General features: G+C 71.9%; 47 protein-coding genes (1 of these 47 only partly in view). 24 read left to right on the top strand and 23 right to left on the bottom strand.

Going from position 1 to position 57318, the window contains the following annotated elements; genetic code table 11:
- Nucleotides 1–726: the 3' portion of a class F sortase gene (locus AC1WTP_RS26740; RefSeq protein WP_481652032.1), read on the top strand. 90 nt of this gene lie to the left of the window's left edge; the window shows 726 of its 816 coding nt (coding positions 91–816); the start codon falls outside the window, past its left edge; its stop codon occupies nt 724–726.
- An 83-nt stretch (nt 727–809) separates the two neighbouring features.
- On the opposite strand, the gene AC1WTP_RS26735 is transcribed toward AC1WTP_RS26740, so the two are convergent.
- Nucleotides 810–1373: a TetR/AcrR family transcriptional regulator gene (locus AC1WTP_RS26735; RefSeq protein ID WP_481652031.1), complete on the bottom strand. Its 564-nt coding sequence runs from the start codon at nt 1371–1373 to the stop codon at nt 810–812.
- 391 nt (nt 1374–1764) lie between these two features.
- Between AC1WTP_RS26735 and AC1WTP_RS26730 the strand changes: the two genes are divergently transcribed.
- Both AC1WTP_RS26730 and AC1WTP_RS26725 read left to right on the top strand, forming a co-directional pair.
- On the top strand, nt 1765–2325 hold the full coding sequence (locus AC1WTP_RS26730) for a DUF2269 domain-containing protein (RefSeq protein ID WP_481652030.1): 561 nt from the start codon (nt 1765–1767) through the stop codon (nt 2323–2325).
- A 682-nt stretch (nt 2326–3007) separates the two neighbouring features.
- Complete coding sequence (locus tag AC1WTP_RS26725) at nt 3008–3583, top strand: C39 family peptidase (RefSeq protein WP_481652029.1); 576 nt, start codon at nt 3008–3010, stop codon at nt 3581–3583.
- Nucleotides 3584–3737: 154 nt separating this feature from the next.
- Here AC1WTP_RS26725 and AC1WTP_RS26720 read toward each other — a convergent pair whose 3' ends face one another.
- Entirely contained in the window at nt 3738–4694 is a 957-nt protein-coding gene (locus AC1WTP_RS26720; RefSeq protein ID WP_481652028.1) for a helix-turn-helix domain-containing protein, read from the bottom strand.
- Between the two features lie 104 nt (nt 4695–4798).
- Here AC1WTP_RS26720 and AC1WTP_RS26715 point away from each other — a divergent pair, with 104 nt between their 5' ends.
- The gene (locus AC1WTP_RS26715) at nt 4799–5860 is read left to right on the top strand and encodes a saccharopine dehydrogenase family protein (protein ID WP_481652053.1); all 1062 of its coding nucleotides are present in this window, start codon (nt 4799–4801) and stop codon (nt 5858–5860) included.
- Nucleotides 5861–5933: 73 nt separating this feature from the next.
- Here AC1WTP_RS26715 and AC1WTP_RS26710 read toward each other — a convergent pair whose 3' ends face one another.
- Entirely contained in the window at nt 5934–6689 is a 756-nt protein-coding gene (locus AC1WTP_RS26710; RefSeq protein WP_481652027.1) for a PIG-L deacetylase family protein, read from the bottom strand.
- Nucleotides 6690–6774: 85 nt separating this feature from the next.
- Between AC1WTP_RS26710 and AC1WTP_RS26705 the strand changes: the two genes are divergently transcribed.
- Nucleotides 6775–7674 carry an alpha/beta hydrolase gene (locus tag AC1WTP_RS26705; protein ID WP_481652026.1) on the top strand — a complete coding sequence of 300 codons (900 nt, stop codon included), beginning with the start codon at nt 6775–6777 and terminating at the stop codon, nt 7672–7674.
- A gap of 153 nt (nt 7675–7827) precedes the next feature.
- On the top strand, nt 7828–8595 hold the full coding sequence (locus AC1WTP_RS26700; RefSeq protein ID WP_481652025.1) for a class I SAM-dependent methyltransferase: 768 nt from the start codon (nt 7828–7830) through the stop codon (nt 8593–8595).
- Nucleotides 8596–8640: 45 nt separating this feature from the next.
- On the opposite strand, the gene AC1WTP_RS26695 is transcribed toward AC1WTP_RS26700, so the two are convergent.
- The 4 genes from AC1WTP_RS26695 to AC1WTP_RS26680 form a co-directional block, all read right to left on the bottom strand.
- Nucleotides 8641–9231, bottom strand: a complete 591-nt coding sequence (locus AC1WTP_RS26695) for a TIGR03086 family metal-binding protein (protein WP_481652024.1) — start codon at nt 9229–9231, stop codon at nt 8641–8643.
- A gap of 137 nt (nt 9232–9368) precedes the next feature.
- Nucleotides 9369–11489, bottom strand: a complete 2121-nt coding sequence (locus tag AC1WTP_RS26690) for an amylo-alpha-1,6-glucosidase (RefSeq protein ID WP_481652023.1) — start codon at nt 11487–11489, stop codon at nt 9369–9371.
- 367 nt (nt 11490–11856) lie between these two features.
- Nucleotides 11857–12591, bottom strand: a complete 735-nt coding sequence (locus AC1WTP_RS26685) for an SDR family oxidoreductase (RefSeq protein WP_481652022.1) — start codon at nt 12589–12591, stop codon at nt 11857–11859.
- A 261-nt stretch (nt 12592–12852) separates the two neighbouring features.
- Nucleotides 12853–14067 (bottom strand): epoxide hydrolase family protein, encoded by a 1215-nt coding sequence (locus tag AC1WTP_RS26680; RefSeq protein ID WP_481652021.1) that lies wholly within the window; start codon nt 14065–14067, stop codon nt 12853–12855.
- A gap of 438 nt (nt 14068–14505) precedes the next feature.
- Here AC1WTP_RS26680 and AC1WTP_RS26675 point away from each other — a divergent pair, with 438 nt between their 5' ends.
- Complete coding sequence (locus tag AC1WTP_RS26675) at nt 14506–17298, top strand: helix-turn-helix transcriptional regulator (RefSeq protein WP_481652020.1); 2793 nt, start codon at nt 14506–14508, stop codon at nt 17296–17298.
- Nucleotides 17299–17355: 57 nt separating this feature from the next.
- Here AC1WTP_RS26675 and AC1WTP_RS26670 read toward each other — a convergent pair whose 3' ends face one another.
- Nucleotides 17356–22818, bottom strand: a complete 5463-nt coding sequence (locus AC1WTP_RS26670) for an ATP-binding protein (protein ID WP_481652019.1) — start codon at nt 22816–22818, stop codon at nt 17356–17358.
- A gap of 232 nt (nt 22819–23050) precedes the next feature.
- Between AC1WTP_RS26670 and AC1WTP_RS26665 the strand changes: the two genes are divergently transcribed.
- Entirely contained in the window at nt 23051–23656 is a 606-nt protein-coding gene (locus AC1WTP_RS26665; RefSeq protein WP_481652018.1) for a hypothetical protein, read from the top strand.
- A gap of 289 nt (nt 23657–23945) precedes the next feature.
- Here AC1WTP_RS26665 and AC1WTP_RS26660 read toward each other — a convergent pair whose 3' ends face one another.
- The gene (locus AC1WTP_RS26660; RefSeq protein WP_481652017.1) at nt 23946–24995 is read right to left on the bottom strand and encodes a hypothetical protein; all 1050 of its coding nucleotides are present in this window, start codon (nt 24993–24995) and stop codon (nt 23946–23948) included.
- A gap of 219 nt (nt 24996–25214) precedes the next feature.
- Between AC1WTP_RS26660 and AC1WTP_RS26655 the strand changes: the two genes are divergently transcribed.
- Entirely contained in the window at nt 25215–25664 is a 450-nt protein-coding gene (locus tag AC1WTP_RS26655; RefSeq protein ID WP_481652016.1) for a MarR family winged helix-turn-helix transcriptional regulator, read from the top strand.
- A 54-nt stretch (nt 25665–25718) separates the two neighbouring features.
- Here AC1WTP_RS26655 and AC1WTP_RS26650 read toward each other — a convergent pair whose 3' ends face one another.
- Nucleotides 25719–26471, bottom strand: a complete 753-nt coding sequence (locus AC1WTP_RS26650) for a GAF and ANTAR domain-containing protein (protein WP_481652015.1) — start codon at nt 26469–26471, stop codon at nt 25719–25721.
- 256 nt (nt 26472–26727) lie between these two features.
- Here AC1WTP_RS26650 and AC1WTP_RS26645 point away from each other — a divergent pair, with 256 nt between their 5' ends.
- Both AC1WTP_RS26645 and AC1WTP_RS26640 read left to right on the top strand, forming a co-directional pair.
- Nucleotides 26728–27090: an STAS domain-containing protein gene (locus AC1WTP_RS26645; RefSeq protein WP_481652014.1), complete on the top strand. Its 363-nt coding sequence runs from the start codon at nt 26728–26730 to the stop codon at nt 27088–27090.
- Nucleotides 27091–27297: 207 nt separating this feature from the next.
- Nucleotides 27298–28524, top strand: a complete 1227-nt coding sequence (locus tag AC1WTP_RS26640) for a phospholipase D-like domain-containing protein (protein ID WP_481652013.1) — start codon at nt 27298–27300, stop codon at nt 28522–28524.
- 139 nt (nt 28525–28663) lie between these two features.
- On the opposite strand, the gene AC1WTP_RS26635 is transcribed toward AC1WTP_RS26640, so the two are convergent.
- Nucleotides 28664–29422, bottom strand: coding sequence for a DUF1223 domain-containing protein (locus AC1WTP_RS26635; RefSeq protein ID WP_481652012.1), 759 nt, complete (start codon nt 29420–29422; stop codon nt 28664–28666).
- A 185-nt stretch (nt 29423–29607) separates the two neighbouring features.
- Here AC1WTP_RS26635 and AC1WTP_RS26630 point away from each other — a divergent pair, with 185 nt between their 5' ends.
- Nucleotides 29608–29937: a hypothetical protein gene (locus AC1WTP_RS26630; protein ID WP_481652011.1), complete on the top strand. Its 330-nt coding sequence runs from the start codon at nt 29608–29610 to the stop codon at nt 29935–29937.
- Between the two features lie 26 nt (nt 29938–29963).
- Here the strand turns inward: AC1WTP_RS26630 and AC1WTP_RS26625 are convergent, their stop codons facing one another.
- Nucleotides 29964–31328 (bottom strand): permease prefix domain 1-containing protein, encoded by a 1365-nt coding sequence (locus tag AC1WTP_RS26625; protein ID WP_481652010.1) that lies wholly within the window; start codon nt 31326–31328, stop codon nt 29964–29966.
- On the bottom strand, nt 31325–31699 hold the full coding sequence (locus AC1WTP_RS26620) for a PadR family transcriptional regulator (RefSeq protein WP_481652009.1): 375 nt from the start codon (nt 31697–31699) through the stop codon (nt 31325–31327). The genes AC1WTP_RS26625 and AC1WTP_RS26620 overlap by 4 nt, the downstream gene beginning before the upstream one ends.
- A 36-nt stretch (nt 31700–31735) precedes the next feature.
- On the opposite strand from AC1WTP_RS26620, the gene AC1WTP_RS26615 reads away from it, so the two are divergent.
- Entirely contained in the window at nt 31736–31942 is a 207-nt protein-coding gene (locus AC1WTP_RS26615; RefSeq protein WP_481652008.1) for an SDR family oxidoreductase, read from the top strand.
- An 87-nt stretch (nt 31943–32029) separates the two neighbouring features.
- Here the strand turns inward: AC1WTP_RS26615 and AC1WTP_RS26610 are convergent, their stop codons facing one another.
- Nucleotides 32030–33220 (bottom strand): MFS transporter, encoded by a 1191-nt coding sequence (locus AC1WTP_RS26610; protein ID WP_481652007.1) that lies wholly within the window; start codon nt 33218–33220, stop codon nt 32030–32032.
- 415 nt (nt 33221–33635) lie between these two features.
- On the opposite strand from AC1WTP_RS26610, the gene AC1WTP_RS26605 reads away from it, so the two are divergent.
- Both AC1WTP_RS26605 and AC1WTP_RS26600 read left to right on the top strand, forming a co-directional pair.
- Nucleotides 33636–34586 carry an alpha/beta fold hydrolase gene (locus AC1WTP_RS26605; RefSeq protein ID WP_481652006.1) on the top strand — a complete coding sequence of 317 codons (951 nt, stop codon included), beginning with the start codon at nt 33636–33638 and terminating at the stop codon, nt 34584–34586.
- Between the two features lie 112 nt (nt 34587–34698).
- Nucleotides 34699–36363: a glycoside hydrolase family 10-like protein gene (locus tag AC1WTP_RS26600; RefSeq protein WP_481652005.1), complete on the top strand. Its 1665-nt coding sequence runs from the start codon at nt 34699–34701 to the stop codon at nt 36361–36363.
- A gap of 79 nt (nt 36364–36442) precedes the next feature.
- Here the strand turns inward: AC1WTP_RS26600 and AC1WTP_RS26595 are convergent, their stop codons facing one another.
- Together AC1WTP_RS26595 and AC1WTP_RS26590 are read right to left on the bottom strand one after the other, a co-directional pair.
- Nucleotides 36443–36736 carry a tautomerase family protein gene (locus AC1WTP_RS26595; protein WP_481652004.1) on the bottom strand — a complete coding sequence of 98 codons (294 nt, stop codon included), beginning with the start codon at nt 36734–36736 and terminating at the stop codon, nt 36443–36445.
- 3 nt (nt 36737–36739) lie between these two features.
- Entirely contained in the window at nt 36740–37204 is a 465-nt protein-coding gene (locus AC1WTP_RS26590) for a MarR family winged helix-turn-helix transcriptional regulator (protein WP_481652003.1), read from the bottom strand.
- A 149-nt stretch (nt 37205–37353) separates the two neighbouring features.
- Here AC1WTP_RS26590 and AC1WTP_RS26585 point away from each other — a divergent pair, with 149 nt between their 5' ends.
- Nucleotides 37354–37914 (top strand): NADPH-dependent FMN reductase, encoded by a 561-nt coding sequence (locus AC1WTP_RS26585; RefSeq protein ID WP_481652002.1) that lies wholly within the window; start codon nt 37354–37356, stop codon nt 37912–37914.
- A gap of 67 nt (nt 37915–37981) precedes the next feature.
- Here AC1WTP_RS26585 and AC1WTP_RS26580 read toward each other — a convergent pair whose 3' ends face one another.
- A complete protein-coding gene (locus AC1WTP_RS26580; protein WP_481652001.1) occupies nt 37982–38377 on the bottom strand; it encodes a nuclear transport factor 2 family protein in 396 nt (131 codons plus the stop codon).
- Nucleotides 38378–38512: 135 nt separating this feature from the next.
- On the opposite strand from AC1WTP_RS26580, the gene AC1WTP_RS26575 reads away from it, so the two are divergent.
- On the top strand, nt 38513–39355 hold the full coding sequence (locus AC1WTP_RS26575; protein WP_481652000.1) for a helix-turn-helix domain-containing protein: 843 nt from the start codon (nt 38513–38515) through the stop codon (nt 39353–39355).
- Nucleotides 39356–39363: 8 nt separating this feature from the next.
- Here the strand turns inward: AC1WTP_RS26575 and prfH are convergent, their stop codons facing one another.
- The 4 genes from prfH to AC1WTP_RS26555 all read right to left on the bottom strand — a co-directional run bounded on the left by prfH (nt 39364) and on the right by AC1WTP_RS26555 (nt 43122).
- Nucleotides 39364–40050, bottom strand: coding sequence for a peptide chain release factor H (gene prfH / locus AC1WTP_RS26570; RefSeq protein WP_481651999.1), 687 nt, complete (start codon nt 40048–40050; stop codon nt 39364–39366).
- Nucleotides 40047–41234 (bottom strand): RNA ligase RtcB family protein, encoded by a 1188-nt coding sequence (locus tag AC1WTP_RS26565; RefSeq protein ID WP_481651998.1) that lies wholly within the window; start codon nt 41232–41234, stop codon nt 40047–40049. Before AC1WTP_RS26565 ends, prfH begins: the two co-directional genes overlap by 4 nt.
- 250 nt (nt 41235–41484) lie before the next feature.
- Nucleotides 41485–42048, bottom strand: coding sequence for a dihydrofolate reductase family protein (locus AC1WTP_RS26560; RefSeq protein ID WP_481651997.1), 564 nt, complete (start codon nt 42046–42048; stop codon nt 41485–41487).
- A gap of 18 nt (nt 42049–42066) precedes the next feature.
- Nucleotides 42067–43122, bottom strand: coding sequence for a questin oxidase family protein (locus tag AC1WTP_RS26555; RefSeq protein ID WP_481651996.1), 1056 nt, complete (start codon nt 43120–43122; stop codon nt 42067–42069).
- Between the two features lie 115 nt (nt 43123–43237).
- On the opposite strand from AC1WTP_RS26555, the gene AC1WTP_RS26550 reads away from it, so the two are divergent.
- The 4 genes from AC1WTP_RS26550 (at nt 43238) to AC1WTP_RS26535 (ending at nt 52326) form a co-directional block, all read left to right on the top strand.
- Nucleotides 43238–46048: an ATP-binding protein gene (locus tag AC1WTP_RS26550; protein ID WP_481651995.1), complete on the top strand. Its 2811-nt coding sequence runs from the start codon at nt 43238–43240 to the stop codon at nt 46046–46048.
- An 85-nt stretch (nt 46049–46133) separates the two neighbouring features.
- Nucleotides 46134–47066, top strand: a complete 933-nt coding sequence (locus AC1WTP_RS26545; RefSeq protein ID WP_481651994.1) for a hypothetical protein — start codon at nt 46134–46136, stop codon at nt 47064–47066.
- Nucleotides 47067–47208: 142 nt separating this feature from the next.
- Entirely contained in the window at nt 47209–49092 is a 1884-nt protein-coding gene (locus AC1WTP_RS26540) for a Xaa-Pro dipeptidyl-peptidase (RefSeq protein ID WP_481651993.1), read from the top strand.
- Between the two features lie 447 nt (nt 49093–49539).
- Nucleotides 49540–52326 carry a M36 family metallopeptidase gene (locus AC1WTP_RS26535; protein ID WP_481651992.1) on the top strand — a complete coding sequence of 929 codons (2787 nt, stop codon included), beginning with the start codon at nt 49540–49542 and terminating at the stop codon, nt 52324–52326.
- A 69-nt stretch (nt 52327–52395) separates the two neighbouring features.
- On the opposite strand, the gene AC1WTP_RS26530 is transcribed toward AC1WTP_RS26535, so the two are convergent.
- Entirely contained in the window at nt 52396–53208 is an 813-nt protein-coding gene (locus tag AC1WTP_RS26530) for an alpha/beta fold hydrolase (RefSeq protein ID WP_481651991.1), read from the bottom strand.
- 64 nt (nt 53209–53272) lie between these two features.
- Between AC1WTP_RS26530 and AC1WTP_RS26525 the strand changes: the two genes are divergently transcribed.
- A complete protein-coding gene (locus AC1WTP_RS26525) occupies nt 53273–53950 on the top strand; it encodes a TetR/AcrR family transcriptional regulator (RefSeq protein WP_481651990.1) in 678 nt (225 codons plus the stop codon).
- 387 nt (nt 53951–54337) lie between these two features.
- Nucleotides 54338–54724 carry a hypothetical protein gene (locus AC1WTP_RS26520; RefSeq protein ID WP_481651989.1) on the top strand — a complete coding sequence of 129 codons (387 nt, stop codon included), beginning with the start codon at nt 54338–54340 and terminating at the stop codon, nt 54722–54724.
- A gap of 111 nt (nt 54725–54835) precedes the next feature.
- Here the strand turns inward: AC1WTP_RS26520 and AC1WTP_RS26515 are convergent, their stop codons facing one another.
- A complete protein-coding gene (locus AC1WTP_RS26515) occupies nt 54836–56185 on the bottom strand; it encodes a CBM96 family carbohydrate-binding protein (protein ID WP_481651988.1) in 1350 nt (449 codons plus the stop codon).
- Nucleotides 56186–56437: 252 nt separating this feature from the next.
- On the opposite strand from AC1WTP_RS26515, the gene AC1WTP_RS26510 reads away from it, so the two are divergent.
- Complete coding sequence (locus AC1WTP_RS26510; RefSeq protein ID WP_481651987.1) at nt 56438–57253, top strand: MFS transporter; 816 nt, start codon at nt 56438–56440, stop codon at nt 57251–57253.
- Nucleotides 57254–57318 lie beyond the last annotated feature (65 nt).

Below are 57318 nucleotides of genomic sequence, written 5' to 3'. Positions count from 1 at the left end.
ACGCTCACCGGAGCAGGATTCATCGCGTTCGCGGCCACGGCTCCCGAACCGGTCGGGCCGCCGCAGCCCGACCCCGCCGCCGCACCGCAGTCCCTGCTGCCACCGCTGACAGACGAAGCCACCACACCAGAGCCGACGCCGAGTGGAGCCGACGCGTCGCCGCCCTCCGGGGGGATCCAGGGCGAGGCGCGCAGTGCTCGCGGCCGCCTCGAAGGCGATCTCGGGTCCACCGCGAGCCGACCGTCTCCCGCACCGAAGCTGGCAGGGATGCCGCGATCGCAGCCCACCCGCATCCGGATCCCGCGGATCGGCGTTGACGCGCCGACGGTTCCGCTCGGGCTGGACCGGAACCAGCAGATCGCGGTCCCACCGGTGAACCAGCCCAATACGGCCGGGTGGTACAAGCTGGGACCAAGTCCCGGTGAGGTCGGGACCGCGGTGGTGGTGGGCCACGTCGACTCACGCGCCACGGGTCGGGCGGTCTTCTTCCGCCTGGGCGCGCTGAAACCGGGAGACGCCATCGAGGTGCCCCGCAAAGACGGCAAGAAGGCCCGCTTCATCGTCGACGGGGTGGCCCGTTACCCGAAGAAGAAGCTCCCGCTGAGCCTGGTCTACGGTCACACCGGCAAGGCGCAGCTCCGCGTGATCACCTGTGGTGGCGACTACGACAAGGCGGCGAAGTCGTACAAGGACAACATCGTGGTGTTCGCGACGATGGCGCCCTGACCCACGAAGATCGCGCTGTTGGTGACACGCCGGCCTGATCGGCGGCGGCCTTGACGCCAGGCTTCCGGCGTCGGATCACGCAGCTAGGGTCGCAACCCCGAGGTCGTGGTGGCGACAAGCCGTTCGACAGCGGCTTCGCCAGACAGTTCGGTGGCCGCATCCAGGGCGTGCAGGCAGTAGGCCGCCAGCTCGGCAGGCGGGGCGTCGTCGCGGACGTGGCCTGCCGCGGCGGCCTCGGTCAGCAGGTCCGCGAGGAATCCGCGCAGGTGCTGCCGCGCGTCAGCGACATGAGGGCCGTGATGCAGGAGCGCCGAGAGCGGGTGGTCACGGTGCTCGTACCGGATCGCGGCATAGGCGTGCAGAACGGCGTGGAGGCGCCGCTCCGGGCCACCGGCATCGAGGCCGACAGTGGCCAGGTGGTGAAGGTGGTGAGTGACTTGACGTTCGTGCCACGCCACCATGATCGCTTGGACGTCCGGGAAGTACTTGTACAGCGTGGCTCGCCCAATCCCCGCGGCCTGCGCGATCTGCGTCATCGTCACTGACGCCAGTCCATGCTGTGCCACGAGGCGAGCCGTCGCATCGAGGATGGCGGCGTGCACCGTCCGGCGGTGCTCCTCGATCGTGTCGTTCCACAACTTCGGCACCGCTCCAGCATACGAGGCGACCAATGCACGTCATGTTGTCTTGACGCGATACGTTCTGTCTTGCAAAATCTCGGGTGTTCGGTGTCGGCGCGCGAGGAGGTTCAGTGACTGAACAGACCCCCAGTGGTGGCCGCAAGTCGGACGGCTCCTCCCGCGGGCCGTCGGACGGGGCAGCAGACGGCCGGGCCGCCAGGGAGCCGGCGGCGGCGACCAGTGGGCCGCCCCGTTGGTTCACGGTGATGGCCGTCGTCGGTGCGGTGTTCCTGTTGCTGGTCGTAGTACTGCTACTCAGCGGTCACGGGCCGAGCCGGCACATGCACGGTGGGGCCGCTGCCAGTGCGATCCAAGGCTCGTCAACAGCCCCTGCTAGTGAGCGTTGAGAGTGTCGGACGTGCGGATGAGTCCGCTTGGGCGCAAGGTCGGTCTGGTGGCGCACGTGGGGTGTTCGGTGGGCTGGCTGGGGGCGATCTTGACGTCTTTGGTCCTGGCCGTGGTGGGGCTGAGTACTCGTGACACCGAGATGGCCAGGGCTGTTTACCTCCTTCTGGAGGTGGTCGGCTGGTATGCCCTTGTCCCCCTGGGCCTCGCCTCGCTGCTGACCGGGCTCGTCCAGGCGCTGGGCACGAGGTGGGGGTTGTTCCGGCACTACTGGATCATCGCGAAGGCTGCGATGAACCTGGTCGCGGTCGGTGTGCTGCTGCTGTACACGCAGACCCTGGCCTATCTGGCGGACCGCGCCCGCGCTCCCGGCTTTGCCGCAGCCGTCGACCGGATGAACGGCCTGTCTCCAGTCGTGCACGCCGCAGCGGCGGTCGCGCTTCTGCTCACGGCGCTGGTCCTGTCCGTGCTCAAGCCGAGAGGGCTCACGCCGTACGGGCGGCGCCGCATCGCCTCGATGCTCCGCAGCGACGGCGCTGCCCTCAGGACGAGGCGGGTCGGCATCCTGCCGTAGCGGAGCCGGCGAGTCGCAACGGGAGGCGCGGCATCGGTGGGGCATTCGCCAACGGTCGAGTCGACAACGCGGGCGGCCGGCAGCGACCGGATGAACGCGCCGGCTTCCTGCGGTGAGATCCCCTCACCCGAAGAGATGAGCCCGGTCGCCGCCACCTTCTGCGGACCGCCTACCCACCCATGGGTCAGCTACGGCTCGACAGTGTCGTCTCAGCCCGCACCCGGATGAAGTACTCAGAATGCGACCGGGTGCCCGCCGGATGTGGCGGGCAACGACTCGGCCAAGCGTGCGGAGAGGCCGTCCGGCGGTTTCCACCAATGCGACGGATGGCGGCTGCGGCCGGAATGGGGCTGCCTGATGGGCGGGTGATTCTCCTCCTGCTCCGCCAGGTTCGCAGTGTTTTCAGGAAACTGCGCCGGGTAATCGGTGGCCGAGAGCCCGGCAGCCGGTCGTGAGACCGGGACGCCGGGAGTGTCCGAGGCACCTACGGCGTACCGCGGGCGTTCTCTCCCCCGCGGTACCGCGCCTTCCCTGGAGGCGTTGACCCGATGGGAGCTTGATGATGAAGTCACGGGTTCGACAGAGCACGCTGTCCGTTGCTCTCCTGGTCACCGGTGGCGCTGTTGCCGCTCCGGCGATGGCAGCTCACGCCAGTCCCGCAGTAGACAAGCCGCCCGTTACGGTGCAGCTACCGCAGGAGTCGCAGCCGCCGCCGGAGCCGCCCAAGCCGCCCCAGCCGCAGCCGCCTCCGGACGAGGACAACCGGGTGCTGGAGCACGACTACCAGAAGCAGCCGAACGGCTACTACTGTGCCCCGGCCGCAACCCGGATCGCCCTGTCCACGCAGGGCAAGGTCCTGAGTCAGAAGGAGGTCGCCCAGAAGTTGGGCACGACCGAGGCCGGCACGAACTCTGCCAACGACACCACCCGGGTGCTCAACGAGGTGACCGGCGGTGGCTATGAGACCACGGAGATCGGTGGCGTCAACGCCACGCAGGAGCAGGTCGACAAGCTCCGTGCCGACGTGGTTGAGGCGGTCGACGCCAAGCGGGGCGTAGTGGCCAACACCATGGGAACGGGAGTTGACACCGAGGGTGAGCAGCATGTGTTTCCCAGTGGGCACTACGTGACCATCGTCGGGTACGACGACCACGGCGACAGGCTGAAGGTCGCCGACCCGTACGACCCGGAGAAGCACTACTGGATGACCGACCAGAAGATGGCCAACTGGATCGCCGCCCGCGGCTACTCCAGCTGATACCACCCGCCACCCGCCGCAGTCCGGCTCCAACACCCCGAGGGCCCGGACTGCGGCCCTACGCGCTCGGAGACCGGACGCCATTTGCCCTGTCCGGCTACCGGGCGACGTACCACTGTCGTGACTCCGATCGCCTCCGCCGACAGGATGGTGATCACGATTCTGGTGGGGGCCAGGCGGTGCGGAAGGTGCGACGGTAGGCGTCCGGCGGTACACCGACCGTGCGGTTGAAGTGTCGGCGCAGCGTCGTGGCGGTTCCCATGCCGGCCGCCTCCGCGATGGCGTCGATGCTGCTGTCGGTCTTCTCCAGCAGTTCCTGGGCCCGGCGGATCCGCTGCGTCGACAGCCACTGCAACGGGGTGGTGCCGGTTACCGACTTGAAGTGGCGGGCCAGGTTGCGCGAACTCATGTTCGCCCGGCGAGCCAGGTCCTCCACGGTCAGTGGACGGTTCAGCCGTTCCATCGCCCAGGGGAACAGGTTGGCGAGGGGATGGTCGTCGCGGGCGGGTACCGGCGTGGTGACGAACTGGGCCTGGCCGCCGGCGCGGTGCGGCGGCACGACCAGGCGGCGGGCGACGGCGTTAGCGACCGTCGAGCCGTGGTCGCGGCGGATCAGGTGCAGGCACAGGTCGATCGCGGCGGCTTTGCCGGCAGAGGCGAGCACGTTGCCGTTGTCGACGTAGAGCACGTCCGGGTCGACCTCTACCCGGGGATAGCGGGCGGCCAGCGCCTCGGTGTGGGCCCAGTGCGTGGTCGCGCGCAGCCCGTCCAGCACCCCGGCGGCGGCCAGCACGAACGCACCGGTGCACAGTGAGACCATCCGGGCGCCCGCCGCGTGGGCCGCGCGGACGGCGTCGAGCAGGTCGGGTGGCACGTCCGCGTCGATGTCCTCCACGGCAGGGATGATCACGGTGTCGGCGCGGGCGAGTCGGTCCAGCCCGTCGTCAGGTTCCATCCGGAATCTGCCGATCCCGACCGGGCCCGGGCCGCAGACCACGAGGTCGTACCACGGGTCTGCCAGGCCCGACGGGTCGCGGACGAAGACCTCGCAGGCCATGGCGACCTCGAAGTGCAGCATCCCGTCGGTGGCGGCGAGCGCGACGGTGGCCATGTCCGAAATTGTACGGGCGATGGCGTTCCAGACACTGGTCGGGGCCGGCCGCCGCGGAGAGGATCTTCTCAGTCGATCTTTCGAGGAGCATGGAGGAACCGCAGATGGGTTCTGGTCAGACCGTGGCGGTGTTCGGTGCGTACGGACACACCGGGCGGTTCGTGGTGGCGGAGTTGCGTGATCGCGGGTTCGTCCCGCTTCTCCTCGGTCGCGACGCGGGCAAGCTCCAGGCGTTGGCGTCGTCGCATCCTGGGCTCGAACACCGGGTGGCGTCGGTCGACGATCCCGCCTCGCTCGACCAGGCATTGAAGGGCGCGGCCGCGGTCATCAACTGCGCCGGCCCGTTCGCCTCGACCGCGGCCCCCGTGATCGAGGCCGCCCTGCGCATCCGGATCCCGTACGTGGATGTGGCGGCCGAGATCGAGGCCAACCTCGATACCTTCACGCACTTCACCGACCGCGCTGGGACTGCGGGCGTCGCGGTGGTCCCGGCGATGGCCTTCTTCGGCGGGCTCGGCGATCTGCTGGTCACGACGGCGATGGGCGACTGGACGGCGGCTGACGAGGCGCACGTCGCGTACGGACTGAGCAGCTGGCACCCGACGGCCGGAACCCTCTCCTCCGGCACCGTCTCCCGGGACCGGCGCGACGGCCACCGTGTCCGCTACACCGGTGGCCGTCTGGAGTACTACGTCGACGAGAGCGACCTGCCGGCCCTGGACTGGGACTTTCCCGCTCCGATGGGTACCCGGCCCGTCCTCGGCGGGTTCACGATGGCCGACGTCGTCACCGTCCCCAGCCACCTGTCCATCCCCGAGGTGCGCACGTACATGACCGTCGACGCGGCCAAGGATCTGGCTGGCGCGGACACGCCCGCACCGACTGCGGTCGACGAGCGTGGGCGGTCGGCGCAGACGTTCACCGTCGACGTCATCGTGCGCTCCGGCGACACGCGACGACGCGTCGTCGCCAGCGGCCAGGACATCTACGCCATCAGCGCACCGCTGGCGGTCGAAGCGGTCCGTCGGATTCTCGGTGGTCAGACGAGGACGAGCGGCGTCGCCTCCGCCGGCGAGATCTTCGACGCGCCCGACTTCCTCCGCGCGCTGTCCCCGTACATCTCGCTCGAAACGCGCCACGTGTCTCGGGCGTCGCAGCCCGCCTGATCGTCCGGGACCGGGCGATGCGCGGTCGCCTCGTGCGATCCAGCCATGCGGTGAGCGGGGTTCCCGGCAGGGCTCAGAGCCAGGGTGGTGGGCCCTCGAAGGTGAGGGTGTGCACGTCGAACAGGACGGCCGCCTCCACGCCCAGCGCCGGCCCGCTCTGGCGGGCCGCCCAGGTGAGCAGCGGCCCGGGTTCGGGCCCGGCCACGCCCAGGCCACGGGTGTACTCGGCGTGCGCGGCCAGCGAGGCGATACCGCGCTGCAGCGGCTCGCCGGTGACGTCCACGCCGTGCGTGGGGCGCTCGGCGCCGGCGAAGCAGACGTAGCGCACGCCACCCCAGGGCAGTAGCCCCTCGTCCACGAGTTCCGGGAAGATCCACCGGTTGCCCGCGTCGCGGGCGGCGTCCAGCGTGGCCAGCCCCACCGCCCGGTGGTCGGCCTGGTTGGTCATGCCGCCCACCATGCGGACGGTGAAGGCGCCCGAGACGATGACCTCGGGTCGGTGCCGGCGGATCGCCCGGACGATGTCCCGGCGGAGGTCTGGACCGTACTCGACGACCCCGTCGCGGTGGTCGAGGAACTCCACGACGTCCACGCCGACCTCCCGGGCCCCGGCGCGCTGCTCCTCCTCGCGCAACGGCGCGGCCTGATCCGGGTGCATGCCGTCGATCCCGGCTTCGCCCCGGGTCGCCAGCAGGTAGCTGACCTGCTTGCCCTGTGCGGTCCAGCGGGCGATCGCCGAGGCCGCGCCGTACTCGATGTCGTCAGGGTGTGCGGCCACCGCCAGGCACCGCTCCCAGTCCTCCGGCAGGGCCGGTAGAAGCTCATCCACAGCCCACACCGTAGCCGCCTCTCCGTCGATGCGGCGCCGCCGCGTCGGCAACATGGACAACCGTCGAGCACGCGATACTGGGCGGGTGGATCCCAGCCGGCTGCACCCGCAGGCACGGGCGGCGATGCAGGTCCAGCAGCGCGTCCCGCTCACCCGGGCGACCCTGCCGGCGGCACGGCTCAGCATGGTCCAGGCGACCCCGGCCGAGGTGGGCAGCGCACCGGCGATCCGGTCCGTGGTCACCGTCGACGCCGGCGGCGTGCCCGCCCGCCTCTACCGCGACGGCGAGCACGACGCGATGCCGGTGGTCCTCTACGCCCACGGCGGGGGCTGGGTGATGGGCGGCGTGGACACCCACGACGGGCTGTGCCGGCACCTCGCGGCCGCGTCCGGCTGGGCCGTGCTCTCGGTGGACTACCGGCTCGCGCCCGAGCATCCATACCCGGCCGCGGTGGACGACATGGCGCGGGCGCTCGCCTGGCTGCGCGGGCCCGGGGCGGCTCGGCACGGCCTCGACCCGGGCCGGATAGCGGTGGCCGGTGACTCCGTGGGCGGGCACCTCGCGGCGGTGACCGCTCGGCGCGCCCGGGATGCGGGGATCCGTCTTGCGGGTCAGCTCCTCATCTGCCCGGTCATCGACCCCGCGGCCGACTATCCGGCCCTGGACGAGTACGGCCTGGACCGGGAGGAGATGGGGTTCTTCTGGGATGCGTTCGCCCCACCCGGCGTGGACCGTACCCAGCCGGATCTGGACCCACTGCGGGCCGACCTCACCGGCCTGCCTCCCGCCGTGGTCATCACCGCCGAGCTCGACCTGCTGTCGGCCGAGGGCGAACGGTACGCGGCCAGGCTGCTGGCGGCCGGCGTTCCCGTCACCGCGACCCGGTATCAGGGGCTGATCCACAATTTCCCGCGGAAACTGGCCCTGTTCGACGCCGCCCATATCGCCCTGGCCCAGTTGGCCGCCGCGCTGAACCGTTGGTGACCGGCCCGCCCGGACCCATGGCGGTGGCTCGACCAGCGCACGCGCACGGCACTCCACGTCGAACGGCTCGACACGTGCCTACCGGGCGACAGTCGCGGGAAGACCTCCGTGACGCTGCGACAGACCGAGCATCGACGAACACATCGTGCCAGGATGGTCGTCGTGTCCGGTCGCGCCCTGAGCTTCGGAGTGGTGGCGGAAGCATACGAACGGTTCCGGCCGGGCTATCCCGTGGAGCTTTTCGACCTGGTGATGACGTACGCGGGTCAGCCGGTCCGGACTGCCCTCGAGATCGGCGCCGGGACAGGCAAAGCAACTCGTCTGTTCGCGCGGCCGGGGGTCACGGTCACCGCGACCGAGCCCGACGGGGCCATGCTCGCCGAGCTGCGTAAGCACGTGCCAGCAGACGTCAAGACCGTGCAGGCCGCGTTCGAGGACCTGCGACCGGGCGGGAGCTACGGGCTGGTCTACGCGGCAGCGGCGTTGCACTGGACGAACCCGGAGGGTCGCTGGTCGCGCATGGCCGGGCTCCTGGAGCCGGGTGGCGTGTTCGCCTCGTTCGGTGGGCCGGTCCAGCTGGCTGACCCGGTGGTGGAGGAAGCCGTGCGCGCGGCCCGGGCACCGTTCCTGGAGAGCGACGAGATTCCGTCTCCCGATGGGACGCCGCCGGAACACGAGATGCAGTGGCCGGGTACGGAGCTCCAACGGTCTGAGTGGTTCGCCGATGTCCGGCAGTCCATGATTGAGCGGCGCCTGACGGTGAGCGCCCGCGACTACGTCGGCCTGCTCTCGACCATCTCGGCCTATCTCGAATTGCCGACCTCCGAGCAGGAGCAGGTATATCGGCGGATCATGCACGTCCTGCCGGAGACGGTGGAACTCGCCGCCGACATCACCGTCCATGTCGCCCGTCGGCGCTGAGAGAGCCCCTCGCCGGCTGCCGTCACCCGCCGGGGGATATCGGCGCTAGGGCTTCCAGCCGGGATCGCGGCCGGTGAGCCCGAGGACCCGGTCGAGCAGGGGAGCGTCGGCGGGCGGAGTGATCGACGGCCCGAACAGGCCGGGGGTGCCGTCGCTGCTCGCCTGTTGGGACACCAGGCGGTGGACCGTCTCGACGATCTGCTCATCGACGTCGTAGGGCTGACCGGTCGCACGGGCGAGATCCCATCCGTGGATGACCAGCTCGTTCAGCGCGACGATGCCCATGACCCCGGCCGGCAGCACCACCCCGCCTGCCGCGGCGTCGCCCGTCCAGGCGGCCGGCTCACGCCACGCCGCAACCAACTCATCGAGCTGCACCGGCAGACGCGTGCGCCACTGCGGGTCGAGCTTCGCCATCGAGGGATCGCCGGGGCCGGCGGGCGCGGCGTCCGGCCCCTTCTCAGCAGCTGCCCGGAACGCGACCGTCAGCCCCATGACGTGGTCGAGCAGATCGCCGACCGTCCACCCCTCGCACGGGGTGGGACAGGTGAGCTGGTCGTCGGTCACTTTCCGCAGCAGTGCCTCCAGTGCGCGTGCCGGGGGCTCGAAATCCACGTTGCCGTCGTTGCCGGTCATCTCGCTCCTCCATCCTGGGATGCCTCTGGACGCTACGCGCCGGGACCGACAAGACGGGTGGAGAGCCATGGCGGCTGACGGAGCGTTCGAGGCGGGCGGAAGCTCTTCTCGAAGCTGATGGCGGTCGCCCAGCAAACCTAGTCGGCAGGGGAGACCGTGCAGTCGGACCCCGCGGCTTCGACGTTCCAGAGCCGCCCGAGCGCCGCCACCTGGTGCAGGCGGATCGAGCCGAGTTCGTCGGGGACGTGGGGGTCGGCGACGAGCCGGCCCTCGCGCGGTTCGATGCCGAGCATCGTGCGGAGGAACAGCAGGGGCGCCCCGCTGGCCCAGGCCTGGGGATTGCAGGCGGTCGGGTACGGCACGGGCTGGCGGCCGAAGGACCGGTCGTAGCCGGAGAACGCCTCGGGCAGCCGGTGGTCGGAGTAGCGGGAGGCTTCCAGCATCGCCATCGCGATCCGGTTGGCCTCGTCGCGGTGACCGTAGCGGGCCAGCCCCGCCGCGATGATCGAGTTGTCGTGTGGCCAGACCGTGCCGACGTGGTAGCCGATGGGGTTGTAGCCGACGTCGGCGGTGGACAGGGTGCGTACGCCCCATCCGGAGAACATCTCGGGTGACATCAGGTGTCGCGCGACCTGTCCGGCGCGCTCGTCGGGGACTATGCCGCTCCACAGCAGGTGACCCATGTTGGAGGTCATCGAGTCGATGGGCCGCTTGTCGCCGTCGAGACCGACGGCGTAGTACCCGCCCCGGTCGGGGATCCAGTAGTCCCGGTTGAACCGTTCGCGCAGGCGCGCGGCTTCGGCCCGTAGGCGCCGGGCCAGGGTGGGGTCCTGCCACGGTCCGTCGGCGAGTTCGGCCATTCGCAGTTTCGCGTCGTACGTGTAGCCCTGCGTCTCGCAGGTGGCGATCGGTAGGACAGGTATCGTCCCGTCGGCGTACTGCACGCCGTCGGGAGAGTCCCGCCAGCACTGGTTGCCCAGGCCCTGGGTCGAGCGGGTGGCGTATTCGACGTAGCCGTCGCCGTCGCGGTCGCCGTACCGGTCGATCCACCCCAGCGCGGCGTCGGCGTTGTCCCGCAGCCGGTGTAGGAGGTCGGCATCCCCGGTCCACCGCCAGTACTCCGACAGGAGGACCAGCCACAGCGCGGTGGTGTCCGCGCCGCCGTAGTAGGGGTGGTAGGGCTTGAGCCCGAGCTGGGTGAGCTCGCCCGTGCGGTACTCGTGGAAGATCTTTCCCGGCTCCTGGTCCGTGAAGTCGTCGTACGTCTTCGCCTGATGGGTGGCCAGCACGATCAGGGTGCCCCGGGCGACCTCCGGCCCGCAGGTCATGGTCTGGTACGCGGTGATCAGCGTGTCGCGACCGAAGGCGGTGAGAAACCAGGGCAGGCCCGCGGCGAGCAGGACCACCGGTTCCCCGGCGACGGTCTTCTCGATCCGCATCGACACGAGGTCAACCGCCGACTTGTGGTAGACGTCGCGGAGCAGGTCGGCATCCGCGTGCAGGTGTGGCTTCTCCGCCGCCCATCGGGTCGTCGGGTCGTGCGGCCCGTGATCGAACGCCTCGCCGAACCCGCGCACCACCGGCCGAAATCTCTCGTCGCCGCAGCGCAGCGGAACGCTCAGGTCGCAGCTCCACCGCTGTCCCCGTTCCAGGCGTACGGACCACACGAGGGTGTCGCTGTCGATCAGGTCGGCCGGCGGGTCGGCCTCGACGCGTACCGACGCCGCGTAGCTGCCGTTGCGGTACCGGAAGGCGAGGGCCGAGCCGTCCGGTTCGTGCTGGCGGGTGATGTCCGGGGCGCGGTCGCGGCCGGACTCCTTGATCTCGAACAGGTCCGCGAAATCCGTCCCGACGGCCAGGCGCAGTCGGATGGTCACCGGCTCGATCCCGAAGTACCGCAGTTCGACCCGCTCGTAGAGGCCGTCACCGACGAAGCGCTGCCGTCGCACCCCGACCCGGTTGGCGGGCAGGCCGGGTAGGCCGGAGTTGGCCAGGAAGAACGCCGCCGAGTAGGCGTCGACGGTCCCCGAGGAGAGCACCAGCAGCTCGGCGTCGTCGATGGTCAACTCCCAGTGGTTGAGGAACCGGGTGTCGTCGTGCACCAAGCCGCCGATGGAACCTCTCGGCACGTTCCCACAGGCGTCGGAGAACATGAAGGTGCGGCCCTCGAGCACGCCGACCGCGTCGGGCCCCAGTTCCGGCGGCAGGTCCCGGCAGGCGCCGCTCGGAACCCCCGGCCGGGTCGCTGCGCCCGGCATCGGGTCCGCAGGTGTCGGCCGCCGTGATGTCGCCGTCACCACACCTCCTCGATTCGACACGTGTTCGCCCACTGCCGGGCCTCGAAGCGGAAGGTCCCAGCCGGGTCGCCGTCAGGACGTGGTCAGTCCGGCCGGTGGGTTCCCGGCCACGCGCAAGTCATCCCGCGCCATCCGTTGCCGACCCGAACCGGTGGGGACCTCGGCGTCCGGACATCCCCGCCCATGACGCCCGATCGACGCGCTGCAGCACGCGAGCCGGGAGGAGGTTCGCGAGCGAGGGGAGTTTCCGCCGAACCGTGCCTGAACCCCGCTTTCGGCCCAGCTGTGGGGTTCGACATCTCGACACCGCACCGGCGCGCTCAGTCGGTCAGATGGCGCCGCCGTTGGCGAACAGCACCTGGCCGTTGACCCAGCGGCCGGGGCCGGCGAGGAACGCGACGACCTCGGCGACGTCCTCGGGGGTGCCGATCCGCTCCAGTGGCGGCTCGGCGGCGATCCGGGCGATGGTCTCCTCGTCCTTGCCGCGCAGGAACAGTTGGGTGGCGACCGGGCCGGGGGCGACCGTGTTGACCGTGATGTCGCGGCCGCGCAGTTCGCGGGCGAGGATCAGGGTGATCGCCTCCACTCCGCCCTTGGTGGCGGCGTACGCGGCGTACCCGGGTCGGCTGAACTTGGTGATCGAGCTGGAGATGTTGATGATGGCGCCGCCGGCGCGCAGCCGGCGGGCGGCCTGCTGGGTGACCACGAGGGCGCCGCGCAGGTTGGTGCGGATCACCCGGTCGATGGTCTCGAGGTCGAGATCGACCAGCTGGCCCATCGGCATGATGCCGGCCATGTTCACCACCACGTCGATCCCGCCGAACTCCCGCTCCGCGGCGTCGAACAGGGCGTTGACCGCGTTCTCGTCGGCGACGTCGGCCTGGACCGCGATCGCCGTGGCGCCGGCGCCGGTCAGGGTCGCCATGGTCGCGTCCGCGTCGGCCTGGTTGCCGGCGTAGTTGACGACGACCGCGCAGCCGTCGCCGGCCAGCCGCTGTACGACCTGCCGTCCGATGCCACGGGAACCTCCCGTGACGATCGCGACGCGTTGTGCTGCGCTCATGCTGACCCCCCGTCGACCCGTGCTCCTCCGTCGAAACTAGGCGTCGCGCCGCGCCGGCACCGGTCAAACGAATCATCAGCTCGGCGGAAGGGCGCGGCGAGCACATCCCGCTGCGCCGGCTCCCGGCGACCCACGCCGACGCGTCGGGACCTCGACCGGGGCGACGTTGCCACGCGGCTCGGGGCGGCCGAGGGACTCGCGATGGAGCCACTCGGCCGCCCCGCCGAGCTAGAGCCGGTTCAGGCGCTCGGACACGGTCATCTAGCGCAGCGACCGGAAGCCCGCGCGGACCTCCTCCACGAAGGCCTTCGGCTGCTCCCAAGCCGCGAAGTGGCCGCCCTTGTCGAGCCTGTTGTAGTGGATGAGGTTGGGATAGGCCTTCTCCGTCCAGCTCTTCGGAGCCTGGTAGAGCTCGTCCGGGAAGACGCTCACGGCGACCGGGATCTTGGTGCCCTTGACGCCGAAGAACGAGAACGTGTTCTCCGCGTAGAGCCGCGCCGCGGAGACCCCCGAGTTCGTCAGCCAGAAGTGGGTGATGTTGTCGAGGATGTCGTCGCGTGTCAGGCCCTCGGTCTGCCCGGCGAACGACCGGGATTTCAGCGCCAGGCTCGCCGCGTCATGGTCGAGCATCCACGCCGCCAGGAAGACGGGCGAATCCGCCAAGCCGGTCAGCGTCTGCGGGCGAGCCGCCATCTGCAGGGCGTAGGTGACGTGCTTCCAGACGAAGTCCAGCTGCTCGCACGTGGCCCGCTCCTCGTCGGACAGGCCGACGGGCAGGTTCTCCAGCGCGTTGGCCGCCCCGATGATGTTCTTGTGGAACAGGTTGTCGATCTCGGCCGGGATCACACCCGGCATGTTGGTGTGGATACCGAGCAGCCCCTCCGGCGCCTCCGCGCCCATCAGGTCCACGACGACCGCGCCCCAGTCGCCGCCCTGCGCCACGAACCGGTCGTAGCCGAGGCGCTTCATCAGCTTCACCCAGGCGCGACCGATGCGGTCCGGGCCCCAGCCGGTCGTCGTCGGCTTGCCCGAGTACCCGTAGCCAGGCATTGACGGGATCACCACGTGGAAGGCGTCCTCCGCGGTGCCGCCGTGTGCCGTGGGATCGGTCAGCGGCTCGATGATCTTCAGCTGCTCGATGATCGAGCCCGGCCAGCCGTGCGAGACGATGAGCGGCAGGGCGTTCTCGTGCTTCGAACGAACGTGGACGAAGTGAATGTCCAGCCCGTCGATCTCGGTGATGAACTGCGGCAGGGCGTTCAGCCTCGCCTCGCACTTGCGCCAGTCGTACTCCGAGGCCCAGTAGCGCGCGAGTTCCTGCATCGTGGCGAGCTGCGGGCCCTGCGACTGGTCGTCGACGGTCTCCTTCTCGGGCCAGCGCGTGGCCAGGATGCGCTCACGCAGCGCCTTGAGCTCCGCCTCGGGGACCTCGACCGTGAACGGCCGGATCGCCGGGGCTTCCGGGGTGGCAGACATCTGTGTTCCTTTGCTGTGTCGATTGGCGGTCGAGAAGGGCTCGGCCCCTCGTACCGGGACAAAAGAGGCATGCGCCGGGTGCTTTGTCGGGAGGGCGGCTTCGGTGAAGACGCCGCCCGGACTTCGGCTAATTCCGCATAAAGCGGTCCTCCTGCTGCGGCCTCGTCAGCGACCCGGTGTCGCTGGCCCGTCCACCATCGCCCGGGCGGGCGTCCGTCGCCCCAGGGAAACCCCCGGGTGTGTTCCCCTGACCGAAACCCCGGGGTCGCGTTCGCGCCCGCGGCGCCGAAAGTGCGCAAATATCGCGGAAATGCCAGAAACGGTCACGAACGAGGTCGGGTTGCGCGTGAAGGTTTGCCCAGGCGGGCCGACCCGATCTGAGTAAAATGACCGTATTGGCCGCACGACTACCCAGCAGCGGACCAGGAAGATCGACTCATGGGGGTGCCCGCCATCGATACGCGGGTCGAACTGCGGGGCCGGGGCCCGGAGTTGGCCGCGCTGGAGCGGGTGCTGGCCGCGGCGCGGGCGGGCAACAGCGCGGTCCTGGTCCTCCGCGGTGAGGCAGGGATCGGCAAGACCGCGCTGCTGGAGTACGCGGCCAGCCGGGCCGTCGGGTTCCGTACGGCCGGCGTCGCCGGCATCGAGTCGGAGATGGGGCTTCCGTTCGCGGGCCTTCATCAGCTCTGCGCGCCGATGCTGGGTCAGCTTCACGAGCTGCCGGGGCCGCAGCGCGATGCGTTGTCCGTCGCGTTCGGACTGCGCGAGGGCGAGGCGCCCAACCGGTTCCTGGTAGGCCTGGCTGTGCTCAGTCTGCTGGCCTGTGCCGCCGAGGATCAGCCGCTGGCCTGCCTCGTCGATGACGCGCAGTGGCTGGATGACGGCTCCATGCAGGTGCTGGCGTTCGTGGCCAGGCGGTTGATGGCCGAGTCGGTGGCGTTGATCTTCGCCGTGCGGAAGCCTGATGACGATCGTGAGCTGGCCGGTCTGCCGGAGTTGGTCGTCGAGGGCCTCAGCGAGCCCGACGCGCGTGCCCTGCTGGCTTCGGCCGTCCGCGCGCCGCTCGACCCGCTGGTGCGGGATCGCATCGTCGCCGAGGCGCACGGGAATCCGATGGCCCTGCTGCATCTGCCACAGGCGCTCGCACCCGCTGAGCTGGCGGGCGGATACTGGCTGCCCGGCAGGTACGCCCTGGCGAGCCACGTCGAGAATGCCTGTTACCAGCAGTTCCGGTCGCTGCCTCCGGACAGTCAACGGCTCCTGGTGACCGCCGCGGCTGAGCCGACCGGAGACGGCGGCCTGCTGTGGCGGGCAGCCGGTCTGCAGGAGATCCCGGTGGACGCCGCGGTGCCAGCCGAGAGCGCGGGACTGGTTGAGTTCGGCGCCAGGGTGCGATTCCGCCATCCGCTGGTGCGCTCCGCCGTCTACCGACGGACGCCCCCACCCGACCGCCGCACGGCGCACCGAGCGTTGGCGCAGGCCACCGATCCCCACCTCGATCCCGACCGCAGGGCGTGGCATCGGGCTCAGGCCGCCACCGGGCCTGACGAGAACATCGCCGTCGACCTGGAGCGATCGGCTGACCGAGCTCAAGGCAGGGGCGGCGCGGCTGCCGCCGCCTCGTTCCTGCGGCGGGCGGCGGAGCTGACGCCGGACCCCGCGCGACGCGTCGCCCGAGCACTGGCCGCCGCTGAGCTCGACATCGACGCCGGCGGGACGGAACAGGCCGACAGCCTGCTGGCGGTCGCGGAGGCCGGCCCTCTCGACGACCTGCAGCGTGCCCGACTCGAGCGGTTGCGAGCCCGGCTGGTGTTCTCCCAGCTACGTTGCGCCAACGCACCGCGGCTTCTGCTCGACGCCGCACACCGGCTCGCGCCGCTCGACGGTGCCCTTGCCCGTGACACCCTGCTGGAGGCGGTGGGCGCGGCGATCTTCGCCGGCCGGCTGAGTGAGGGAGCCGGGCAGCGGGAGGTGGCCGTGGCGGTCCGCGCCGGGCCGCCCCCGCCGACCCCGCCACGGACGGTCGACGTCCTGCTGGACAGCATGGCCGGCCTGATCATCGATCGCTGCGCGCCCACCGTCGACGCTCTCCGGCGGGCCCTGGACATCGTCCGGCAGGAGCAGAAATCTGGCGCGACGGACGCGGACAGGCGCTGGCTGTGGCTGGCGTTCCGGGTGATACCCGAGCCTCTCGCACCGGAGATGTGGGACGACGACGCGTGGCACGAGATGGCGACCGGCGCGGTCCGCATCGCCCGCGAGACGGGCGCGCTCTCCGTTCTCCCGATGGCGCTGACCTACAAGGCGGGCTTCCACGTGCACGCCGGTGAATTCGACACCGCGGCGGTCCTGATCGACGAGGCGACAGCGATCTCGGAGGCGGCGGGCGGCGTGCCCATGATGTACACGTCACTGGTGCTCGGCGCCTGGCGTGCACAGGAATCCCAGGCACGGGACCTCATCCAGAGCACCATCGACGAGGTGGGCGCCCGGGGTGAGGGACGGGTGCTCAGCCTCGCCGAGTACGCAACCGCGGTGCTGTACAACGGCCTCGGCCGCTACGACACCGCGCTGGCGGCCGCGACACGCGCCTGCCAGTACGAGGATCTGGGATTCTTCGGCTGGGCCCTGGCCGAACTGATCGAGGCGGCCGCCCGCAGCGGGCAGCCGGCGGCCGCCGCGGCGGCGCTGGACAAGCTCACCGTACGTACCCGGGCGAGCGGCACCGAGTGGGCCCTGGGCGTGGAGGCCTGCTCGCGCGCGCTACTGAGCGACGACCACGAGGCCGACGCGCTCTACCGGGCGGCGATCGAGCATCTCGGACGCTGCCGGATCGTCGTCCAGCTGGCCCGCGCCCGTCTGCTCTACGGCGAGTGGCTGCGTCGCCAGAACCGCCGCCAGGAAGGCCGTACCCAGCTCCGCGCCGCCTACGAGGCCTTCAGCCGGCTCGGAGCCGACGGTTTCGCCGAGCGCGCCCGCAGGGAGCTGCTGGCCACCGGCGAAACCGTACGCAGGCGAACGGCCGGAACGGTCACCGAACTCACCAGCCAGGAGGCCCAGATCGCCAGGCTGGCCAGAGAGGGGCACACCAACTCCGAGATCGCCGCCCAGCTGTTCATCAGTCCACGTACGGTCGAGTGGCACCTCGGCAAGGTGTTCACCAAGCTCGGAGTCAGCTCACGCCGGCAGCTCCGCACGCTGCTCTCCACTCCGGGAGCGCCGGCGGGGTGATGGCGATCAACGAGGCCGGGTGCGCGCGACGCCACCCGGCCCGATGACCGCCCCGGCTCAACCCAGATGCGCCTCGATGGCCGCGATGATGCGGGGACGGAGTTCGGCCGCCCGGATGACCGCGTCGACGGAGCCGACCTCGACCGCACGCTGGATGTTGTGCACGCGGTCGAACTCCGTGGCCACCTCGCCGAGCTTCTCGGCCCGGACCGAGGCGCGGAGCTCGTCGAGTTCCGCGGTCAACGCGGCGCGGTCGGCGCCGGCGGCCGCCGCGACCCGGGCCTCGAGGTCCCGCACCCGCGGGTCGGCCGCGGTGCGGGCGTCGACGTCGCCGGCGAACACCACCGCCGCGGCGGGTGCGCCGCCGAGCACCGACGCGAACGAGCCTTCCAGCGCGAGCACGGTCATGTTGGGGTTCAGCGCCTTCGAGAACACCACGAACGCGCCGCCGTGGTACCGCGAGATCACGCAGAACACGATGGGCCCGCGGAAGTTCACGATCGCCCGGCCGATCTCGGCGCCGTACTCCAGTTGCAGCTTTCGCATCGATTCGGGCGAGCCGTCGAAGCCCGACAGGTTCGCCAGCACCACCAGCGGTCGGTTGCCGCTGGCCGCGTTGATCGCCCGCGCGGCCTTCTTCGACGACCGCGGGAACAGCGTGCCCGCGGTGTAGGTGTCCGGGCCGTCGGTGGGCGGGAAGCCCCGCCGTGGCACGGCCCGTGACTCGATGCCGAGCAGGCACACCGGGATGCCGCCGAGGTGTACGTCCTGCACCACCGCGGTCTCCGCGTCGGCCATGCCCGCCCAGCGTTCCAGCACCGGGTGGTCCTGGTCGGAGAGCGCCCGCATCACCGTCCGGATGTCGAACGGCTTCTTGCGGTCGGGGTTGGCCGCGGCGGAGAAGATCTCGCCGACGGTGGTGAAGTCGCTGCCGGCCACGGCGTGCGGGAAGTCGGAGATGTCCCGGTCGGCGGGGTCGGTGGTGTCCGCCCGCCGCGGCGCGTCCTCGCCGGGTGCGACGTACGTGTGGTCGTAGTGCGCCATCAGCACGTCCCGCGCGGCCGGGAGGTTCGGCGCCCAGTACTGCGCCTGCCCGTTGGGGCCCATCACCCGGTCGTATCCGCCGATGCCGAAGTTGTCCTCCGCGGACACGCCTCCGGAGAAGTCGAGCGACTGCTTGCCGGTGAGCACCATCGCCGAGTCCGGCGTCATCACCAGGACGCCCTTGGTGTGCATGAGCATCGTCGCCTCGGCGTTCCAGTACGGCTGCGCGCCGACGTTGATGCCCGCGACCACGATGTTGATCTCACCGCCGTCCTGGGTGAACTCGACGATCCGCTTGAGCGCCGCGGCCACCCAGTCCATGTTCTCCGTGCCCGACGTCATCGAGATCCGGGCGCCGGCGGAGAGCGCGTACCACTCCAGCGGCACCCGCATCCGCTCGGCCAGGTCCAGCGCGGCGATCACCCGGCGGCACTCCGGCTCCGACAGCGCACCCAGCGACTTCGTCGGGTCGCCGAGCAGCACCACCCGGGTGACGCCCTGCGGGTGCCGTGGGGTGGGCGTGGTGACCAGGCCCGCGACGATCGCTGCGCTGTTGCGCCCCTTCGGCCGGTCCACCGGCACCAGGGCGTGGTCGTCGTCGAGGTCGTGCTCGACGAAGTCGCCGAGCAGGCCGGTCAGCTCGTACGGGTACACCGTGTTGCGGCTGCTCGCCCGCAGCACCTTCAGCCGGTAGTCGTCGAGCGGCTCGACCGGCTCGACCGGCGGCTCGCCGATGGTCAGCTCCGCGCCGCCCGTGGCGTCGAAGGAGATCCGTACGGCGATCTTGGTCAGTTCGCCGGTCGCGCGGTCGCGCTGCCGCGCGATGAACAGGATCTCCTCCAGCCCGGCGCCCGCGGTCGTCGGACGCACGCGCCCGGCGATCATCTCCATCTCCTCGCGGGTGAGCTCGCTCGGCGGCCACACGTAGATCACGATCCGGTTGGTGTTGAATCGCGTCTTCGACGAACGCCGCGACTGCGCGCGGCGGATCGAGTCGAGGCAGGCGGCGACGGTGTCCTCGGCGGTAGGCAGCGAGACCAGCCGGCCGTCGTGCTCGCGCAGTTCGGTCAGGTCGCGCACCTGCGCGAACGCGACGAGACGCTCGTCGGACGGGTTCTCCCGCGCCACGCACCGGAAGAGGTAGACCTCCTCGTCCGCCGACGGCAGCCGGGTCAGGTCGAACTTGCGCAGCCGCTCCAGCTGCATCCGCTGCGCGATGTAGGGGTGCAGGCCGCGGATCAGCCGCTCCTCGGCCATCCCGGCGCTTGACGGGCGGAAGGTGAAGTGGTGGTGCATCACCGCTCCGCCGCGACCGGCGACGGTGGCGGTGACCCTGCGGACCTGGGGCGGCAGCGGGTGCGCGTTGACGACCTCGAGCAGCGCCGCCACCATGGCGTCGAAGTCCTCCGGCTGGCTCTCCCAGGCGAGGTAGATGTCGGCGTCGACGGCGTCGTGGCCGCTTGCCAGCTCGGCGAGCCCACGCAGCGCGTCGCCCAGCGCGTCGAAGCTCACCGCGGCCGAGACCACGCTCGAGTCCGCGCGCTCGGCGACCACGAACCGGCAACCCGCGACGTCGCGGGCGGCGACGCCGGTGAGTCCCTTGTTGCCGTAGTACCGCCGGGTCAGCACTTCCAGCATGACCGCGTTGTCGAGGTGGTCGCGCACGAGCCGCTGGCCGAGCAGCCGGACCAACGGCTCGGTGCTGCGGACCATCTCGGCGATGCGCTCGGCGCGGTCCGGCGCGTCCGGGTGCGCGTCCAGTTGGCGCAGGTGCCCACGGACCTGGGCGTAGACGCGGGCGCGGTTGCGGCGCAGCAGCGGCTGGGCGAACCAGGCGAACACCACGCCGCGGGCGAGGTCGGCGACCACGGGGAAACGGACCTGCGTCGCGGCCACCAGCCGCTCCAGCGCGAGGCCCGCCGGCTCGCGCAGCGTCTCGTCCGGCGGTGACTCCCGCAGCCACGCGCGCAGCAGCGTCGCGACAACGGTGGCGTCGGCGGACGCCCGTTGCTGGGCGAGGAAGATCCGGAACACGGCGGCCTCGAGCTCGGGGGAGCGCTCCAGGTCGGTGACACCGTAGTGCCCGAGCGCCTTGGCGAGCTTCGCCTGGAACGAACTCGGCAGGCCGGCCCGCTCGACGTCGAGACTCTGCAGATAGGTGTGGAAGTACTCGCGGGCGCTGTGCACGTGGGCGTCGCCGCCGTCCTCGCCCGTCGGCCGGTTGCGGCTCAGCTCGGCGAGGTCGGCGAACACGTTGACGAGGTCGAGTTCCTCGGCCAGCGGCCGGTGCCCGTCGGCGGTGGCCGCCCGGCGTGCGGCCAGGTAGTCGTCGAGCACCCGGCCGTCGTCGTGCGGGTCGACGTCGAAGCCGAGCAGCAGACCGCGCAGGTCCTCCTGGCCGCGCGTGGCGCGCTTCCGCGCCGGGATCTCGGCGGGCGCGGCGGGCAGGTCCAGCTCGACGGCCGTGGTGGCCGGGCCGGCCGGGGCCTCGGCGGCCTGGTCGGCCAGCGGCTCCAGCCGCAGCAACGGCGCGCCGGCCTCCACCTGGCTGCCCACGGAGACGGCGCATTCCTTCAGCCGCGCCTTGAACGGCGCCCGCAGCACCGTCTCCATCTTCATGGCCTCCAGCACCAGCACCGGCGCGCCCGCCTCGACCTCGGCGCCGACCTCCAGTGGCGTGGCGACGACCAGCGCGGGCATGGGCGAGCGGACGACACCGCCCTCGTCGCGGCTGACCCGGTGCGTCACGCCGTCCACCTCGACCAGGTGGATCGGCCCGTGCGTCCCGGTGAGCAGGCGGTACCGGGCGCCGTTGACGACGATCTGCCCGGTGTGCCGGTCGAAGCGGTCAAGCTCGACGTCGGCGGCGCGGACGGCACCGCCCGCTTCGATGCCGACCCGGAACCGGTGCGCGCCGACCCGTGCCACCCGCAAGCGGTAGCTGACGCCGCGCAGCTTGAGGTCCAGCGGTCGGCCACCGGCGTGCTGCACCTGCGGGCGCCCGCCGGACGCCGTGGACAGCAGCCGCCGCCGCTCGGCGCGTTCCTCCTCCTCGTACGCCTCGATGGCGGCGGCCGCCAGCGCGACGGCGGAGTGCCGGTGCGCGACGAGCCTGCCCGCGCCGCGGACGCGGTCGATCCAACCGGTGTCCGCGCTCGCGTCGATGACCTCGGGCTGGTCGAGCAGGTCGAGCACGAAACTCTTGTTCGTCGCGCCGCCCTCGATGATCACCGTGGTGTTCGCCATCGCCCGGCGCAGCCTGCCGAGCGCCTCGTCGCGGTCGCGGCCGTAGGCGATGATCTTCGCGATCATCGAGTCGAAGTCGGCGGGGATGGTGTCGCCCTCGCTGACGCCGGTGTCCACCCGGATGCCCGGCCCGGCGGGCAGGTCCAGCCGCGCGATGCGACCCGGGGAGGGCGCGAAGTCGCGGTCCGGGTCCTCGGCGTTCAGCCGGGCCTCGATGGCGTGCCCGCGCTCCACCGGCGGCTCGCCCTCGAGCCGCCCGCCGGCGGCGACGTGCAGCTGCGCCTTGACCAGGTCGAACCCGGTCGTCGACTCGGTGATCGGGTGCTCGACCTGCAGGCGGGTGTTGACCTCGAGGAACGCGAACAGCCGGTCGCCCGGGTGGTAGAGAAACTCGACGGTCGCCGCACCCCGGTAACCGACCGCGACGGCCAGCCGTTCGGCCGACGCCTTGAGCTCGGCGGCCTGCGCCGGGCTGAGCACCGGCGACGCCGACTCCTCGATGACCTTCTGGTTGCGCCGCTGCACCGAACAGTCGCGGACACCGAGCGCCCACGCCGTGCCCTGGCCGTCGGCGATCACCTGGACCTCGACGTGCCGGGCACCGGTGACCAGGCGCTCCAGGAACACGACACCGCTGCCGAACGCGCGCGCCGCCTCCTGGCTGGTGCGCTCGTACGCGTCGGCGAGCTCGGCGGCGTTGGTGACCACGCGGATACCGCGTCCGCCGCCGCCGGCGGTCGCCTTCAGCATCAGCGGGTAACCGATCTCGGTCGCCGCCGCCAGCGCGGCGTCCAGGGTCTCGACCGCGCCGCGGCTCCACGGCGCGACCGGCACGCCGACCTCCTCGGCGATCAGCTTCGCGCCGATCTTGTCACCGAGCTGGCGCATGGCCTCCGCGCTCGGCCCGACGAAGGTGACCCCGACCTTCTCGCACAGCTCCGCGAACGCCGGGTCCTCGGCGACGAAGCCCCAGCCGACCCACGCGGCGTCGGCCCCGGTCTCGACCAACGCGCGTTCCAGCTTCGTCAGGTCCAGGTACGGGCGCGCGGACGCGGGACCGAGATCGTAGGCGATGTCCGCCTCGCGCACGAACGTGGCGGTGCGGTCGACGTCGGTGTACAGGGCGACGGTCTCGATCCGCATCCCGGTCTCCGCGGCCAGCTCTCGGACCGCGTGGATGAGCCGCATCGCGGCCTCACCACGGTTGACGATGGCGATACGGCTGAACACCCGACCGACCCCTCCGGTAGACCCACGATGTATGCGCCGCGAGACCCCAGCCTCCGGCAGCGATCACCTTTCCGCCTGCCGGCTGGCAGCGCCATGCCGTAACCACCGAACCCTACGCGGCACCGTTTGTAGGAACCGAACAAAACTTTTTATCCGCCCAGCCCTGGGCCGGGGCGGGGGCGAACCTCGGCCAGCCGGGGAGGTGTCGGCCGTCGCTGATACTTTGCCGGCCGTGGACCATCAGCTGACGTGGATCGACCGGATCGTCGAGGTGACCGGCTGGCGCCACGAGCCGGCGGGCGATGCCGGCTGGGAGCAGGTGGAGACCGAGTTGGGCGTCGCGCTGCCAGCAGACTTCAAGGAGTTGTGCCGGCGGTTCGTGCCGGGGGCGTTCTACGCGTACCTGGACCTGTTGCGGCCGACCGGCGACCACGGTTCACGGCAACTGCTCCGGACGTGGGCCTACTGCCGGCAGTACGCAGGCGGGCATGACTCGTCGGGGTTGTGGGCCCCCTACGAGATGTACGGGCCCGACAAGGCGTTGGGGCTCATCCAGTGGGGTGGCGACCAGACCGAGGGGGAGTACTACTGGCTGGCGGACCGTGCCGTGGAGCCCGAGCGGTGGCCGGTGGTGGCGCGGTGGGACGCCGTCGAGCCCTGGCACCAGCTCGACATGTCGACGGCCGAGTTCGTCTACCGGGTGATCGCGGACCCGGCGTTCACGCCGTTCACGGTGGCCCACCCACCTCGGCGTCCCTTCTACCTGCCGCACTGGGGGCCGTTCCCGATGAACGCTGAGGACTGGGACGCTCTCACCGACCCGGGCCGCGGGAACTGACCGCTGGAAGACCGTTGCCCGCCGCCCCTGACGCATTCGTCAGGGGCCGGCAGGCAACAGCGACCGGTTGCCGGGGCGGTCAAACGGCCTGGGCGAAGCAACCGATCGTGACGGCCAGCGAGAGCACCGCCAGCGACACCGCCATGAGGGGTCTGGGAAGGCGCATCGGATTCCTCCATTGCCTGGTCGGTGTGGCTTCGGTCAGGGCTGTGCGCTGCTGGTCGCATCGCATCCCCTCCTCAGTGGCTGGATGATGCCGGGTGGCGGCCCTGCGCGGCAGGGCCGGCGGTCAGGCGACGGCTGCCGCGGGCCGCCGCCGCGTCAGGCGGGGACGCAGGCCGACCAGGAGCGCGGCGAGAACGGCCCACACCGCGAGCGTGAGCACAGGGCCCGCCGCGTGCGCGCCGTGGAAGTAGCTCAGGTCGGTGATGGCGCGCACGGCCGCCCCCGGGGGCAGCAGTGGCGAAACGACTCGGGCCGCGGCGGGCAGCAGGTCGACGCCTGTGGTGGCGCCGCTGGTGGCGTTGCCGAGGGTGAGCAGCAGCAGGGTGGCGACCGGAACTCCGACGGGGCCGAGGTAGGTGCCGAGCAGTTTGGTGGTGAGCGCGGCCGCGGCCGCCAACAGGGCGAGCGTGAGGACCAGCGGGAGAACCGGGGCCGGCACGGCTTCCAGAACCGGGCCGGCGATGATCGCCGCGAGGGTGCCGATGGCCAGGGAAGCGCCGGACAGCAGCCAGAACCGGTGGCGCAGGCGCATGAGGCCGGCCAGGCCGAGGGCGTTCGAGCCGAGCACGAAACCGGCCAGGGTCACGCCGAACGCCATGTAGAAGCCGGCCAGTCCCCGGGCGTCGAAGTGGCTCAGCGGAACGACATCCTCGACGGTGACGTGCGTGCCGGCACCGTTGGCGTAGGCGACGACGAGATTCTTCACCGCCGTCGTGGTGGACGGGCCGTCCGCGCCCGCGATCTGCAGGCGCAGCTGACCCGGGCCGTCGGTGCTGAGCGTGGCGACCACCTCGTGGCGTTCCAGGGCGTGGCGCGCGGTTGCGGCGTCGGCGGCCGGGTGGACCTCGACGCTGTCGCCGAGGGCCTGACGTATCTGGCCCGGCAGCTCCGGTCCGGCCACCGCGATCGGGACCTGGTGGGGCTGGGGGTCGCGTTGCAGGCCGATGTAGCAGCCGATGAAGGCCGCCACGACGATCAGGGCGATCAGGGTCGGCTGGAGCCAGGCCCGCACCGGCGGCAGGCCGCCGGTGGGCTGGCCCGGCTGGCGGGAGGGCACGGCCGCTGCGGAGGGTGTCCGCTCGCGCTCGGGCGTCTGTCCGACGGGGGTTTCCATGACGGGACTCTCCGGTGGAAGGGCGGGCAGGGCGAGGAGGGTCGAGCGGAGGCAGGCACCCGGCAGGCCCTCCTGAAGAGCGGGTACCTCGGGCTCGGACGCAATAGGAGCATATGCGCCTATCGGCGGAACGGCAAGGGTGGTGGCGGTGGTGTCGGCGACCCCTTCGCATTTGTGCGCATATGCGCTTATCATGGGCGGGATGGCCCGGAGGAGATCATGAGTGCTGACCTGACGAACCTCGACCCGTGCAACTGCCTCGCACTGCGCAAGGCCACCCGCTACCTCACGGCGACCTACGACAAGGCCCTCAGCCCGGTCGGCCTCCGTGCGACGCAGTTCACCATCCTGCGGAAACTCAGTGCTCGCGGAGAGATGACGATCACCAGCCTCGCTGACATGATCTCCATGGACCGCACGACGATGGCCACCAACCTCAAGCCGCTCACGCGGGCGGGCCTGGTGACCGTCGAGCCGTCGGCCGCCGACCGCCGGGCAAGGATCGTGACGATCACGCCCGAGGGTTTCGCCCGCATGAATGCCGCCCTGCCGCTGTGGCGAGCCGCGCAGGCCCGGTTCGAGGAACGGTTCGGAGCTGACGAGGCGGTCCGACTGCGGGCGTCCCTCGACGCCGTCCTCCAGACCGGCTTCCAGCCCTGGGCCGAGTGAGGCGGGCCCGCCCCCGGCGGGGTCGCTCCCCGGGCGGGCGGCCGTGTGCCGTGCTCAGGTGTGTTGGCGGGGCGCCACGAAGCCGGGAGCCGGCTGCGGGGACGCGCCGGTCACCTGCGTGATGATCTCCGCGGCGACGTCGCGCAGCTTGCGGTTGCGGTGCTGAGACGCCTGTCGGAGCAGGGCGAAAGCCTCCGCGGCGGTGCACCGCTGCTGACCCATCAGCACACCGAGGGCCTGGTCGATGACGCTGCGGGAGGCCATCGCGTCGGTGAGCTGCTGGTGCAGGAGGGCCTGGTCGGCCTGGCGGAGGATGACGGTCAGCGCCGCCGTCCCCTGGTCGGCGAACGCCACGGCGTGCTGGCGAGCGTTCTCGGTGAACGCGGCCGGGTGGGTGGCGTACAGGTTCAAGGCGCCCACGGTCTCCCCATCGACCGTCATCGGTAGCGACAGCGAGCTGGCGATGCCGAGCCGGAGCGCGGGTTCCCGGTAACGGCACCAGCGCACGTCCTCGCGCAGATCGACGACCTCGACGACCCGTCCACTGCGCAGGGCATGGAGACAGGGACCCTCGTCGGCGCCGTACTGGATCTCGTCGGCCCGGGCGGCGAGGTCGCTGCTGGCGGCGACGGTGCAGGCACCGCCGTCCCGGCGCACCGTCATTCCGCAGGCCACGGCGGGGGAGACCACCTCGGCCGCGACCTCGACGACCTGGTCGAGGAACACGTCGACGTGGGGTGAGTCGGCGAGCAGGGTCAGCAGCCGGCCGTACGCGGAGGCCAGGTGCGATTCAGCAGCATCGGACACCACTGCTACCTCCTGAAAACCATGTGTCCGTTCGGTTTCACCGAAGGTGAAATGACCGTCCTGGCCTGCTTCTCGGAGAAGCGCCGGCCGGTGCGTCTGATGGCCCGGGAGCCCGCGCTCCCGGCGGAGCGGGGTGCGGATCGGGCGCGACGCGGCTAGGGTCGACGTGGGTTCGGACATGAGCCCAGGACCAGTGCCGCCCACCGACGGTGGGCCGATCGACCCGGTCCAGACGTCCTCACCGAGGAGCGGTCCCATGTCCGTCCATCAGGCGCCGCACCCGGCACCGCCGGAGATCACCCGCCAGTCCGTCCTGTCCCTCGCGGTCGCCGCGGAGGGCCCGGCGGTGGTGGTGGAGGTCCGGGGGCCACTCGACCTGGACACGGTCGATGTGCTCGTCGACCTCGTCGACAGGGTGATGGCCGGCCCACCGCTCGCGGTGCTGGTGCTCGACCTGGGCCGAGTCAACTTCTTCTGCGCCGCCGGGATCACCGCACTGCTGACCGTGCGCCGCCGTGTCGCCGCGCAGGGCTGTGCGCTGGTGCTGCGCAAGCCGTCCCGGATCACCGTCACCGTCCTCAACCTGGTCGGCCTCAGCGAAGAATTCACCACCGAGTGACCTGCCTTTCGCTCCACATCCAGCGTTTCTGCCTGGTCCCGGCTGTCTGTCGGACCTGCCGCCGCGGGAGACGTACCCGGAGTTGATCAAACCGAAACCTCGGCTCGGGGTGCCGGACGGCCGCAGCCGTTCATGGGGAATTCCGCCGGGTGACATTGACGTACGGAAAATTTCCGACAATCATCCCTGTCTATGATTAAGGGCAGGATGGGCGTGACGACCCGCCGTACGCTGGTGTGCTCTCTCGTCGCGCTGTGCTCGGTGATCGCCCCGACGGGAGCGGCGCCAGCCGCGCCCGAGGCGTCGAGCGTCTCCGCCGCGTCGGCCACCCTGGCCGGCTACCCGGTGTGGGCGCACTTCACCGATCCGACCGCGGGACGCGACTACACCATCATCACCGAGCTGCAACGGCTGATCGACGCGGCGCCCGCCGGCTCCACCGTCCGCGGGGCGATCCACTCCCTCAGCGTGGACTCGGTCGCCGACGCGCTGCTGCGTGCCCAGAGCCGCGGCGTCACCGTGATGGTGATCCTCGACGGCAAGAACGCCACCTCGCCCGACTCCGCCATCACGAAGATCAAGCAGCTGACCAACCACCGGTTCTGCCTGAACAGCAGCGGCGGCAACGGCTGCATCAGCACCAGCGCCGCGGGCGACATGCACACCAAGCTGTTCACCTTCACCAGCACCACCGATCCCAACGGGGTCCCCCGCGGCAACGTCGTGTGGTTCGGGTCGAGCAACCTTACCTACGCCACCGGACCGGACGCGTTCAACAACACCCTCACGGTCTACGGCGACGCGACGCTCGCCGCCGGGCTCAACGCCAACTTCGCCGACATGTGGAACCGCCGGCACTACAGCGGCAACGACTACTACGACTCCGCCTCCGGCCGGGGCTACTACCAGGCGGCCGCGGCCGACGGGTACGCGTCCCCGGAAGGCGCGGGGCAGACCGACACCATCGTGACCCGGCTCAACGACCTGACCCCCGACGCCGACTGCCGGCTGCGCGTCGGCATGGCGGCGGTGACCACCGGCCGGCCACAGATCGTCAGTCTCGTCACCCGGTTCCGCTCCGCGGGGTGCAAGGTCTGGATGGCGATCGGCACGAACGCCGAGGGCGGCATCGCCATGAGTCAGTCGGTCTACAACGAGCTGCTCGACGCCGGGGTCGCCATCCGCCGCAAGGACAAGGTGCACGACAAGTTCTTCCTGGCGTACGGCAGGTACGGCAGCGCCTACCAGTACCGCGTCTACACCGGGTCCCAGAACTGGACCCAGGACGCCCTCAACGAGAACGACGAGATCTTCGTCAAGATGGCCCCGGAGACGGGCACCACCCACCCGCTCTACGACGCCTACTACACACACTTCAACGACGCGTACAACTTCGGGGTGACCTGCTCGAAGAGCAACTTCCCGTGTCGCTGAGCCGCCCGGATCGCAGGTCTCCTCCTGCCCCGGCCGGCCCGGATGCGGCGGGTGGGAGCGGCCGGCGAGGTGCGCCAGCCGCGGTGACCGCGACGGCCGACGTCGAGACTGCGGTCGCCGGCCGACTACGCCGCAGCTCTCATGCCGGCTGGGCGGACAGGTCGAGGGCCGCGGCGCCGACGATCGCCGTGTGGCCGTCGTTCTGCACGTAGCCGACCACCGAGGCGTGTCGCGGATCGAGATCCGGCGGCAGGTCCAGCTCGACCCGGCCACGCCCGGCGTCCAGAGCCGCCGCCGTGAAGGCGCGCACCACGTTGTCCTGGCGCAGCGTCCGCCCGGCGTTCTCACCCCGGGCGACCTCGCTGACCAGGCCACGCTCCACGATCGCCACGTTCAACACCGCCCGCGCCGGCGGCCGCTCGGCCTGGTAGTCCACCACCACCCGGTGCCCGTCGTCCGGGGCGTCCTCGACCGACAGGGTGAGCGGCGTGACGGCCGCCGCCGTCAGGGCGGACGCGATGGCGCTCGCCGCCGCTCGACGATCGGAACCGACGAACTCGACGGTGCCGTTGACGATCATCTGCGGGGTGTACAACCGCCCGGTGCCGAAGGCGCGCGCGTACGCCTCCTGCCGACCGGTGTACGCCGCGTCGGCGAACGGATCGGCCCAGCCGAGGTAGTCCCAGTAGTCGACGTGGAAGCCGAGGGCGAAGACCGGCTGTCCCCGCTTCCGGGCGTCACGCTCGATCTCGCTCAACAGTTCCTCGGCCGGCGGGCAGCTGTTGCAGCCCTGGGAGGTGAACACCTCCACGACGGCGAAGCCGGCGCCGGCCGCCGCGACGTCCCCCGCCGGCAGCGACTGGGCACGATCCGACCCGGTGCGCGATGGGTCCGTCATGGCGCGTCTCCTCCGTCACGGCTGCTCGCGGCCCTCCGATTCCCGTTATGGCCGCGACCATGCCTGGTAACGCGCGGTGCGCACTCGGGTCTTCGGGAGCACCGGCTCCGTGGCCCGCACCCGTGGTCGGAAGCCGGCGGGACCACTCATCGAGAGTTGTCGCTTCGAGGAGATACGGTGGCTCCATGGGGCATGACGACGTCGACGAGCCGAGCCGACACGAGGTCGGCGACTTCGTTCCGGACGAGTTCGACGCGGTTCCTTTCTACGCCTCGACGGAGACCAAGTGGCTCTACCTGTTCGCCGTGGGTGTTCAGGTCGGGCAGATCGTGGTGACCGTCTGGGGGCTCAATCGGCTGTCGAAGCCGGCACTCGACACCCAGGACACCATCGTCACCGTAACGATCATGATCATCGCGGTGGTCGTCTGCGTGCGGGTGTGGGGCGCCGCCTACCACTCCGCCGCCGATGACAAGTATCGGGAGGAGCTTCGGGGACCGCGGGCAACTCCGTGACGGGTCGGCGCAGGTCCGGCCACTGGTCAGAGGTAGTTGAACAGCGGGGGAAAGACCAGGACCACGACCCAGGCCCACCCGCCGTACACCGGTAGGTAGCCGGTCTGCCAGCGCTCCAGCGCCGCGAACCGGGTGCGCCCGCGGACGAACCCCAGCACCAGCCACGCCGACCAGGCGAGATTGGCCAGCAGGATGACGTTCTCGCCGAGCGCCGCCGCCTTGTTGGGTGTGGTGCCGTACTCGGTGATCCGCCCGGTGATCTCCACCAGCACCAGCACGTCGATGACGAGGGCGCTGACCACGAGGGCGAGTTGCAGCTTGTCGAAGAGGCCGGGCGGCGCCAGCGGATCGCGGGCGGAGATGGAGTAGAGCAGCAGCCCCAGCACTACGACCAGCAGGAGGTCGAAGAGGATCAGCGCTTCCCGCTCGACGTTGATGCCGGCGGTGGTCCAGCCCAGGGCGACGAGGAAGGCCAGCAGCACGGCGGTGAACAGCGGGGTGAACAGCCGCGTGAGCACGGGGGCGATGTTCTCGACGACACTCTGCTTGGCCTCGACGAGCCACCCGGCCACCACCACCGCTGCGGCTGCGCCGCAGGGCAGCAGCCACGTCGAGACGAAGCCTTCCGGCGAGATCCCGATCGCCTCGAAGGTCCCGAACATGAACGCGGTCAGCACCCCGCCGCCCAGGGCGATGAGGACGTAGTAGATGAAGCATTCGCCGGTGAAGCGGATGAAGTCCATGCGCCGGCGCGACGAGCGCAGGTCGTCGGCCACGTAGGCCAGACCGACCACGAGCCACAGGGCGATCGGGAGGTGGATGCCGGTCAGGACCACCGACTGGGAGTCCTCCGTGAGCGGATAGGCGTTGGCCGCCACGGCGCCGAGCGCGAACAACGCCACCAGCGCCCCGATCAGCGCTCTGCTGGCATGACGGCGCCAGGCCAGGAAGGCCGCCAGCCAGGGCAGCGCGAACAGGCTGGCGTTGGTCGCATAGCGGGCGCCATCGTCCTCGAAGCTCATCCCGAACAGTTCCGGCACCTTGACGGAGGCCGCCGCGCCCGCCGCGCAGACGACCATCGCCAGCAGGTCCCGCCGCGACCGGGTGTCCACCGCGGGACCGCCGAACTCGCCGGTCAGCACCAGTTGCTTCCAGAGCCGTTCCGAGTGTTCCCGGGCGAACTCCCGGGACAGGTCGTTCAGGCTGCCCATGCGTTTGATCGCGACCAGGAACGCCTCGTCGGCCCGGAGGCCGACGGCGATGAGCTCGTCGACGGAACCCCGGAGGTGGTCTTCGAGCTCTTCGGCGTCGGACTGGCGTAGCTCCGGGCGGCGCTGCACGTGTTGCCGCCATTGAGCGAACTGGGCCTCCAACTCGTCCGGCGCGGTCATGCCCGGCCCTCCAGCGGGATCGCGGTCAACGGCCTGAAGTCGCCCGAGCCGAGCCAGATCTGCCGGAGCGCCTCCACGACCGTGTCCCACTGGCGGCGTTGTTCGGCAAGCTCAGCCCGGCCGCTGTCGGTGATGCGGTAGTACTTGCGCCGCCGCTCGCCGGTGACCGACTGCCAGCTCGACTCCACATGGCCGAGGCGCTCGAGCCGGTGCAGCAACGGGTAGAGCAGTCCCTCGGTCCAGTCCAGCTCGCCGCCGGACAGCTGGTTGATCCGCCTCAGGATGGCGTAGCCGTAGCTCTCGCCCTCGGCGAGGATGCCCAGCACCATCGGTGTCGCCGAGGCGGCCACGAGATCCTTGGTGACCCGCACGAGACCTCCCTGCGCCCGTACCTAGAGCCTTGATGCATGGTAGTTCTAGGTATCGTCCGGGCACAAGGAGCCGGAGACGGGCTGTCACCCGCTCGCAGGCGGCAGATCCTCCTGGCCGTACGGTCGCCGCGGCTGGGAACGCCGGAGGACCTCGCCGCCATGGTGGCCTTCCTCTTCTCCGACGACGGCGCCTACATCAACGGGCAGTCGCTGCTCGTCGACGGCGGCGCCAACTTCACCTGATCCTCACCGGGCGCGTGCTCGCTCCGAGCGCGCGCCCCCGCGCGCAACGACGCACGCCGGCCCTCGGCCCGGTTCTGCCCGTGCGGTTCAGCCGGGTGACGTGCGGCCGGCCCTGCGCAGCCCGAACAGGGCGATCAGGGCGAGGAGGATGACGGCGACCGAGTACTCGTTGGCGGTCCGGGGCACGCCGCCGCCGTGGACGACGAGGAATCCGGCGATGACGGTGGGCAGCCCGAAGCCGATGTAGCAGACGATGTAGAACAGGGAGAGCACGCTGCCCCGTTCGTGCGCCTCCACCAGCGGCAGGATCGTCCTGAGGCTGCCCTGGAAACCGCCGCCGAAGCCGACGCCGCCGAGTGCGAGGCCGACGAAGAAGCCGGGTACGGATTCGGTGGTGACCGACACCAGCGTGATGACCATGCCCAGGATGAGTGCGGCGATTCCGGCGCGCATCATGGTTCGCGCGGCCGCGTTGCGCAGCAGCACGACGGTGAGGGACCCGACGCTGCCGAAGACGAAGAGGAGCAGGCCGGCAGTCACGATCGAGGTGTTCATCAGGGCGCGCACGACCGCCGGTCCGAGCGCGCCGAAGAAGCCGGCCAGCGCCCATACGGCGAAGACCACCGGCAGGACGACCGGTACCAGCCCGCGCACGGCGTGCGGCAGGCTGATCTCCGGCCGCAGACTCCGCAGGGCTCCCTTCATCGGCGTGACCGTCTCCGGCATGAGCACCACGCCGACGACCTGGATCAGCAGGATCACCAGCAGGACGACGTACACGAGTCGGGTCGGCGCGGGCAGGAACTGGATGAGCAGCGCCGAGAGCAGGGCACCCGTACCGGTGCCGATACCCGGAGCGACCGCGTTCGCGAGCGTGCCGCGGGCGCGACTGATGTCGAGCATGCCGGCACCGACCGCGCCGGTGGCGGCGCCGGTCGCGAGTCCCTGCACGACGCGGGCGGCCAGCAGCGCGGGTACACCGTTGGCGGCGATGAAGACGACCAGCGAGACCATCTGGACCACGATCGCGACGAGCAGGACCGGCCGCCGCCCGACATGGTCGGACAGCTTGCCGAACGTGAGCAGGGACGCCAGGACCGCGACGGCGTAGACGGCGAACACCACCGTCGTGATGATCGGCGAGAAGTTCCAGCGCTCCTGGTAGATGCCGTAGAGGGGAGTCGGCGCTGCCGCCGCCGCCAGGAACGACACGAGGATCGAGGCGAGCAGGACCAGGGAGACGTTCGGCGAGAGCCGCCGCGATTCGGCGATACTCATCAGGCGTTTCCTCCGGTGAGCGGGCGAGCGGCGTCCCGGTGTGGTGGATGGACCGGAATCCCTCCTGCTGACAGGCTGCGGCGGAGTACCCGATGCGCCCCCTGACACGCGGCCTGGACCGGCCCCGATGCGCCGGGTCCGGCCGGTGCGACGGGGTGCGCAGCACTGAGCAGGGATCGAGGCTCCGGCGGTGGCGGCGTGGAGTCGGCGTTCCGGCTCGCCCGTCCGCGGCCCGCGGCTAGGCTGAGCGTGCCGTGACACCGAGCCTCGGCGCCGCCGCGGAGGCTTCTCCGCGCCGGGGCAAGGGCGGCGTGGCAGGCGGGAACCCGGAACCGGTCACGGACGAGTCCGGGCGGCGCTCCCGCCGGCACCGATCCTGTGCCGACTCGCCGAGGTGCGGTGAAAGGAGATCGTCATGAGCTCTTCTGCCGGCCGGTACCCCGCCGCGGAGGGCCCCGGCTCCGTCTCGCGGGCGCCGAACCTTCCGGCGGGGTTCACCGACACCTTCACCAGCCGGTACGTCGACGCCGGGGGACTGCGCCAGCACGCGGTGATCGGAGGCGACGGACCGCCGCTGCTGCTGGTGCACGGCTGGCCGGAGAACTGGTACGCGTGGCGCCTGCTGATGCCGGCGCTCGCCCAGAGCTTCGAGGTCATCGCGGTCGACCAGCGCGGTATCGGGCTGACCGACAAGCCCGAGGGTGGGTACGACAGCGCCACCCTCGCCGCCGACCTGGTCGCGTTGATGGCTGCGCTGGGCCATCAGCGGTTCGCCGTGGTCGGCCACGACACCGGCTACATCATCGCCTACGCGCTGGCCGCGGATCATCCGGACCGGGTCGACCGCCTGGCCGTCGCCGAGATTCCCGGGCCTCCGGGGGTGACTCCCTCCCCGCCCCTGTTCGCCCCCGAGCAGATCAACAATCGGCTCTGGCACATCCCCTTCAACCGGGTCAACGACAAGGTGACCGAACAGCTCGTCAGGGGACGCGAGGAGATCTTCTTCGGCTACGAGTTCGCCGTTCAGGGCGGCGAGTCACTGCCCGACGATGTGTTGAGGTACTACGTCGATCTCTACTCCGACCCCGATGTCCTGCGGGGCAGCTTCGGGCTCTATCGCGCGTGGGACGCCACCCTCGCTCAGAACGAGCAGCGCAAGACCCAGCCGCTCACGATGCCCGTCCTCGCCATCGGCGGCGAGAAGAGCTGGGGTGACCTCGCCGGACACGGGATCGAGCCCGCCGCGAGCGACGTGCAGACCGTGGTCGTCCCCGGTGCGGGCCACTGGGTCGCCGAGCAGGCTCCCGAGGAGATGCTGGCGGCGCTGACCGCGTTCCTGGCCCCCTACCGTGACCAGGGGCGGTAGCGGCGACCGCTGCCGCGTACGGGCGACCCGGGGTGAGCGGTCGGCTTAGCTGACCGTTAAGTAACCGGGCAACCGGTTCACCCCGGTGGGCCGCACTGGGCAGACTGTGGCAATGCCCGATGCCGAGTCATCCGCTCCCGCCGCCCGCCGTACCCGAATGCTGGTCGCGGTGCTCGTCGCGCTCGCCGTGGCGGTCGGGGTCGGCGCGTGGTCGCTGCGGGACCGGATCACCGGCGGCGGTGGCGCACCCGAGCCGGGAGACGTCGCCGTGTTCGGCGCGGCCGGCGACGCCGGCCCGGCGGGCGGCACGCCCGGCTGCGCCGGCCGGCCGGCCCGGGCTCCCCGTGAGCTGCGCGGCATGTGGATCACGACGGTGAACAACATCGACTGGCCGAGCCGGCGTGGGCTGCCCGCCGAGACGGTGCGGGCGGAGTTCCGCAGCTGGCTGGACCTAGCCGTGCGGCACAACCACAACGCGGTCTTCGTGCACGTGCGGCCGAGCGGGGACGCGCTCTGGCCGTCCCGGTACGCGCCGTGGTCGGAGTGGCTGACCGGGCGCCGCGACGGCCGCGACCCGGGCTGGGACCCGATGGAGTTCATGGTCGCCGAGGCGCACGCCCGCAACCTGGAGTTCCACGCCTGGTTCAACCCGTACCGCGGCGGGCAGCCGGCCACGGTGGGTGGGCCCGGCCCCAGGCTGGACCAACTCGCGCCGAACCACCCGCTGCGGCGGCACCGCGACTGGGTGGTCACCTATCCCAGCGCCGACCGGCCCGGCAGCCGCCTCTACTTCAACCCGGGCATTCCGGCGGCGCGCAGGTTCGTCGAGGACTCCATGCTGGAGGCGGTCCAGCGGTACGACATCGACGGGGTGCACTTCGACGACTTCTTCTACCCCTACCCGGAGGCCGGGCAGGACTTTCCGGACGACGCGACGTTCGCCCGGTACGGCCGGCGCTTCGCCGACAAGCACGCCTGGCGCCGGGACAACGTGAACACACTGGTCCGCGAGATGAGCGAGCGGATCAAGGCGATCAAGCCGTGGGTGAAGTTCGGCATCAGTCCGTTCGGCATCTGGCGCAACAAGCGCACCGACCCGGCCGGCTCCGCGACGGCCGGGTTGCAGAGCTACGACGACATCTACGCCGACACCCGGCTCTGGGTGCGGGAGCAGTGGCTGGACTACGTCGTGCCGCAACTCTACTGGCACGTCGGGTTCGACAGGGCCGACTACGCCAAGCTGCTGCCGTGGTGGGTGGCCACGGTGAAGGGCACCCGGGTGCAGCTCTACATCGGCCAGGCCGACTACCGGGTGGGTGAGCGCGGCGCCTGGCGCGACCCGGCCGAGCTGGACCGGCAGCTCGCCCTCAACCGCCGGCACGGCGTGAGCGGAAGCGTGCACTTCAGCGCCAGACAGGTGCGCGCCGACAAGCTCGGGGCGGTGAGCCGCTACCGCCGGGCGCACTACGCCGGCCCGGCGCTGATGCCCGTGATGGCGCAACTCCCGGCGGCGCCCCCGGCCGCACCGGCGATCACCGACGCGCGGCGTGCGGACGCCGGCGGGGTCGCGCTGAGCTGGCGCGGGGACGGCGCCACCAGCTTCGCCGTCTACCGCGTCGACGGTGACACGGCCCGGCTCGTCGGTACGGCCCGGGGGACCGGCTGGGTCGACCGCACCGCCCCGGCCGGCCGCCCGCTCTCCTACTGCGTGTCCGGACTGGATCGCAGCGGGAACGAGGGCGGACTCAGCGCGCCGGTCTCCGTCGCCGCGCCGTGAGGAATCGCCAGGCGTGTCGCCGGGCCGGGGCGGCGTGACTCCGACCGGTCTGGTGTGTCGGGTCACGCCGCCTCCGCCGCTATTCCGCGGACTGCGCGCGCTGCTGCTCCTGGAACTGCTCCACCGGCAGGCCGCCCCGGCCCCAGTTCTCGGTCTCGACCTCGTCGATGACGACGAAGGTGGACTCCATCGGCTTGTTCAGCACGTCGAGGAGCACCTTGCTCACGCCGTGGATGAGGGCCGCCTTCTCCTCGGCGGTCGGTGGCGTAGCTCCCTGGATCTGCTGCAGGTGCCGGCGCGGGTGCGATCCGCGACCGACTGACCGACTGACCGACCCGTGCCCGGTGCCCGCGCTCGGTGCGGGCGGGCGCACGCGTCAGCGGACCGTCCCGACGCGCTGGAACGCGCGGGCGAGCGCAGCGAGGTCCATGCCCTCGAAGTGGTCCAGGAACCGCCGGCGCACGCTGGCCAGATGGCTCGGCCAGGCCTGTTCCAGGCGGGCGAAGCCGGCGTCGGTGAGGACGGCGTTCCAACCGCGGGCGTCCTTCTCGCTCCTGACCCGCTGGACCAGGCCCTCGGCCTCCAGCCGGTTGATCGTGCGCGTCATCCCGCTCAACGACAGCTCGCAGGCGGCGGCGAGTTCACTCATCCGCATCTGCCGGTCGGGCGCCTCGGAGAGGACCCGCAGCGCATTGTACTCGGTGAACGGCAGTTGGTGCTCGCTCACCATGTCGGCGTCGATCACCCTGGGCAGGACGTAGATGACGCGGCCCAGGGAGCGAACCAGCGCCTCCTCCTCGGGGTTCAGGGGCTGCAGGGGCTCTGCTGGGGAACCGGACATGCCCACCATGCTAGTTGCTTGACGGAGCAATTCCCGGCGGCCCGGCGACGGCCGCTGTGATCGCAAACATAGGCGAGCCGGTTGCTTGACGAAGCAAACAATGGATAGCGTCTGCTTGACCAGTCAAGGACATTCGGAGAGGTAGCACCATGACCAGAATCGGGATCATCCTCGGTAGCACCCGCCCCGGGCGTAACGGCGAAGCCGTCGCCCGCTGGGTCCTCGAGGTCGCCAAGCAGCGTTCCGACGCGGAGTTCGAACTCGTCGACCTGCTCGACCACCAGTTGCCGCACCTGGATGAGGCGTACCCGCCGGCGATGGGCCAGTACACCCAGCCGCACACGCTGCGCTGGGCCAACACCATCGCGTCGTTCGACGGGTTCGTGATGGTCACCCCGGAGTACAACCACTCCACCTCGGGTGCGCTGAAGAACGCCATCGACTTCCTCTACGCCGAGTGGAACAACAAGGCTGTCGGGTTCGTCAGCTACGGCTCCGCCGGCGGCACCCGGGCGGTGGAGCACCTGCGGCTGATCGCCGGTGAGCTGCAGATGGCCGACGTGCGGTCCCAGGTGGCGCTCTCGCTCTTCACCGACTTCGAGAACTTCAGCGTCTTCAAGCCCAACCAGTTCCATCAGGACTCGCTCAACACCACGCTCGACCAGGTCGTGGCCTGGAGCACCGCGCTCGCCCCGCTGCGCGACAGCTGAACCACGCTGGACGGATTCGCAGATGGCCGCGGGATCCTCCCGCGGCCATCTGCCGAAGGCGCCGACGTCAGTGGTGGGCGTGCGGGTCGAAGCCGTCCGGCGCGCGGTCCAGGAACGTGGTGACCGAGCTGATCCGGCCGTCCGGGGCGAACACCAGCGTGTCGGTCCCGGCGGCGAAGGACTGCCCCTGCTGGACCTCGATCTCCCACCGCAGTCGGCCCCGGTCGTGGTGGATCTGCGGCTGCTCGCGACCCTGGAACACCGCGGTGCTCACGTGCCGGGTGAACTGGTCGTGAAAGTCGATCAGCGCCTGTCGGCCGGTCAGGACGCCGATCTCCGCGTGGTAGCGGATGTCGTCGGTGAAGGTCTCCACGGCGAGTCGCTGCTGCTGGTCGGGCTCTCCGGTGTTCCAGAACCGCACGTAACGGTCGACGGCTTCCGCATACCTGGCGCTGGAGCTCATGGCCGATCCTCTTCTCCACTGTCGATGGTCTGCTGCGGCGGCTGCCGCACCGGTACCGTGCGGCCCGGCCCCGGCCGGTGTCGATTACCTACGAGGTCATTGCCGGGCGGCGGTCACCTGGGTGAGGCTGGTGCCATGACCAGGACCGAGCCGGTGGGCGTGCTGATCCGGCGCTGGCGCGAGCGGCGGGGCCGGTCGCAGCTCGACGTGTCGTTGTCGGCCGACCTGTCCACCCGGCACCTGAGCTTCGTCGAAACCGGGCGCGCCAACCCGAGCCGTGGCCTGATCGAGCGGCTCTGCGACGAACTCGACGTACCGCTGCGGGAGCGTAATGCGCTCTATCTGGCCGCCGGGTTCGCGCCGGTGCACGCGGAGAGCGCGTTCACCGATCTCGGTGCGGCACGCGCCGCCGTGGCGGCGGTCCTCACCGGCCACGAGCCCAATCCGGCGCTCGCCGTCAACGTGCGCTGGGAGCTGGTGGCCGCCAACCGTGCCGCGGAGGCGTTCCTGCACGGCGTTCCGGAGGCGCTGCGTACGCCTCCGGTCAACGTGCTGCGAGCGACCCTGCACCCGGACGGCCTGTCCCGGCAGATCCGGAATCTGGCGCAGTGGCGTGCGCACGTGCTGCGCCGGATCCGCCGGCAGCTCGCCCGCACCGCCGCGGAGGGCCTGGCGGAGCTGCTGGTCGAGCTGGAGAGCTACCCGGTGCCGGAGGAGAGCGCGACGGGCGCCGGCGCGCCGCCGATGGAGGACCTGGTGGTCCCCCTGCGGCTGGCCACCGAGTACGGCGAGCTGGCGCTGCTCTACACGACGACGGTCTTCGGCTCACCGCGGGACGTGACGCTCGACGAGATCTCCATCGAGACGTTCTTCCCGGCCGACGCCGCGACGGCGGACACGCTGCGGGCCATGGCGTCCACCGCCGCGCAGGCGGCCGGGTCGTCCCTGACCGGGGCCGTGGCGAGCGGTATGCGCTGAAACGCCGGTCACCGCGGCACGTGCCGCCGGGTGAGCTGCCGTCGTCGGGGCGTCCGGTGCCGTGCCGCGGCGTCCTGTCCCGACGGTTCCGGACGTTCGACCCGGGTGGGGTTGCCGCGGACCAGCTCGCCGTGGATGCGCCAGCGGGCGGTGGTGAGATCGCTCCGGGCCGCCTCGTCGCCGTCCGCCAGGCGCTGACGCAGCAGCTGGAGGGCGGTGCGGCGGTTGAGGCTGAACCGCCGCTCGGTGTCGACCACGACCACCATGCCGGAGGGGCGGTGGGTGGCCCGTGCCGCCGTGCTGGCCTTGTTCCGGTGCTGGCCGCCGGGGCCGCCGGTACGGCAGGCGACGACGTCGACATCTGCCTCCGCGAACGTGCTGGCCGGCGGGTCGACCCGGCACGGCCGGGCGATGACGTACCAGTTCTTCCGGCCGGTGCTCGCCCGGTACGGGCTGGCGGCCTGCCAGCACAGGGTCCCGGTCCACGAGGCGGCGAACGGCCCGGCGCCGGCGCCGGAGATCCGGACCAGCACCGACCGGTAGGTGTCGGGCCGGTCACCCGGAACCGTCTGCACCCGACGGGTGGTCAGGCCCTGCCGGGTGGCGTCGGCCTCCAGCCGGCACAGCAACCGGCCCAGCGCCCAGGCACACTCCTGCGGGCCGCGCCCGGCGGACATCAGCAGGTGGACGCTCATGGCCGGCCGCGCCTGCGGCGGTCGTCCCGGCGGTCCGCCCGGGGCGTGGACCCGGTGTCGGGCGTCTTGTAGGTGACCAGCGGGACCGTGGTGGCCACGGGGGTGGCCAGCCCGTGGTCGACGAGGTCGATGATCACCTGCTCGATCCGCTTGTAGGCCGAGGGCGCCTCCTCGAAGAGCAGTTGCCGTTCGCCGCACACCACCACCGACCCCACCGGGGTGCGGCGCAGTTCCTCGACCGTGTGCTTGGCCCGACCCCGGCGCAGGGCGTTGGCGCGAGACATCTTGCGGCCCGCGCCGTGCGCCACGGAATGGTTGGCCTCCGGGCCGGCGTGGGCGGCCACCAGGTAGGAAGGGGTGCCGCGGGTACCAGCGACGAGCACGTCGCGGCCGTCACCCGGCGCGGCGCCCTTGCGGTGCAGGTACACCCCGTCGCGGATCTCGACCAGGTTGTGGCACTCGTCGACGATCGGCTCGGTGGGCTCGGCGCCGAGGGCGTGGGCCACCCGGGCGGCCAGCAGCCGCCGGTTGAGCGAACCCCACCGTACGGCCTGGTCGTGCATTGCCAGGTAGCCGGTGACGTCGGGAGCGGGACCCGCGCCGTGGACCTCGGTGTGGGCCCGCAGAATCCGCTCGCCCAGCCCTCGGGAGCCGCTGTGGACGACGAGCACGAGGTCACCGGCGTCGAGCCCGAGCCGGCTCGCGTGAGCCGGCTCGAAGACGGTCCCGATCCGCGCCAGCTCGACGAAATGGTTACCCCGGCCGACCGTCCCGAGCCCGTCGACGTGACCGGCGGGAACATCGCCCGCCACGACGGCCCAGGCCGGGTCGTCGGCATCCCGCTCCGGGTCCAGCGCCCGGTCGAGGTCGGGGAACCGGGCGGCGAGCTTCTCGGGTACGGCGCGCTTGAGCCTGACGGGGAACACGGCGATGCCGCAACCGATGTCGGAGCCCACCAGGAACGGGTACAACACGGTCGACGCCATGGCGGCGCCGATCGGGGCGCCCTTGCCGGGGTGCAGATCCGGCATGGCGGCGACATGGCGCATGCCGTCGAGGGCGGCCACCTGGTGACACTGCGCGAGGGCGGCGGACTCGATCCAGCTCGTGGGGGAGGCGAACACGGTGACGGTGGCCAGGGCGGACGGCGGCGGGGACTGCGGCCGGGAGTGGTGCTGGTACAACGACGCTCACTTCTGAACGAGTGTGGACGGACGGCAGCGCGGCACCGAACGGTGCCGTGCGGCGCGGGGGCAACGGGTGCTGTCCGTCAGAACGTCATGGACACCACCCTCCCGGAGCCCGCCGTCCCCGGCAAGCGACTTTCGGCCACCCGGGGCAGCGGGGGAGCCGTGGCGCGGCGTGAGCACGGGGCGAGGGAAGCCCGGCCGGCTCCCCTCGCCCCGTTGCCACCTCACCGGGCGACGCGCGGTGTCACGACTGCTTCGGTGCGAAGTGCAGCGCGGTGATTCCGCATTCGAACTGCCGCGCGGTGACGAGGCGCAGCCGCTGGTACGCGCCGTCGGTGGGGAACACGGACAGGCCGGCGCCGATCGCGGTCGGGTTGACGAACAGGTGCAGTTCGTCGAGCAGCCCCTTGGCGATCAGGTCGGAGGCGAGCGTGGCGCCTCCGTAGGTGATGATGTCCCCGCCCGGCCGGGCCTTGAGTTCGTTGATCGTCTCGGTGAGGTCGCCGCCGGCGACGACGGCGTTCTCCCAGGGCGACTCCGCGAGGCTGTCGGAGATCACGACCTTGGGCGTGTTGTTCATCCAGTCGATGGACTCCCGGGTCTCGCCGGGCGGGCCGGCTGCCCAGGCCGGGATGAAGCCCTCGGCGAGCCGGCGACCCAGCACGATGGTGTCGACCGGCTTGCTCAGCGCGTCGATGTAGGCGCTGATGTCCTCGGTCCACGGGAACGTCATCCAGTCCATCTCGCCGTTCGGACCGGCCAGGTAACCGTCGACGGTGGTCTGGACCTGCAGCTTGAACTTGCGCACGGGGTGCCTCTCTCTGGGTCAGTTGACGGGGTCGATGAGGGTGGTGACGTGGACGGCCGCGGCGAGCGCGGCCCGGTTGCCGGTGCGGGTGTAGACCTCGGCGGCGGTGTCGGTGAACTTGATGACGTGCTCGTCGCCGTGGCGGACCGCGCGGTCGACGACCTCGGCCGCCGCGCCCGGCCCCTCCGGCACGTCGGTGACCGGGGGCGCCGGCGGCCCGGCCGGCGGCGCGTAGGCGGCGGTGATGGCCGCTGTGGTGGTCCACATCGTGGTTGCGCTCGGCACCCACAGCTCGCGCGGCAGCGCGGGTAGCGTGTGCAGCACCGCGTTGGGCGCGGTCGCGGTGTGGACCAGCAGCACGGGGCTGGCGTGACCGTGCGCGAGGTACCGGACGGTGGCGGCGGTGACCAGGTCGGCCAACCGGGCGCGGGCCTGCTCCGGTTCAGCCGCCGGCCGCAGGGCCGCCACCGCGTCGGGCCACCCGGACAGCGCCGCGAGCTGCCCGAGCCGTTCGGCGACCCGACCGCGTTGTACCGGAATCCGGTGCATCGCGTCCAGGGCCGCGCCGGGGTCGAGGCGACCCGCGGGGTGGGCGGCCGGCGGGAGGCTCCGGTACCGGGCGGCCCAGAAGGCCAGACCGTGCGCCAGTTCGTCCAGCGTCTCCGGGTTGTCCGCGCCGGCGAGCAGCGCCCGCGCCGCGTGTCCCACCCGGATCACGCCGTGGGTGGTGCCCGCCAGGACGCCGGGCAGCAGGCGGGGCCACCAGGTGGCCAGCACCTCCCGCCACGGGCCCTGCGCGAGCTGCCGCCTGAAGTACGTGGTCCAGTCGCCGATCCGACGGCCGTCCCCGAGCGCCTCGGCCCAGCCCCGGTCGTCGATGGGGGCGGTCGGGGTCGGCAGGTCGTCGAGGCGGTCCAGGTAACGGTCCACCCAGCGGTCCACCTGTGCGGCGTAACCGCGCCGGATCATCACCTCCACCGCCATCGGGCCGTGGTTGGTCAACTGGTCCTCGCCCCACTCCGGCCCGCTCCGGTGCAGCCGTGCGTACGCCTCGCTGAGCACTCCGCCGGGCATCGGTCACCTCCATCTCCTGGTCGGTCCGGGATCCAGCATGCAGGCGGCGTCCCTATCGGACATCCGTGGTGAGCACGGATTCCACCACGGACCGGGCTCGGCGAGGATGGTCGACATGACGGGCAGCGACACCACGCCGGCGATCTCCAGACGGGAGGCGGACGTCCTGGCCGCGCTGGGCGAGCGGCTGACGAACGCCGAGATCGCCGCGAAGCTGTTCATCTCGGTACGGACCGTGGAGAGTCACGTCTCGTCACTGCTGCGGAAGTTCGGCGTCACCGACCGGCTGGCGCTGGCCCGCATCGCCCGCCCGCGAAGCCCGGCACCGGCCACCCTGCCCGGGCTGCCCGCCCCGAGGACCAGCTTCATCGGCCGGGCGCACGAGCGGGACGCCGTCCTCACCGCGCTGGACGCCGCCCGGCTGGTGACCCTGGTGGGCCCCGGCGGCGTGGGCAAGACGCGGCTGGCGATCGAGGTGAGTCGCGCCGCCCACCCCGGGTACGGCGGTTTCGTCGATCTGGTGGCCGTCCAGGCCGGCTTCGTCGCCCAGGCCGTGGCGACCCGGCTGGGGATCCGCGAAGGGCCCCAGCAGCCCCTGATGGACGCCATCGTCGACGACCTGGGCCACCGGCGGGCGCTGCTCGTGCTGGACAACTGCGAGCACCTCGTCGACGCGGTGGCGCAGTTCGTCGACCGGGTGCTGGCCGCGTGCCCCGAGGTGACCGTGCTGGCGACCAGCCGGCAACGGCTCGGCCTGCCCGGCGAGCGGACGGTGGCGGTCGGGCCGCTTCCCCTGGCGTCCGACGCCGAGCGCCTCTTCCAGGACCGGGCGGCCGCCGTCGACCCGGGACTGGTCGGCGAACCGGCGGCCGTCGCCGACATCTGCGCCCGGCTCGACGGCATCCCGCTGGCCATCGAACTCGCCGCCGCGCGCACCGCGTCCCTGGGGATCGACACCCTGCGCGCCGCGCTGAGCGACTCCCTCCGGGTGCTCGACGGTGGCCGGGGCCACGACCAGCGGCACCACTCGCTGCGCGCGGTGGTGGACTGGAGCCACGACCTGCTGCACCCCGGCGAGCAGGACATGTTCCGACGCCTGTCGGTTTTCAGCGGCGGGTTCGACCTGGTCGCCGCGGTCGCCGTCGCCGCGCCCGGCGACGCGCGGGCCGGCGGCCCGGCTTCGTCCGGCGACGTGTGGGCCGGCGGCCCGGTCACGTCCGGCGATCACCCTTCGGCGGACGCCGCCGCGTCCGTCGCCGACGTGCTCGGCCGACTGGCCGACCGGAGCCTCATCGTCCGCCATCGGGGACCGGCCAGCCGGTGGCGGATGCTGGAGACGATCCGCGCCTACGCCGCGGCGAAGCTGGCCGACAGCGGTGAGCAGGCCGCCGTACGCCGCCGGCACCTGCGGTGGGCGGCGCGGACCGCCGCCGCGCTGGCCGGCCGCATCGACCTCGCCGACGACCCGTTTGCCGACGAGTTCGACGTCGTCGCCGACGACCTGCGCACCGCGCTGTCCGCCGCGCCGGCCGGCCCCGACCCGGTCGCGCACCGGCTCGCCCGGTCGCTGGGCGAGCTCACCTACGCCCGCCGGTTCCTCCGCGAGTCCATCAGCCACTTCCGGCGCGCCGCCGACCACGCGCCGGCGGCGACCGCGGCGGCCGACCTGCTCACCGCGTCCGACGCGGTGTACACCATCGGGCACGCCAGCGGCGCGTTCGACCTGCTGCTGCAGGCCGCGGAGCGGGCCCGGGAAGCCGGTGACCGCCGCAGCGAGGCGATCGCGCTCGCTCGTGCCGTGGTCACGGCCCGCCGGTTCCCCTCCGGCTTCACCCACCCGGTGCCGCGCGACCGGGTAGCTCAACTCATCCGGGACGCGACGGCGGCCGGGGACGGCGGCGACGCGCTGGTGGCGGCCCACCTGGCCGCCGCGGCGGCCTGGAGCGGCAGCCCGACGCCGGCCGAGCCCGATCCGGCACTGACCGGACGGGCGGTACGGGCGGCCGAGTCCACCGGCGACCCGGTGCTGATCAGCGGTGGGCTCGACCTGGCCGGCACGCTGGCCGCCCGAACCGGTCGGCTGCGCGAGGCCCACCACATCGCCCGCCAACGGCTCGACCTGCTGGCGCTGATGCCCCGGCACCGGCCCGGGTACGCCGCGGAGGTCCTCGACATCTTCCACGTCGCCTGGCTCTCCGCGTTCGCCGCCGGTGACCTGCCGGCCGCACTGGCCACCGCCGAGAAGATCCTCGCCGACGAGGTGCTCGGCGCGCACCCGTACCGAGCCACCAGCAAGCTGGTGCCGACCCTGGTGATGCTCGGCCGGCTGGACGAGGCCCTCGACCACGCCCGCGCGATGTGGCACGGCTGGGAGGCGGCCGGGTGCCCGACCGCGGCGTGGATGTCACCGGGCGTCTCCGCCGTCGCCCTCGCCCACGGCCTGCGCCGCGACCTCGACGGCTACCGTCGCTGGCGGGCCCGCGCCGTGCGGGCCACGGGTGCCACCAACCCGGCCCTGGTGCAGAACAACGCCTCCTTCGCGGTCTTCGTCGACGCTCGCGTCGCCGCGCACAACGGCGAGTTCACCGGGGCCCCCGCGCTGGTCGAGCACGCCTTCGGCGACTTCCCACGTGGCCGGCACGAGACGTACGCCCGGGCCGCCGCCGCCGAACTCGCCGTGCTCGCCGGCCTCCCCGACGCGGACGACCGGCTCGCCGCGGCCGGCGCGGCGGGCGCCGAGAACGACTGGGCGGCCGCGTGCCTGGACCGCGCCCGGGGCCGGCGGCACGGCGACCGCGACTCGCTCGTCGCGGCCGTGCGCGGCTGGGAGCGCGTGGGCGCCCGCTTCGAGCGCGCCGTCACCCTGCTGCTCCTGCCCGAACGGGCCGCCGAAGGCCGGGCCGAACTCGACGACCTCGGCGCGTGACGGGAGCCGGCGGCGGCGACCGGATCACCTGACGATCCGGCTTCGGGGTCGGGGCCGACCGGGCCGGCGTGATTGGATGTGCGCCGTGCGGCTGTCTCCGGGGTCGGTCTGCTGGGCGGTGGTCGCCGGCGGGGCGGTGGTGCACGTGCTCGGCGCGCTGTCGGACGCGCCGGTCCTCGCCGGGCAGGCGACCGCGGTGGCCCTGGCCGGCCTTGCCGTGATCGTGCTGCTCCGCGCCGGGCGGGGCCGTCTCGCGGTGGCGGCTGGCACCGGGCTGCTCGCGGTCGACGCCGTGCTGTCGAGCCGGGACGTGGGCGGGCCGAGGTACCTGACGCCGTTCTACGCGCCGCTGAGCCCGGCGCGGCCGTACTCCCTCGGTGAGGATCTCGCCTGGCTGGGTGAAACGTTGTCGGCGCAGCTCACCCAGCACTGGTCCGCGTTGCTGGGGATACCGCTGATCTGTGGCGGCACCATCGTGACGCTGGCCGACCGGCCGCGGACCGACGCGCGGTGGCCACGGTGGGCCGCCCGGGCCGCCGTCGCCGGGGTGGCGGTCATCCTGCTCACCGGGATCGGCGGAGGGAGCCTGACCCGTCGACTGGTCGAGCTCGGCGCCCAGCTGCCGACCGTGGTGACGGTCGCCGGCGGGCTGACGGTGCTCCTGGTGGCCGCCGGCCGGACGTGGCGCTCCGGCGTCCCGGCCGTGCTGGGCGCCTCGCTGCTGACCGCGGCCCTGCTCACCGCCGACCTGACGTCGGCGGGGCCGGTCCGGCCCGTTGTCCTGCACGAGTTCCACTCGTACGCCGAACCCGCGTTCCTGGAGCCGGGCTACCGGATCGAGACGGCGGCCGCGGTGGCGGTCGGCCGGGGCCTGCCGCCCGGCCTGGTCGCGGCGCCGCTGCTGGCGCTGGTGCTGATCCTCGCGCTCGCCCTGCTGGTGCGCGCGGCGCCGAACCGGGAACCCGGCCCGCGGGGCGACGGTCCTGGCGGCCTGCAAGGCGTCCCACCCGAGCAGTAGCGCCGACCACCGTGGACGGCAGGTCCGGCCCCGATCGACGGCGATCGACGGGAGCGCCGGGCGGACCTAGCATGTGGGCGGATGGATCTTCGCGATCCCCCTGGCCGATCCCGGCCACCAGCCCGACCGAAGGGAGACGCCCGTGCGTCGATCCCCGCATCTGGCACTACTCGGCGTCGGCATGGCCGGCGCACTGGTCCTGGCCGCCGCTCCGGCGGCAGCGGCGGCCCAGCCCGCCGCCGGCACGCCACCGGGCATCGTGGTCAGTGACGGCATGACCCAACCGGTGTTCTCGCTCGCGGACGCGATCGAGGAGCGGGTGTACGTACGGACCACGGTGGACACCGACCACGACGGCCGCCGGGACCGGGTGGCGATCGACATCTCCCGGCCCCGGGAGACCGCGACCCAGGGCTTCAAGGTGCCGGTCATCTTCGAGCACAGCCCGTACCGGAAGAACGTCTGGGGCGACGTGCCGTACCCGAGTGTGCTGGTGGACGAGCTGCCACAGAACGGCGTGACCGACCGCGCGGGACTGCGGGCGCTCGACAGGGGCGTCCAGCGCGCGGTGGCGAAGGCCAACCTGCCCGGCTCGCTGGACGACTACTACGTGCCGCGCGGGTATGCGGTGGTGCTCGGCCAGAGCGTCGGCACGGGCGACTCGGACGGCTGCCCGACCAGCGGCGACCAGGCCGAGACGCTCGGCACCAAGGCGGTCATCGACTGGCTGAACGGGCGGGCGGAGGGGTACGACGCGAGCGGCGCCCCGGTCACCGCCGACTGGACCACCGGCGCGGTCGGCATGACCGGCGTCTCCTACAACGGAACCCTGCCCAACCAGGTGGCCACCACCGGGGTCGAGGGGCTCCGGACCATCGTGCCGGTCGCCGCGATCAGCAGCTGGTACGACTACTACCGGGCCAACGGTCTGGTGGTCGCCCCCGGGACGTTCCAGGGCGAGGACACCGACGTCCTGGCCCGGTTCACCGCCGGCCGGGCACGCGCCGAGGGGCCCTGCGCCGACGAGATCGCCGAGCTCACCGAGGAGCAGGACCGGGTCACCGGCGACTACTCGACGTTCTGGCGGGATCGCGACCACCTCGACGCCCGCGAGGTGGCGGCGAGCGTCTTCGTCGTGCACGGCCTCAACGACTGGAACGTGAAGACCGAGCACTTCGCCGGCTGGTGGGACGAGTTGGCCCGGCGTGACGTACCGCGCAAGATCTGGCTGCACCAGGGTGGGCACGGCGGCCCGGGCAGCAGCGCGTCGGTGACCCTGCCCGACGGCCGGACGTGGACCTACAAGCAGACCGAGAACCGCTGGTTCGACTACTGGTTGTGGAACGTGCGCAACGGGATCATGGACGAGCCGACCGCGGTGCTGCAGCGGGAGGACCGGGTGTACACCACGTATGCCAACTGGCCCGACCCGGGCGCCCGCGAGGTCGCGCTGAAGCTCGCCGCGACCAGCGCCACCGACCCCGGCACGCTCACCGCCGGGAAGCGGCCGGGGGTCAAGGTCGAGCAGGGCTTCGTCGACCAGGGCCGGACCATCCACCCGGACACCCTGGTGGCCGACCCGGACGCGGCGAGCCCGAACCGGCTCGCCTACCGGTCCCCGGTGCTGGCCCAGGCCGTCCGGATCTCCGGGCGCCCGGAGATGCGACTGCGGATGGCGATCGACAACAAGCCGGACGCGAACCTCACCGTGTACCTGGTCGACTACGGACCCACCGGATCGACCGCCGCGCCGAGGGTGGTGACCCGGGGCTGGATGGACCCGCAGAACCGCAAGGGCCCGTCCCGCACCGAGCCGGTGCAGCAGGGCAAGCTGTACGACTACCGGTGGACCCTGGAACCGAAGGACTACGTCTTCCCGGCGGGGCACCGGATCGGCGTGGTCGTCTTCTCCAGCGACCAGGAGTACACCCTGCTGCCGCTCGGCGGCACCGAGCTGCGGGTCGCGCCGAACCACAGCGAGTTGCGGCTGCCGGTGGTCGGGGGGAGGGCCGTCCTCGGGTTCTGAGCCGTCCCGGTGACGCTGACCGGTGGCTCCGGCTGACTCCGGGAAGTGCGCCGATCGGTAGGTGGGGCGGCCCGACGCGTCGGGCCGCCCCACCTACCGGTCATCGACGTCCAGCTCTGCGCCGCCGGCCATCCCCTGCGCGACCGCACGGCAGCGCGCCGGCCCGGCACGACCGCGGTGGTCCCGCGACAGGCGTAGGACCTGCCGCCGGGAATGTTTCGCCACTCGTCGGATGATCGGCCGCGAGCCGCACCGTAGCGTCGGTGCGATTCACCTCGCATCCGCCCGACTACCGCACGTGACGGCCGGGCGGGCGGGCGCCGCGCACGAGCGCGGCGGACCGCTGCGGCGGTCGTGAGCCGGCGCTCCATGCTGTCTTTCCCGTCCCCCGAAGGAGCAGCGGTGCCCCTATCCTCCCGTCCAGCCCGTGGCCGACGAAACGCCGCCTTGCTGCTGTCCACGACCCTCGTCGCGGCCCTGACACCGTTCACCGCGACACCCGCCGGTGCCGCCCCGGACGGGGCCGGCCCGGCGAACCGGCTCTTCCTCACCGGCCCCAACGACGGCGCGCCCGACGACATCGCCGTCAGCTACCTGCGGGCTCATCCGGCCGAGTACGGCGTCCGCGACGCGGACCTCACCGACCTGGCGGTGGCCTCCAGCTACCGCAGCCGGCACAACGGAGTGACCCATGTCAACCTGGCGCAGCGCCACCGGAGCCTGGAGGTCTTCGGCGCCACCGCCACCGTCACCATCGCCCGCGACGGCAGTGTCGTCTTCGTCGGCGACACCCTGGTGTCCGGCCTCTCCGACGCGGCCTCCGGCACCGCGTCCCTGGATCCGGTCGAGGCGGTGGCGGCGGCGGCCGACGGCCTCGACCTGGCTGACCCGACCAACCCGCGGGTGATGAGCCGCAGTGGCGGCCCGGCCCAGCGCACCGTCGTCTCCGGCAGCGGCATCTCCGACCAGCCCATCCCGGCGAAGCTGGGCTGGCAGCCGACCGCCGACGGGCTGCGCCTGGCCTGGCAGTTGGTGATCGACGACTCCGCCGACGTGCACCTGTGGAACGCCACCGTCGACGCCGAGACCGGCGAACTGCTGGGCGCCGACGACTGGACCCACCAGGACAGCCCGACCGACCTGGCCAGCACGCTGGGCCGCCGGGAGCAGGCGGCCCCGACCGTGACCGCCGCGAACGTCCCGACCCCGAGGGTGACCCCGCCGGACCCGGTCGACGACGGGTCGAGCTACCGCGTCTTCGAGTTCCCCAAGGGCGACCCGAACGACGGGCCGCAGAGCCTGGTGACCAATCCGGCGGACGGGACCGCCTCGCCGTACGGCTGGCACGACACCGACGGCACGCCGGGCGCCGAGCACAGCACCACCCGGGGCAACAACGCGCACGCCTACACGGACAAGGACGCCAACAACCAGGTCGACCCGGGCAGCGCGACCGAGGGCGGAGCCGGTCTCACCTTCAACGTCCCGGCCGACCTGAACGAGCACCCGCAGACCTACGCCCCGGCCGCGGTGGTCAACCAGTTCTACTGGTGCAACATGGTCCACGACCTGACCTACCGGTACGGCTTCGACGAGGCGTCCGGGAACTTCCAGGTCAACAACTACGGGCGGGGTGGCGCCGGCGGCGACGACGCGCAGTGCGAGGCGCACGACGGCTCCGGCCAGAACAACGCCAACTTCTCGACGCCGGCGCTGGACGGCGGTCGCCCGCGGATGCAGATGTTCCTCTGGCCGGGCAACCAGTTCGGCCTGCCGAACGCCGTGACCATCGGCGCCGGGACCGCCGCCGGCACCTACGAGGCGGAGTACGCCCGGTTCACCCCCGCGCCCACCAGCGCCGGCTTCGCCGGCGAGGTGGTGGCGGTCGACGACGGAGTCGGGGCGACCGGCGACGGCTGCACGGCCTACAGCCTGCCCGGCGGGGCGATCGCCGTGGTCGACCGCAGCAACGGTTGCAGCTACCACACGCAGGTGGTCAACGCCGAGGCGGCGGGCGCCGTAGCGGTGGTGGTCGTCAACAGCGTCGCGGGCGCCCCGGTGGTGATGAGCGGCTCCATGAGCCCGGCGGTCGGCATCCCCGCGGTGATGGTGAGCCAGGCCGACGGCAACCGCATCAGGGCGGGACTGCCCGCCGCCGGCCGGGTGCACCGCAACCTGGACCGGCCGGCGATGCGGGACGCCTCGTTCCGCTCCGAGACGATCTTCCACGAGTACGGCCACGGCGTCTCCAACCGGCTGACCGGTGGCCCGACGGTCAACTGCCTCACCGGCGAGGAGCAGATGGGGGAGGGCTGGAGCGACTTCCTCGCGATCACCTCGCTGCTCAACCCCGCGATCGACGACCCGGAGGGCGCTCGCGGTTACGGGCAGTACGCGCTTTTCCAGGACAGCCGGGTGGGCGGCGGGATCCGGCCGCGGCCGTACTCGCGGAACATGGAGATCCAGCCGTTCACCTACGACAGCATCAAGACCGGCGGCTGGTTGGAGGGGACCTCCCTGACCGCCCCGCACGGCATCGGCCACGGCTGGGCGGCGATGCTGTGGGACCTGACCTGGGACCTCGTCGACCGGCACGGGTTCAACCCGAACGTCTACGAGTCGTGGCGCACCGGCGGCAACAACCTCGCCCTCCAACTGGTCGTCGACGGCCTCAAGATGCAGGGCTGCCGCCCCGGTTTCGTCACCGGTCGGGACGCCATCATCGCCGCCGACGCCGTTCTCACCGGCGGGGCGAACACCTGCACCATCTGGGCCTCCTTCGCCCGCCGCGGCCTCGGTCACAGCGCCGTCCAGGGCACCACCGGTCGCAACGACAACACCGAGGCGTTCGACACCCACCCGTCCTGCCGCGGTGACTTCACCGGCCTGGCCGGACAGCCCGCCCTCAACACCGTCAGCGCCGGCGACGCCGTGCCGATGAGGTTCGCGCTCGCCACCAACCGGGGCCTGGACATCCTCGCCAGCGGCTCGCCCTACTCCCGGCTGGTCGACTGCGACACCCTGGCGACCGTCGGCCCGGACGGCGCCGTCACCCCGCGGCCCATCCCGGTCGCCGCCGCCAACCCCGGCGGATCGGCGATGTCGGTCAACGCCAACGGCCAGTACAACTACCCGTGGAAGACCGACCCGGCCTGGGCCGGCACCTGCCGCGAATTCGTCCTCACCCTCGACACCGGATTCCAGTACCGCGCGTACTTCGCGTTCACCAGCTGACCGGTGACGCTCCGGCACCGGCCGGAGGGGTGTCCCGAACAGGGGATGCTCCCTCCGGCCGGTGCGGCGTCAGACCGCCGGAGCCAGGAACTCGGCGAGGGGGTCGACGAGCCGGGCCGGGGCCCGGTTGACGCCGTCGTGGCCGGAGCGTGGCACCGGCAGCACGCGCATCCGCGGCATGACCGGTGCCAGGGCCGCCGCGATCCTCGGGTAGTGCGGTGGCCCGGCCTGCCCGTAGGCGAACAGCACGTCGGCGGTGACACCCGCGTACTGGTCGGGCGGGCCGTCGTGGGCGGCGACGAGATCGGTCTCGTCGAGGGTGATGCCGAGCAGCTCGCCCATCTGGCGGCCGATGGGGGTGCGCAGGAGCAGCCGGCAGATCGCGGTCTGCACGCCGAGCGGCAGCCGGGACGCCGGCAGCTGCGGGTTGCCGGCGGCGCCGACGATGGCCAGCGCGCGTGCGGTGTCGCCGGCCGCGAGGGCCGCCCGCGCCGCCGGGACGAAGGCGCCGGACATGATGCCGTCGACGGACACCGCCGGGTCGTAGAGGGCGAGCCGCGCGATCGGCAGCGTGAAGGCCGCGCGAAGCGCGATGAACCCGCCGGAGCTGTGCCCGAGGACGGCGCGGGCGCCGGTGTGCGCGAGGACCGCGCCCAGGTCCTCGATCTCCTGCGCCACCGTGTAGGGCTCGCGGCGGGCCGGGGCGTCGGCCCGGCCCCGGCGGTTGTAGAGGTGCACGGTGCAGCGGTCGGCGAGCGCCGCCGCCAGCCGGCGGTAGGGCTCGATGGTGACCCCGCCTCCGTGGACGACCACGACGTCCGGGCCGGTGCCGGTGGAGTGCAGGACGAGCTTCTCGCCGTCCGGCGCGAGGATGCGTTCCATCAGGTTCCGCCTTCCCGGGTCGACCCAGAAACTGCGAACGGTGTTTGCAGTTTACAGTAGATCGGTGAGCAGAGCAGCCCCCGGTCGCGGTCAGCGCGAGTCGATCTTCTGGCGACCGCAACGGGGCACCCGAGGGCCCTCGCCGGCGCACAGCCGCGACGACATCGTGGTCGGGGCGATCGCGATCGCGGACGCCGACGGGCTGGCGGCGGTGTCGATGCGGGCGGTCGCCACCCGACTGGAGACCGGGGCCGCCTCGCTCTACCGGTACCTGTCCTCCCGGGACGACCTGCTCGACCTGATGGCCGACCGGGTGGCCGCCGAGCTGCGGCCGTACCCGGAGTCGGACGGCGACTGGCTGGACGCGATGCTGCGGATGGCCCGCGCCCAGCGGGCCGTGCACGAGCGGCACCCCTGGCTGTCCGAGCTGAGCCAACGGGCATCCGCCATCGGCCCGGAGGCCCTGGCGTTCTTCGACGCCTGTTTCCGGATCATGGAGCCGGTCCCGGCGACGCCGATGGCCAAGTTCGAGGCGATCGGCGTGATGAACGGGATCTCCATCCTGTTCGCCCGGAAGCGGACGGCCGGTGAGGCATTCACGTTCGCCGGCGTCGACGTCACCCCGTACCCGCATCTGGTGGCGGCCCTCAGCCAGCCGCCCGCCGAGGCCCCGGCCACCGACCTCTTCGACCGCGCCCAGCGGAGCCTGCTGCGCGGCCTCCTCGCCACCGACCCCGCCTGAGCCGCCGTTGGTCGGCCGCGGCCAAGCGGACGGGCGCCGCTGCCCCGCGCCCGGGGCGAGAACCGGGTCCGATCGCGATCTCGCCGCTGGTCACGCCGTTCCTGCGCGACACGGTCGTCGATGCGCGCGTGGCCCGGGCCGGCATACTCCGCCGCCCATCCGGGTAGAAGCATGTCACTGCGTCGCAGTGGCTGGCGGCAACGTCGCCCGGCTGGCTCCAGCGGATCGACCCCGACCTGACCGCTGGCGGTGCGACGTGCGGAAGAGCAGCGGATGAAGGAGGGCCACCATGCCATTCCACAGCGGATTCGTTCGTCGACCGTCGGCGCCGGCCGGAGTGCTCCGCAGGCGGCACGGTCCCACCGACCATCGGGTCCGGTGATGGTCATGTCTGCGCTGACCACCACCCGGCGGGCGCTCGCCAGCCCCTCGATCCCCCGCGAGTACGTGGTGTACCTCCAGGCCAAGCTGCTGGAGGCGGAGGCCAGCCTGGCGGCGATGAGCGAGCGGTACGACCGGACCAAGGCCCGCTTCGACCGTTGCTGCGCGCGTCGGGGCATCACCCCGGACGAGGACATCGTCAACTACATCAACTCGAAGAGCATGAACCCGGAACTCAAGTTCTGGTATTCGAAGGTCGAGCACTTCCAGCGCGAGGTCGCCGCCTACGGGGCGGCGCTGACCGGGCTCGAGGCCGCGCACCGGATGCTCGGTCCGGGCCGCGGCTACGGCGTACGGTCGGAGAACCGACGTGGCAACGGCAGGGTGGCCTGAGTCGCCCGACCCGACGGGTCGCGGCACGGCGAGGGACTCCGGTGGCGGCGGCTCGCACCGACACCGGAGACCTCACCGCTGGGCCAGCGGTGACGCGGCCGGGTCACCCGGTCAGTGGCAGGCGCCGGTGCCGCTGTCGGTGTAGCTCTGCCCGGCCACCGGCACGAACTGCCAGTCGTAGCTGTCGGCGTGCAGGGTGAACTTCAGCACGCCGTACGCCGTGCTGTTGCGCGCCTCGCTGTTGGGCTGGATGGTGCCGAAGCTGTAGTGGCTGGCGCCGCCCATCCCGGCGACGAAGCTGCGCATGCCCCGGGCGGCGTCGTGGCCACCGGCCGGGTTCATCGGCGCGAACCGCTCGTAGACGTGGTTGTGACCCCAGACCACGACGTCCGCGTTGTGGTCGTAGAGCGCCTGGTAGAGCGGACGCGTCGAGGTCGACGGCGCGTGGTTGGAGCTGGACGTGAAGAGCGGGTGGTGCCAGTAGGCCAGCGTGCACGGCTTCGTGCTGGCCGCCAGGTCCGCCCGCAGCCACTGCTCCTGGGCCGAGCCGGCCGACATGCTGATGTTCGAGTTCAGCGACACGACGTGCCAGTTGCCGAGGTCGTAGGAGTAGTAGCCCCGGCCGCTCGGGCCGGCCTGCGCGCCGAAGTAGCTGTAGTACGGCGCGGCACCCGAGGTGTTGTAGTCGTGGTTGCCCGGCGACGGGCGGGTGCGCGCCTTGTGCCGGCCCCAGGTGGGGGCGTAGTAGCTGCTGAACTCGGACGCGGTGCCGTTGCTGTAGACGTTGTCGCCGGTGGTGAAGACCGTGCCGGAGATGGTGTCCAGCAGCGCCGCGGTGGCGCTGTCGCCGGAGCCGGAGTTGGCGATGTCGCCGGCCCCGACCAGGACCGGGTCGCCGGACGGCGGCGTCGTGGTTCCGGTAGTGACCACCAGTTGCGGCGCGTCGGCGCCGCTCTCCCGCGAGTCGTAGTACGCGCCGTCGGTGCTGGCGGAGGTCGCACCGAAGCTGTACGTGCCGTTGCCGGTGACCCGGGCGGTGACATCGACCTCGTACCAGCCGTCGCTGCTGACCGCGCCGATCGAGCCCATCGTCGCGCCGTCGATGGCCGGCTGGTTGTTCCAGGTCGTGCCGGTCTCCGACCAGGTCGTGTCGGACATCGCCCGGAACGTGCCGCCGGCGTTGCTGCCGGCGTTGCCGCTGATCGCGCGCAGCCGCAGCTTGGCGCTGGTGACCGCGCCGCTGACCCCGCTGACGGCGAAGCGCAGGAAGATCCGCCGCACCGGCGAGTTGTCGACGACGACCTGCGTCGACGTGCCGTAGTTGGTGGACGCGGCGTCACTCTGGACGTAGGTGTCGGCGACCGGCTTGAAGGTGGCGGTCGCCGCGGCCGCCGAGGTCGCGCCGGTCCCGACGACGGTGGCGGTGGCGGCGACCAGCACCGCGACCGTCCCGATCGTCACCGGCGGACGAGAGAGTCGAATGCCCATCCAGGAGCCCTTCTCTGGGGGTGTGTTGGGAGCGGATGGAATGTAGGAAGGTCGATGGACCGGCCGGCTACGCCCGGGTGAACAGCGCGTCCTGGTAGGCAAACTCCTCGATGTTGCCGAGATGTTCACCCCGCGCACGTCCAGTCGGCACGCGCGGTCCGTTGTGGCGGGTCCGGCCAGGACGCACGATGGCTGACCGTCAGCCGCGATCCGAAGGGGACGCTTGTGTACCTGTCGACCGTCTCCCGACCGGCGACCGATCCGCCCGGACCCACGCCCGACCGGCGGGGCCGCCGGTTCACCCTGGTCAGCGGCAACGTCGTCGCCCTCGGCACGGTCAGCCTGGTCACCGACGTCTCCGCCGAGATGGTCACCGCCGTCCTGCCGCTCTACCTGGTGCTCGGGCTTCACCTCAGCCCGCTGGCGTTCGGGGTCGTCGACGGCGTCTACACCGGCGCCACCGCGCTGCTGCGGATCGTCGGCGGGTTCGTCGCCGACCGGTTCCGGCGGCGCAAACTGGTCGCCGGACTCGGCTACGCGCTCTCCGCGGTCGCCAAGCTCGGCCTGCTGCTCGCCGGCCGCTCGGTGCCCGCGATCGGCGCGGTCATCGCGGTCGACCGGCTCGGCAAGGGCGTGCGCACCGCGCCGCGCGACGCTCTCATCACGCTGTCGACGCCGCCGGAGTCACTGGGCCGGGCGTTCGGGGTGCACCGGGCGATGGACGGTGTCGGCGCGTTCCTCGGTCCGCTGGTGGCGATGGCGGTCCTGCTGGCCGTCGGCCAGTCCTACGACGCGGTCTTCGTCGCCAGCTTCTGCATCGCGGCCCTGGGCGTCATCGTGCTCGTCCTGTTCGTCCGCGAGTCGCCGTCCGGCGAGGGCCCGTCCGGCGAGCGCCGGTCCGGCGGGCGGCGGTCCGGCGAGGGCCCGTCCGGCGGGCGGCCGGCGGGCGCGGCGTCGCGCGGTGCCGGCGGTGGGAAGGTCGCCGTCCGCGAGGCGCTCGGCCTGTTGCGCGACCGGCCGGCCCGGCGACTAGACGAGTAGTTCCGATGTCAGGGGTCGATGTCTGGGTATGAAGAGAGGGCATCCAGGATCATGTTGTGACGCAA

The sequence above is a fragment of the Micromonospora sp. R311 genome (assembly GCF_056780015.1).
The sequence above is the reverse complement of the archived record's forward strand: the minus strand, read 5'-3'. Positions and strand labels throughout refer to the sequence as shown.

Excerpts from the sequence above, each read along its gene's own strand:
- AC1WTP_RS26520 (WP_481651989.1), top strand. The coding sequence starts at position 54,338 with ATGTCTGCGCTGACCACCACCCGGCGGGCGCTCGCCAGCCCCTCGATC.
- AC1WTP_RS26530 (WP_481651991.1), bottom strand. The coding sequence starts at position 53,208 with ATGGAACGCATCCTCGCGCCGGACGGCGAGAAGCTCGTCCTGCACTCC.
- AC1WTP_RS26600 (WP_481652005.1), top strand. The coding sequence starts at position 34,699 with ATGCCCGATGCCGAGTCATCCGCTCCCGCCGCCCGCCGTACCCGAATG.
- AC1WTP_RS26550 (WP_481651995.1), top strand. The coding sequence starts at position 43,238 with ATGACGGGCAGCGACACCACGCCGGCGATCTCCAGACGGGAGGCGGAC.
- AC1WTP_RS26610 (WP_481652007.1), bottom strand. The coding sequence starts at position 33,220 with ATGAGTATCGCCGAATCGCGGCGGCTCTCGCCGAACGTCTCCCTGGTC.
- AC1WTP_RS26720 (WP_481652028.1), bottom strand. The coding sequence starts at position 4,694 with ATGGCCACCGTCGCGCTCGCCGCCACCGACGGGATGCTGCACTTCGAG.
- AC1WTP_RS26585 (WP_481652002.1), top strand. The coding sequence starts at position 37,354 with ATGACCAGAATCGGGATCATCCTCGGTAGCACCCGCCCCGGGCGTAAC.
- AC1WTP_RS26655 (WP_481652016.1), top strand. The coding sequence starts at position 25,215 with ATGAGTGCTGACCTGACGAACCTCGACCCGTGCAACTGCCTCGCACTG.
- AC1WTP_RS26580 (WP_481652001.1), bottom strand. The coding sequence starts at position 38,377 with ATGAGCTCCAGCGCCAGGTATGCGGAAGCCGTCGACCGTTACGTGCGG.
- AC1WTP_RS26575 (WP_481652000.1), top strand. The coding sequence starts at position 38,513 with ATGACCAGGACCGAGCCGGTGGGCGTGCTGATCCGGCGCTGGCGCGAG.
- AC1WTP_RS26640 (WP_481652013.1), top strand. The coding sequence starts at position 27,298 with ATGGGCGTGACGACCCGCCGTACGCTGGTGTGCTCTCTCGTCGCGCTG.
- AC1WTP_RS26660 (WP_481652017.1), bottom strand. The coding sequence starts at position 24,995 with ATGGAAACCCCCGTCGGACAGACGCCCGAGCGCGAGCGGACACCCTCC.
- AC1WTP_RS26555 (WP_481651996.1), bottom strand. The coding sequence starts at position 43,122 with ATGCCCGGCGGAGTGCTCAGCGAGGCGTACGCACGGCTGCACCGGAGC.
- AC1WTP_RS26680 (WP_481652021.1), bottom strand. The coding sequence starts at position 14,067 with ATGTCTGCCACCCCGGAAGCCCCGGCGATCCGGCCGTTCACGGTCGAG.
- AC1WTP_RS26590 (WP_481652003.1), bottom strand. The coding sequence starts at position 37,204 with ATGTCCGGTTCCCCAGCAGAGCCCCTGCAGCCCCTGAACCCCGAGGAG.
- AC1WTP_RS26685 (WP_481652022.1), bottom strand. The coding sequence starts at position 12,591 with ATGAGCGCAGCACAACGCGTCGCGATCGTCACGGGAGGTTCCCGTGGC.
- AC1WTP_RS26690 (WP_481652023.1), bottom strand. The coding sequence starts at position 11,489 with ATGCCGGGCGCAGCGACCCGGCCGGGGGTTCCGAGCGGCGCCTGCCGG.
- AC1WTP_RS26715 (WP_481652053.1), top strand. The coding sequence starts at position 4,799 with ATGGGTTCTGGTCAGACCGTGGCGGTGTTCGGTGCGTACGGACACACC.
- AC1WTP_RS26700 (WP_481652025.1), top strand. The coding sequence starts at position 7,828 with ATGGTCGTCGTGTCCGGTCGCGCCCTGAGCTTCGGAGTGGTGGCGGAA.
- AC1WTP_RS26675 (WP_481652020.1), top strand. The coding sequence starts at position 14,506 with ATGGGGGTGCCCGCCATCGATACGCGGGTCGAACTGCGGGGCCGGGGC.
- AC1WTP_RS26605 (WP_481652006.1), top strand. The coding sequence starts at position 33,636 with ATGAGCTCTTCTGCCGGCCGGTACCCCGCCGCGGAGGGCCCCGGCTCC.
- AC1WTP_RS26630 (WP_481652011.1), top strand. The coding sequence starts at position 29,608 with ATGGGGCATGACGACGTCGACGAGCCGAGCCGACACGAGGTCGGCGAC.
- AC1WTP_RS26645 (WP_481652014.1), top strand. The coding sequence starts at position 26,728 with ATGTCCGTCCATCAGGCGCCGCACCCGGCACCGCCGGAGATCACCCGC.
- AC1WTP_RS26625 (WP_481652010.1), bottom strand. The coding sequence starts at position 31,328 with ATGACCGCGCCGGACGAGTTGGAGGCCCAGTTCGCTCAATGGCGGCAA.
- AC1WTP_RS26695 (WP_481652024.1), bottom strand. The coding sequence starts at position 9,231 with ATGACCGGCAACGACGGCAACGTGGATTTCGAGCCCCCGGCACGCGCA.
- AC1WTP_RS26615 (WP_481652008.1), top strand. The coding sequence starts at position 31,736 with ATGGTAGTTCTAGGTATCGTCCGGGCACAAGGAGCCGGAGACGGGCTG.
- prfH (WP_481651999.1), bottom strand. The coding sequence starts at position 40,050 with ATGAGCGTCCACCTGCTGATGTCCGCCGGGCGCGGCCCGCAGGAGTGT.
- AC1WTP_RS26635 (WP_481652012.1), bottom strand. The coding sequence starts at position 29,422 with ATGACGGACCCATCGCGCACCGGGTCGGATCGTGCCCAGTCGCTGCCG.